This window comes from Xanthomonas sp. D-109 (assembly GCF_017746095.1).
In the GTDB taxonomy this organism is placed as follows: domain Bacteria; phylum Pseudomonadota; class Gammaproteobacteria; order Xanthomonadales; family Xanthomonadaceae; genus Xanthomonas_A; species Xanthomonas_A sacchari.
In genome coordinates, this window is record NZ_JAGHWV010000013.1 from 56,280 (window position 1) to 113,950 (window position 57,671).

The 57,671-nt window shown below is 69.4% G+C and carries 42 protein-coding genes and 1 pseudogene (2 of these 43 cut by a window edge); 8 read left to right on the top strand and 35 right to left on the bottom strand.

The window, feature by feature from the left end:
- From J7357_RS14150 to J7357_RS14215, 14 genes are all read right to left on the bottom strand, one after another.
- Positions 1 to 146, bottom strand: the start of a protein-coding gene (locus J7357_RS14150; protein WP_244667533.1) for a hypothetical protein. 445 nt of this gene lie to the left of the window's left edge; 146 of the gene's 591 nt are visible here — the first part of the coding sequence; its start codon is at positions 144 to 146; its stop codon lies beyond the left edge, outside the window.
- Between the two features lie 210 nt (positions 147 to 356).
- Complete coding sequence (locus J7357_RS14155; RefSeq protein WP_209247398.1) at positions 357 to 1,379, bottom strand: IS5 family transposase; 1,023 nt, start codon at positions 1,377 to 1,379, stop codon at positions 357 to 359.
- A 128-nt stretch (positions 1,380 to 1,507) separates the two neighbouring features.
- Positions 1,508 to 2,266, bottom strand: coding sequence for an HAD family hydrolase (locus J7357_RS14160; RefSeq protein WP_209247399.1), 759 nt, complete (start codon positions 2,264 to 2,266; stop codon positions 1,508 to 1,510).
- A 204-nt stretch (positions 2,267 to 2,470) separates the two neighbouring features.
- Complete coding sequence (locus J7357_RS14165) at positions 2,471 to 2,848, bottom strand: EF-hand domain-containing protein (RefSeq protein ID WP_209247401.1); 378 nt, start codon at positions 2,846 to 2,848, stop codon at positions 2,471 to 2,473.
- Positions 2,849 to 3,085: 237 nt separating this feature from the next.
- On the bottom strand, positions 3,086 to 3,475 hold the full coding sequence (locus J7357_RS14170) for a hypothetical protein (protein ID WP_209247403.1): 390 nt from the start codon (positions 3,473 to 3,475) through the stop codon (positions 3,086 to 3,088).
- 79 nt (positions 3,476 to 3,554) lie between these two features.
- The gene (locus J7357_RS14175; RefSeq protein ID WP_010340161.1) at positions 3,555 to 3,752 is read right to left on the bottom strand and encodes a CPXCG motif-containing cysteine-rich protein; all 198 of its coding nucleotides are present in this window, start codon (positions 3,750 to 3,752) and stop codon (positions 3,555 to 3,557) included.
- Between the two features lie 30 nt (positions 3,753 to 3,782).
- Positions 3,783 to 4,544 (bottom strand): M15 family metallopeptidase, encoded by a 762-nt coding sequence (locus tag J7357_RS14180; protein ID WP_244667534.1) that lies wholly within the window; start codon positions 4,542 to 4,544, stop codon positions 3,783 to 3,785.
- A 124-nt stretch (positions 4,545 to 4,668) separates the two neighbouring features.
- Complete coding sequence (locus tag J7357_RS14185) at positions 4,669 to 6,033, bottom strand: peptidoglycan-binding domain-containing protein (RefSeq protein ID WP_209247405.1); 1,365 nt, start codon at positions 6,031 to 6,033, stop codon at positions 4,669 to 4,671.
- A 66-nt stretch (positions 6,034 to 6,099) separates the two neighbouring features.
- Positions 6,100 to 6,405 carry a lysozyme inhibitor LprI family protein gene (locus J7357_RS14190; RefSeq protein ID WP_019801080.1) on the bottom strand — a complete coding sequence of 102 codons (306 nt, stop codon included), beginning with the start codon at positions 6,403 to 6,405 and terminating at the stop codon, positions 6,100 to 6,102.
- Positions 6,406 to 6,873: 468 nt separating this feature from the next.
- Positions 6,874 to 8,784 (bottom strand): XVIPCD domain-containing protein, encoded by a 1,911-nt coding sequence (locus J7357_RS14195; RefSeq protein WP_209247407.1) that lies wholly within the window; start codon positions 8,782 to 8,784, stop codon positions 6,874 to 6,876.
- 146 nt (positions 8,785 to 8,930) lie between these two features.
- On the bottom strand, positions 8,931 to 9,716 hold the full coding sequence (locus tag J7357_RS14200; protein WP_209247409.1) for a hypothetical protein: 786 nt from the start codon (positions 9,714 to 9,716) through the stop codon (positions 8,931 to 8,933).
- Positions 9,717 to 10,100: 384 nt separating this feature from the next.
- Entirely contained in the window at positions 10,101 to 11,021 is a 921-nt protein-coding gene (locus tag J7357_RS14205) for a hypothetical protein (protein ID WP_209247412.1), read from the bottom strand.
- Positions 11,022 to 11,134: 113 nt separating this feature from the next.
- Entirely contained in the window at positions 11,135 to 11,935 is an 801-nt protein-coding gene (locus J7357_RS14210) for an N-acetylmuramoyl-L-alanine amidase (RefSeq protein ID WP_209247414.1), read from the bottom strand.
- Between the two features lie 87 nt (positions 11,936 to 12,022).
- Positions 12,023 to 14,815: a TonB-dependent receptor gene (locus J7357_RS14215; RefSeq protein ID WP_209247416.1), complete on the bottom strand. Its 2,793-nt coding sequence runs from the start codon at positions 14,813 to 14,815 to the stop codon at positions 12,023 to 12,025.
- 344 nt (positions 14,816 to 15,159) lie between these two features.
- Between J7357_RS14215 and J7357_RS14220 the strand changes: the two genes are divergently transcribed.
- Both J7357_RS14220 and J7357_RS14225 read left to right on the top strand, forming a co-directional pair.
- Positions 15,160 to 16,554, top strand: a complete 1,395-nt coding sequence (locus J7357_RS14220) for an SH3 domain-containing protein (protein WP_209247418.1) — start codon at positions 15,160 to 15,162, stop codon at positions 16,552 to 16,554.
- Positions 16,551 to 17,654, top strand: a complete 1,104-nt coding sequence (locus J7357_RS14225) for a dipeptide epimerase (RefSeq protein ID WP_209247420.1) — start codon at positions 16,551 to 16,553, stop codon at positions 17,652 to 17,654. The genes J7357_RS14220 and J7357_RS14225 overlap by 4 nt, the downstream gene beginning before the upstream one ends.
- Before the next feature lie 377 nt (positions 17,655 to 18,031).
- On the opposite strand, the gene J7357_RS21385 is transcribed toward J7357_RS14225, so the two are convergent.
- From J7357_RS21385 to J7357_RS14250, 6 genes and pseudogenes are all read right to left on the bottom strand, one after another.
- Positions 18,032 to 19,030, bottom strand: coding sequence for a glycoside hydrolase family 43 protein (locus tag J7357_RS21385; protein ID WP_343237418.1), 999 nt, complete (start codon positions 19,028 to 19,030; stop codon positions 18,032 to 18,034).
- Positions 19,031 to 20,521 (bottom strand): annotated as a pseudogene (locus tag J7357_RS21390) (MFS transporter); the annotation flags it as partial.
- Positions 20,514 to 23,222 carry a glycoside hydrolase family 3 protein gene (locus tag J7357_RS14235; protein ID WP_244667535.1) on the bottom strand — a complete coding sequence of 903 codons (2,709 nt, stop codon included), beginning with the start codon at positions 23,220 to 23,222 and terminating at the stop codon, positions 20,514 to 20,516. The pseudogene J7357_RS21390 and the gene J7357_RS14235, both read right to left, overlap by 8 nt.
- Positions 23,219 to 24,913 carry a glycoside hydrolase family 43 protein gene (locus J7357_RS14240; RefSeq protein WP_209247424.1) on the bottom strand — a complete coding sequence of 565 codons (1,695 nt, stop codon included), beginning with the start codon at positions 24,911 to 24,913 and terminating at the stop codon, positions 23,219 to 23,221. Before J7357_RS14240 ends, J7357_RS14235 begins: the two co-directional genes overlap by 4 nt.
- Positions 24,913 to 26,892: a sialate O-acetylesterase gene (locus J7357_RS14245; protein ID WP_209247426.1), complete on the bottom strand. Its 1,980-nt coding sequence runs from the start codon at positions 26,890 to 26,892 to the stop codon at positions 24,913 to 24,915. The genes J7357_RS14240 and J7357_RS14245 overlap by 1 nt, the downstream gene beginning before the upstream one ends.
- On the bottom strand, positions 26,889 to 29,033 hold the full coding sequence (locus J7357_RS14250) for an alpha-glucuronidase family glycosyl hydrolase (protein ID WP_209247428.1): 2,145 nt from the start codon (positions 29,031 to 29,033) through the stop codon (positions 26,889 to 26,891). Before J7357_RS14250 ends, J7357_RS14245 begins: the two co-directional genes overlap by 4 nt.
- 111 nt (positions 29,034 to 29,144) lie before the next feature.
- Between J7357_RS14250 and J7357_RS14255 the strand changes: the two genes are divergently transcribed.
- On the top strand, positions 29,145 to 30,203 hold the full coding sequence (locus tag J7357_RS14255; RefSeq protein WP_209247430.1) for a LacI family DNA-binding transcriptional regulator: 1,059 nt from the start codon (positions 29,145 to 29,147) through the stop codon (positions 30,201 to 30,203).
- Between the two features lie 14 nt (positions 30,204 to 30,217).
- Here the strand turns inward: J7357_RS14255 and J7357_RS14260 are convergent, their stop codons facing one another.
- The 7 genes from J7357_RS14260 to J7357_RS14290 all read right to left on the bottom strand — a co-directional run bounded on the left by J7357_RS14260 (position 30,218) and on the right by J7357_RS14290 (position 42,283).
- Positions 30,218 to 32,734 (bottom strand): exo 1,3/1,4-beta-D-glucan glucohydrolase, encoded by a 2,517-nt coding sequence (locus J7357_RS14260; RefSeq protein WP_244667540.1) that lies wholly within the window; start codon positions 32,732 to 32,734, stop codon positions 30,218 to 30,220.
- A gap of 59 nt (positions 32,735 to 32,793) precedes the next feature.
- The gene (gene xylA, locus J7357_RS14265; protein ID WP_209247434.1) at positions 32,794 to 34,128 is read right to left on the bottom strand and encodes a xylose isomerase; all 1,335 of its coding nucleotides are present in this window, start codon (positions 34,126 to 34,128) and stop codon (positions 32,794 to 32,796) included.
- Between the two features lie 43 nt (positions 34,129 to 34,171).
- Complete coding sequence (gene xylB, locus J7357_RS14270; RefSeq protein WP_343237417.1) at positions 34,172 to 35,674, bottom strand: xylulokinase; 1,503 nt, start codon at positions 35,672 to 35,674, stop codon at positions 34,172 to 34,174.
- 54 nt (positions 35,675 to 35,728) lie between these two features.
- On the bottom strand, positions 35,729 to 37,258 hold the full coding sequence (locus tag J7357_RS14275) for a tryptophan halogenase family protein (protein WP_209247438.1): 1,530 nt from the start codon (positions 37,256 to 37,258) through the stop codon (positions 35,729 to 35,731).
- 13 nt (positions 37,259 to 37,271) lie between these two features.
- Positions 37,272 to 38,291, bottom strand: coding sequence for a cupin-like domain-containing protein (locus J7357_RS14280; protein WP_209247440.1), 1,020 nt, complete (start codon positions 38,289 to 38,291; stop codon positions 37,272 to 37,274).
- 2 nt (positions 38,292 to 38,293) lie between these two features.
- Positions 38,294 to 39,052 (bottom strand): SapC family protein, encoded by a 759-nt coding sequence (locus J7357_RS14285; RefSeq protein ID WP_209247442.1) that lies wholly within the window; start codon positions 39,050 to 39,052, stop codon positions 38,294 to 38,296.
- Positions 39,053 to 39,145: 93 nt separating this feature from the next.
- Positions 39,146 to 42,283 carry a TonB-dependent receptor gene (locus J7357_RS14290; RefSeq protein WP_209247444.1) on the bottom strand — a complete coding sequence of 1,046 codons (3,138 nt, stop codon included), beginning with the start codon at positions 42,281 to 42,283 and terminating at the stop codon, positions 39,146 to 39,148.
- A gap of 400 nt (positions 42,284 to 42,683) precedes the next feature.
- On the opposite strand from J7357_RS14290, the gene J7357_RS14295 reads away from it, so the two are divergent.
- The 4 genes from J7357_RS14295 (at position 42,684) to J7357_RS14310 (ending at position 47,424) form a co-directional block, all read left to right on the top strand.
- A complete protein-coding gene (locus J7357_RS14295; protein ID WP_244667543.1) occupies positions 42,684 to 43,661 on the top strand; it encodes a LacI family DNA-binding transcriptional regulator in 978 nt (325 codons plus the stop codon).
- Positions 43,662 to 44,731: 1,070 nt separating this feature from the next.
- Positions 44,732 to 45,547 carry a L,D-transpeptidase family protein gene (locus J7357_RS14300; protein ID WP_209247446.1) on the top strand — a complete coding sequence of 272 codons (816 nt, stop codon included), beginning with the start codon at positions 44,732 to 44,734 and terminating at the stop codon, positions 45,545 to 45,547.
- Positions 45,541 to 46,839, top strand: coding sequence for an APC family permease (locus J7357_RS14305; protein WP_029561906.1), 1,299 nt, complete (start codon positions 45,541 to 45,543; stop codon positions 46,837 to 46,839). Before J7357_RS14300 ends, J7357_RS14305 begins: the two co-directional genes overlap by 7 nt.
- 87 nt (positions 46,840 to 46,926) lie before the next feature.
- Positions 46,927 to 47,424, top strand: a complete 498-nt coding sequence (locus tag J7357_RS14310) for a hypothetical protein (protein WP_152236350.1) — start codon at positions 46,927 to 46,929, stop codon at positions 47,422 to 47,424.
- 117 nt (positions 47,425 to 47,541) lie between these two features.
- Here the strand turns inward: J7357_RS14310 and J7357_RS14315 are convergent, their stop codons facing one another.
- Positions 47,542 to 48,045: a hypothetical protein gene (locus tag J7357_RS14315; RefSeq protein WP_209247448.1), complete on the bottom strand. Its 504-nt coding sequence runs from the start codon at positions 48,043 to 48,045 to the stop codon at positions 47,542 to 47,544.
- 170 nt (positions 48,046 to 48,215) lie between these two features.
- Between J7357_RS14315 and J7357_RS14320 the strand changes: the two genes are divergently transcribed.
- The gene (locus J7357_RS14320; RefSeq protein ID WP_017916324.1) at positions 48,216 to 48,524 is read left to right on the top strand and encodes a hypothetical protein; all 309 of its coding nucleotides are present in this window, start codon (positions 48,216 to 48,218) and stop codon (positions 48,522 to 48,524) included.
- Positions 48,525 to 48,765: 241 nt separating this feature from the next.
- On the opposite strand, the gene J7357_RS14325 is transcribed toward J7357_RS14320, so the two are convergent.
- From J7357_RS14325 to tsaD, 7 genes are all read right to left on the bottom strand, one after another.
- Positions 48,766 to 49,911 carry a PQQ-dependent sugar dehydrogenase gene (locus J7357_RS14325; protein ID WP_209247450.1) on the bottom strand — a complete coding sequence of 382 codons (1,146 nt, stop codon included), beginning with the start codon at positions 49,909 to 49,911 and terminating at the stop codon, positions 48,766 to 48,768.
- A gap of 168 nt (positions 49,912 to 50,079) precedes the next feature.
- Positions 50,080 to 52,257, bottom strand: a complete 2,178-nt coding sequence (locus J7357_RS14330) for a glycoside hydrolase family 3 N-terminal domain-containing protein (RefSeq protein WP_209247451.1) — start codon at positions 52,255 to 52,257, stop codon at positions 50,080 to 50,082.
- A gap of 231 nt (positions 52,258 to 52,488) precedes the next feature.
- Positions 52,489 to 53,430 carry an alpha-E domain-containing protein gene (locus J7357_RS14335; RefSeq protein ID WP_209247453.1) on the bottom strand — a complete coding sequence of 314 codons (942 nt, stop codon included), beginning with the start codon at positions 53,428 to 53,430 and terminating at the stop codon, positions 52,489 to 52,491.
- Positions 53,430 to 54,878: a circularly permuted type 2 ATP-grasp protein gene (locus J7357_RS14340; protein WP_209247456.1), complete on the bottom strand. Its 1,449-nt coding sequence runs from the start codon at positions 54,876 to 54,878 to the stop codon at positions 53,430 to 53,432. The genes J7357_RS14335 and J7357_RS14340 overlap by 1 nt, the downstream gene beginning before the upstream one ends.
- Positions 54,879 to 54,957: 79 nt before the next feature.
- Positions 54,958 to 56,160, bottom strand: a complete 1,203-nt coding sequence (locus J7357_RS14345; RefSeq protein ID WP_244667545.1) for a mechanosensitive ion channel domain-containing protein — start codon at positions 56,158 to 56,160, stop codon at positions 54,958 to 54,960.
- A 110-nt stretch (positions 56,161 to 56,270) separates the two neighbouring features.
- On the bottom strand, positions 56,271 to 56,624 hold the full coding sequence (folB, locus tag J7357_RS14350; protein ID WP_010341629.1) for a dihydroneopterin aldolase: 354 nt from the start codon (positions 56,622 to 56,624) through the stop codon (positions 56,271 to 56,273).
- Positions 56,625 to 56,691: 67 nt separating this feature from the next.
- A protein-coding gene (gene tsaD, locus J7357_RS14355) for a tRNA (adenosine(37)-N6)-threonylcarbamoyltransferase complex transferase subunit TsaD (protein WP_209247458.1) crosses the window boundary here: on the bottom strand, positions 56,692 to 57,671 show its 3' portion. The gene runs 103 nt beyond the window's last position; only the last 980 of its 1,083 coding nucleotides appear in the window; its start codon lies beyond the right edge, outside the window; it ends in the stop codon at positions 56,692 to 56,694.

A 57,671-nucleotide genomic window follows, 5' to 3' on the forward strand; every position in this document is an offset into this window, starting at 1 on the left:
GTGCCGGGCACCTCGACCGGTGCCGTCTCCCCACCCTTGGAGGCAGCGGCGCGCGCGGGCGCTGCCGCCCCCTGCGCCATGGCCGGGCCGGCAGCCAACAGGGCGGCGCACAGGAACAGACCGGCAGGAGACGGAAGCAGACGCATGCGTCGATTCTGCCGGAGGCAGGGGATGCTGTCAGCGCGGCACGCTGGCAGGGATGCACACCGCGGGCTAGGCAGTGTCGCGGCTGAAGGGCACCTCGAACAACCTGCCACGACCCGGAGCCAGGGGCAGCATCTGTCGCAACGGCAACAGAGCGGCGCCTGATCGTGGTGGTTGGGAGGCTGAGGTAGCCGCTCGGCCACCTCAGCCGATCACGCCGGCACCATGGCCCGCTCCTGTAGCCGTGCCAGCCGCATCACGTTATGGCTGGCGACCTTCAGCCCGATCACCACCTTTGCCCGCGCCAAGCCGATGCAGCGTACGAACTTGCCGCCTTGTTGGGCCAAGCGCGCAAACGGGTGCTCGCCGAACACCCGATCCTTGGCAATGCGACGGTTCCGGCGCTTTGCTGCCTCGCTCAAGGGCTTGCGTGCCTGCCCTTGATGTTGGATCGCGGGGCGGTAACCACGCTTTTTCAGGTCTGCTTCTCGCGCTGCATCGGCATACCCGCTATCGGCCCATACCGTGCGGCCGGTGTTGTCCGGGTCCAGCACCTGCTCGAAGTGGCGGCTGTCGTGCACGTTGGCCGCGCTCACGTCGTAGCGGCGGATGAAGCCCCAGCGGCGGTCCGTGCTGGCGTGCAGCTTGTAGCCGTAGAACGTCACCCCATGCTTCCTGGTCCAACGTGCCTGCACGTCTTTCTGCGCACGCTTGGCATCACTCCAATCCTGGCCGACGTCATCGCCCTGCTTGATCTGCGCGTTCTCCTCGCGCGTGTTGCGCTGGATCGGAGCGCTGACGATGCTGGCGTCGATGATCTGACCGCCGCGGGCAATGAACCCGGCACATTGCAATTGCTCACCGATCGCCGCGCTGATGTCGCCCATCAGATCCTTGGTCTTGAGCCGTTCGCGCCACACCCAGATCGTCTTGGCGTCGGGCACCTTGCCGCTGTGTTCCAGTCCAAGGAATTGCTGGAAGCTGCGCCGATCCAGCACCTGATACTCCAGCGCATCGTCGGAGAGGTTGTACAACTGCTGCAACAGCAGCAGCTTGATCATGACCTGCGTCGGCCAGGCCGGACGGCCGCCGCGCTTGCCGGTACCCAAGGACAGCTTCGCGTCCACGGCCTCGGCAATCCCGGCAAAGTCGATGTGGCGCGACAGCAATGCCAGCGGATCGCCGATCTGCTGCCGCTTGGCTTCGCGTTCGTGGCCGGCAAACAGGCTGATCATCGTGGCGTCCTCGGCGTGTCCTCCAGACCAATGATGCCAAAGGCGGGGTTTTTAGAGGTGCCCTGAAGCCGCTCCTACGCGACAAAGCCGGACGCCGGTACACGACTGCCGCCTGACGCGACACTGGCTCAGCCCCGCTGCAGGCCCGCCGCATGCCGGTTGAGATCCGCCACCGCCTGCGGCCAGTCCGCGGCCGCGGCCACTTCGCGCAGGCGTGGTTCGTCGGCCGACAGTCCGTGCTCGGCCTCGTGCGCCCAGGTGGTGGTGTACGGCGTATGGATGCCCCAGCCGCCGAGCGCGATCACCGGCTCCACGTCCGAGCGCAGCGAGTTGCCGATCATCACGAAGCGCTCGGCGCCGATGCCGAACTCGGACAGCACCCTGGCGTAGGTCTGCGGATCCTTCTCCGACACCACCTCGATGCGCGGGAACAGGTCGCCCAGGCCGGACTGCGCGATCTTGGCTTCCTGGTGGAACAGGTCGCCCTTGGTGATCAGCACGATCTCGAACTCGGCGGCGATCGCGGCCACCGCTTCGCGCACGCCGGCGATCACCTCCACCGGATGCTGCAGGGTGGCGCGGCCGATCTCGACGATGCGCCCGATGTCGCGCGCGGAAATGCGCGCTTCGGTCAGCTCGATCGCCGCCTCGATCATCGACAGGGTCATGCCCTTCACGCCATACCCGAAGACCTTGAGATTGCGGCGCTCCACCGCCAGCAGATGCTGCAGCGTGCCAGTGTCGTGCAGGTCCAGGTACTGGCCGAGGATGGCTTCGAACGCAGCCTCGGCGTCGCGGTAATAGTCCTCGCTCTTCCACAGGGTGTCGTCGCCGTCGAAACCGACCAAGGCGATGGGAGAAGCGCGCAAAGCAGTGGGTGTCGGCATCATCGGCCAAGCATAGCAGCGCGTCCTGACCCACGGACCACGCCCGCTGGCCCTGCGTAGAACGCACGACGGCGGCCATGGGCCGCCGTCGTGGTGGAGCGTCCGGGTGCACCGACGCTCTGGGTGGTGCACCGGAAGTTCGGTTCCGGCAAGGCGGTACGCGTGCTCATCGCCGCGCGACCGCCGATGCCGGCACCGCTCCCGTTACTGGCCGCCGTTGCTGTCGCTGCCGGTGGCCGCACCGCCCTGCTGCTTGGCGACGTAGGCCTTGTATTCGTCCGGGGTCAGCTTGCCGTTATGGTCGGCGTCGGCCTGGGCGAAGATCTGGCTGAGGCCGGCGTTGACCTGCGCCTCCTGCTTGCTGATCGCGCCGTCCTTGTCGGCGTCCACGTCGGCCCAGGTCTGGGCGCCGCCCGAGGCCGCACCGGCCTGCCCGCTCTGGCCGGTGGCGCTGGTCGACGACTGCGTCTGCGCCTGCGCGGCGGCGTCGGCCTGCGCATCCTGGGCAAAGGCCGGCAGGGCCAGCGCGGCGGCGAGAATGGCGGCGGTACCGATCAGCGGGGTGCGGATGCGGATGTTCATGGGTGGATTCTCCTTGACGTTCGGTTTGGCTCTCGGTGTGGCATGTCCGGGTCGATTCCGGAACACGGCGCTACCGTGCCGGCCTCAGACTGAATCCATTCCCTGTCGAAAATTTCCGCAAAACGGATCGTTAACCACGGCGCTCCTGCAGCGCGCTACCGCACTGGTTAGGATTCCGTCAGCAAGCAGTAAGGCGTCCATTCGAGACGTTTGGATTGCAGAAAGAAAACGTCTGTTTCAGCGTGTTTCGTGACCACCGTCGCTGGCGTTTTCGCTTGAACGCGCCCTGAATACGATCCACGCCAGGGCCACGCCGGACAGCGCGCCGGCCACCTCCAGCACCACCCGCGAACCGAGTTCGTCCGGATCGTGGATGCTGGCCAGGGCGATGCGCGCGTACAGCGGCGACTCCAGGCGCACGATGCTGGTGTAGAACAGGTTCCAGCAGTCGATGCCGGCCGACACCGCCACCGCGATCAGGCACGCGCCGCCGAGTTGCTGGCCCTCGGACCAGCCCAGCCGCCGGCCCAGCCACTGCCACAGCGCATACACCAGGAAACCGACCGCCAAGGCGATCAGCCCGGCTTCCAGGGAGCCCAGCAGGCCGAAGTGCAGCGGCAGGTTCATCGGGTGTCCTCGGTCGGCAAGGACGCAAGTCTAGAGGGTGCCGCGCATCGGCGTGCGGCGCGCCGCGCCAGCGCGCGGATCAACTGGCGTTTTCGGCGATCGCGCTCACCACCGGCGCGCCGTCCTCGTCCCAGCGCACCGTCATCAGCATCGGCTTGCAGCACACCTGGCAGTCCTCCACGTACTGCTGCACGTCCACCGACGGATCCAGGGCGACATCGATCCATTCGCCGCAGTAAGGGCATTGCAGGTCGACGAACTGGTGGGTACCGGTCATGGGCGAGTCCGTGGCGATCGGGACGAGACGCTAGCGCACCGGCACGTCGAAGGCGACGCCGGGGCTGGGCTCAGGCTGGAAGGTGTAGTGCCACCATTCCATCGGGTAGTTGACGAAGCCGCGCGCGGCCATCGCCTTCAGCAGCTGCTGACGATGCGCGCGCTGGGTGGCGTCGATGGCCGGCGTGTCGGTGTGCGCGCTGGGGTCGAAGAAGTCGAAGCCGGTGCCCATGTCCAGCGCGCGGCAGGCGCCGTGGCGGCAGTCCAGCAGGCCCAGGTCGACGGTGGCGCCGCGGCTGTGGCCGGAGTGTTCGGCGATGTAGTCGCCGAGCAGCACGCCCTTGTCGAGCTTGGGGTAGTAGCGCGCCTTGGCCACCTGGTCCTGCGGATCGCGCGCCCAGGCGACGAAGGCGCGGACCGAGCGCTGCGGCCGGTAGCAATCGAACACCTGCAGGCGGTAGCCCTTGGCCTGCAGGTCGCGTTGCACCTGCGCCAGGGCCTTGGCCACCGGCGCCAGCAGATAGCACTTGGGCGCGTCGTAGCCGGGCACCGGGCGACCGGTGAAGTTGTCGTGGCCGGCGTAGCGGATGTCCATCGCGATATCCGGCGCCAGCGTGTGCACGTCGACCAGTCCCGCCTGTTCCGGCGTGGTCGCCGACGAGGTGGTGGGTTCGGCGGCGAGCGCTGCAGGCGCGACGACGAGCGCGAGCGCCAGGCCCACTGCGCGCAGTGCGCCAGGCCGGGCCCAGGTGCGCGAGGAACGGTGGTAGTTGGAGCGGCGGTCATGCGACATGTACGCAGCATAGGCCATGGCCGCGGCCGCTGTCCTGCCGCGCGCCTGCAAATACGCGCGATGCGAACTGCGCAATGCATGGCGGCCAGCGGCGCGTGCCGATGACCGCCCTGCGCAGCGCGACTCAGCGCCCGGGCGTCTGCGCCTGGGTCTGGGTGCGCTGCTGGTCCTGCACCTGCCGCTCCTGCGCCTGGCGCTGGGTCTCGGCCGCCAGCTGCTGCTGGCTCTGCTCCAGCGGCACGGTCGCTGCCTGCTGGCGGTCGACATAGGCGCGATGCACGTCGTGCGCGTTCTCCGGATTGCGCTGCACGGCGATCATGCCGCGGCCATCGGTGCTGGCGACCAGATCGTCGATGCGCGACATGCCGCTGACCTTGGCCTCGAACGCCAACTGCCCGGCCGCACGCTGCATGGACTCGCGGTCGCCGTAGCCACCGTTGCGCCCCTGCTTTTCCAGCTGCGCGACCGCCTGGTCGAACAGCGGGCTGTCGCGCCGCATCTGCTCCACGCCCTGCTGCCGCTGCACGCTGCGGTCGATCGCGGCCAGCGTCTCCGGGCCGGCCTTGCCGTCCACGCCCTTCAGGTGCTGGTCCTGCTGGAACTTCTCCACCGCCGCCTCGGTCTTCGGGCCGTAGGTGCCGATCGCATCCTTGGCCTCCAGGTAGCCGAGCGTGGCCAGTTTCTCCTGCAGGCCCTTCACCGCCTCGCCCTGCGCATTGCGCGCCAGCACGCCGCCATGTGCGGCCGGCTCGCGATGGCCCTCGTGCGGCTTCGGCGCGGCGTGCCCGTCGCGTTGCTCGCCGGGCTTGGCGACGGTCTTGCCGAGGTCGGCCAGCTTGAGCAGGTCGGCCTTCTCGTTCTCGGCACGGTTCTGCAGCGAATCCAGGGTCTTCTGCTTGTGCACGCGCGGGAACAGCTCCTTGACGTGCTCGGCCTTGTAGTCCTGCACCGCGCTGACGATCTCCTTGTCGGAAATCTTGGACAGATCCGCCTGCTTGCCGAACTTCTCCTCCATGGCGCGCAGGAACACGCCGGAGCCGCCAGGCTTCTTGTCGCTGCCGGGGCCGTACTGGACCGCGGTGCTCCACATCGCATCCTGCACCGCCGGGCCGCGATCGGACAGGTCCATGCCCTTGTCCTTGAGCCGGTCGACCAGTTTGTCGAAGTGGGTGCGCTTGATGTAGTCGTGCTGTTCCTGGCCGAAGCCGGGGTCGGTCTTGGCCAGTTCCTTCCACTTGGCGCTGAAGGCGTCCGAACCCGGCTTGAGGCCGGCGAAGTCGTCGCTGTACTTGCTGTCCTTGACGAACGCGGCGACGGTGCCGCCGTTGATGACCTTGCCCTCGCGGGTGGTGGTCTGCGAGGTCATCTGGTACGAGCCGTAGGACACGCCGCCCGGGTCGTCGACGCCGGAGGACACAGTCGACGCGCCGCGGCCGCCGGTCTCGTAGTGCTTGGAGGTCTGGCCCAGTTCCCAATCCTTGTCGCTCATCGCGTTCTCCTTGGCAGGACGCGCGGCGTGGAAAGCGCCGCACGTCAGGGTTCACTACAGGGGTGGTCAGTGCGCTTCGAGTTCGTCGGCGCGGCGTGCGGTCATTTCCAGGCGGCATTCGGCCGCATCCACGCGCTCGGCCTGGCCGCCGTCCGGATCGGCGACGCACTTCTCGTCGCGCTCGGCGATCCACTTGCGCTGCCGCTCGCGCAGCGCATGCTGCTCGGCCTCGCCCAGCTTGGCCATCGCCGCCTTGTAAGCAGTGTTGAGGCGCTGGTCCTGGTAGGCGTGTTCGTCGGAAATGCAGTCCAGCATCGCCGGGGTCGCGCCGCCGGCGGCGGTGATGCAGGTGTCGTAGGACGGTCGCAGCACGGGGGAATCTCCTGAAGCGGTGGAAGGGCTGGGTGGCGCAGCCGGTGCAGACGGCGTGGCCGCGCCCGCATCGGCCTGGGTGCCGGCAGCGTGCGTGGCGGCAGGGGACGCGGCGGCCGCAGCGTCCGCCGCCGGAGCGGCCGGCGCCTGCGTCTGGCTGGGCGTGGAAGATGGCGCACTGCACGCGGCGGCGGCCACGCACAACAGCAGCAGGGAAGAGCGTTGGAACGCCTTGGCGATGGCCATGGTCGGAATGCGTCCTTGTCGTTTGCGCGAGCGGGAAGGCGAGGTTCTAATCGATCGTCGTGCACCCTGTCCATCGCACGCCGCGATGGCAAGTGATCGTGTTTGGCCAGCGTTGGGCAATGTCGCGCCGGCGCATGCACGGCGGTCTTGCGCAGCGATCGACATCTCCACGCACGACCACCGCCGCACAATGCGCGACGGCGGTCGTTGCCGCGAGGCCGATCAGCGCGGCGACTGGGTCTTTTCGCGCTGCGGGTCGGGCTGCTGCGCCTGCTCCTGCGCCTGCCGCTGGGTTTCGGCGGCCAACTGCTGCTGGCTGCGCTCCAGCGGCACCGCCGCGGCCTGCTGCCTGTCCACGTAAGCGCGATTGACGTCGTGCGGATTGTCGGGGTTGCGCTGCACGGCGATCAGGCCACGGCGGTCGCCGCTGGGCACCAGGTCGTCGATGCGTTGCATGCCGCTGACCTTGGCCTCGAACGCGACCTGCCCGGCGGCGCGCTGCATCTCTTCGGCGCTCTTGAAGCCGCCGTTGGGGCCCTGCTTCTGCAGGTGCTCAAGGGCCTGCCTGTACAGCGGGTTGTCGGCCAGCGCCGCCGCGTCGGACTTGGCCTGCGCCGGCTGCTTGGCGATCGCCTCCAGGGTGGCCTTGTCGGCGATGCCGGTCGCCGCCAGGCCCTTCTCGCGTTGCAGGTTGGCGACCACTTCCTTGGTGCGATCGCCGTAGTAGCCGGTGCCGCTGAGCAGCTTGCCCTGGTCGTCCTTGATGCCAAGTTCGATCAGGCGCTGCTGCATCGCCTTGACGTCGGCGCCCTGCTCGCCCGGTTTCAGCGCCGTGCGCGGTTCCTGCGTACCCTGGGTCTGCGCCTGGGTCTGCTGGCGGTCCTGCAGCAGGTCGCGGCCCTTGGCCAGCGGATCGGAGGCGAACAACTTGGCGTTGTGGTGCGTAGCCAGGTAGTCGTCCAGCGGCATGGTGTTGACGCCCTTGCTGCCGGTGGACTGGCTGACCAGCAGTTCGCCGCTCTTGGGATCGCGCACGACCATCATGATGTGGTCGATGCCCTTCCAGTGCTCGTGCGCGGTCTTGCCCGAATCCACGCCGATGACCATGCCTTCCTTCAACGCGCCGGGCTTGAACACGTCCTTGCCCTCCAGCAGCACGCCGGAGCTGTCGTAGGCCTTCTTGACGATCTCGCCGGAGCCGGTCATGCCCTGCACCAGCATGTCCTTCTGGGTGAACACGTCGCGGCCGGCCTTGCGGTTGATCTCGTTCATCGTCGCGTTCTGCAGCTCGGTCACCCAGCCGGAACAGTCGATGTAGCCCTGCGCCAGATGCTTGCCGTCCACGCCGGGGTGGTAGTACTTGCTGCTCTTGACGTTGATCGCGTACTTCACATCGTCATGCTTGACGCCCAGCTCGTAGGCGGCGGTCAGCGCGATGCCGTCGTGGCCGCCCTGCTTGCCTCCGGCCGGTGCCGGCGTGCGCGCGGCCGCCGGCGCGGCCTGGCCCTCGGCGAGCGGCTTGATGCCCTTTTCCGGGATCGCGATGTGGTCGTACTTGGCGTCCCAGTACTTCACGAAGGCCTTGGCCATGTCCTGGTCGGACAGCTTCTTGAAGTCGGCCAGCGAGGTGCCGGTGTAGGCCTGGAACTGGCGCGCGCCCTGCGCGTCCTTTTCGCCGGGCACGTTGTTGAGGATGTTGGCGCGGGTGCCCTTCAACTCGAAATGGCCGGTGGCGATGGCGGCCTGGATCGAGCGGTAGCCGCCGGCGCCCTGCTGGTGGGCCATATACATGTCCAGGCCGTCGGGCTGCGCGTTGCCGGACAGGTAGGGGCGGCCGTCGCGCTCATGCTGGCGGGTCAGGCTGTTGCGGTTGTCCTGGTACATGCGCGCGGCAGCATCGGTGTTGGCCACCGCGTCGAGTTCGCGGCCACGGATGCCGTAGGCGCTGGCGGCGCCGGGCGTGAACTGGAACAGGCCCTTGGCGCTGTTGGGACCGCGACTGGCCTGCTCGTCGAAGCGGCCGCCGGTTTCGATGTAGGCGAAGCGCATGAAGTCGTCGACCGGAATCTGCCGCTGCCTGGCTTCCCGCTCGATGATGTCGAGATTCTCTGCCTTGGTGGTATCGCGTGCCATCTCGTGTAACTCCTTGAGGTTGAGGTACGGCCATCGCGGCCGCCTGGGTCAACCGAGCTCGTCCATGAGCTTGTTAGTGCGCGGTCAACAGAACGATTGCGTACTGCGGAACATCGGGTGCTGCGTCCAGCGGCGCGCCGCCGCGGTCATGCGTCGGGCGTGGGCCGGTACTGGCCGCTGTCAGGGTCGTAGGCGTACTGCAGCACGTCGCTGCCATCGAGCAGGCGTGCGCGGCCGGGACCGGCGATGGCGGTGCCGTGCAGCGCCACCCGCAGCGCCGGCATGTGCTGGCCGGGCACCGCCTGGAATTCCAGGGTGCCGGTGCTGGACACGTGCGGCACCACGCCATCCGGATCGCTGGCCGCCTCGTTGTCCTCGCCGGCCGCCACGGTGCCGCAATAGACCCAGCTGCGGTAATCGCCCAGGTCGTGCCGGTTGGGATCGAACACGAACAGCGCGAAGCCGGCTTCGGTGATGCCGTTGCCGAAGCGGGTGGTGGGCACGGCCAGCAGCAACCGGCCGTCGCCCAGCGCATGCTGCTGCGGTGCGCGGCTGGTATCGAACGCATCGGCGCGCGCGTAGGCGCCGAAACTGCCGACGTAGCGCTGCGCGTGCAGCACCATCCACGGCCGCTCGCTGCCGGGCGTGGTCAGCAGGAAGGTGGCGGCGCCGAGCGAGACGCCCTCGCCCGGGTTCGGGAAGGTTTCCGCATCGTCGATGCCGTACCGGCCCGGCGTGGCGTAGCTGAAACCGATGTAGTACTGCTTGCCGTCCAGCTCGAGATGCTGGCCGCCCCAGAAATTCACCACGGCGCCGTTGTCGATCTCGTAGGACACGGCGCCATCGCCGTCCCAGCCGTAGATCAGGTACAGCACGCTGCCCGCATCGGGTGGCACTTCGGGAGCGGCGGCGCGCTTGTTGTCGTTCGACATGTCCAGAACATCCTGTATTCGGTGAAGAAGCCGAGGGAGCCCACCCGCACCGCCCGCCACGCCCTGCTGCCGCGTGCGCCATGGCGCAGACGCGCATGGCACGGACGCGACGCCCCGGCACGGACGATGCTGCCGGCAGGCGCGAGTTCGGACGGAACGACGGTGACGTGCACTGCGGCCCCGAGCAGGGGCGGTGATGGCGGTCGCGCATGGCGAACCGCACGCCGGCAATCCACACCGGCATTTTCGGGCGAGTGCAGCATCCCATGCCGCTCGCGAATGACTCGCCTGATCATCAGGCCCCGTGGGGCGCATCTTAAACCAGGTTCCGCGCCCGAAACCACCGCCGCCGTGCGTGCCGCGTCACGTCCCCGCGCCGTCCGTTCAGCGGTCCAGCGGCGGGGTGTACTGCTGCTTGGCGGGGTCGTAGGTGTAGGTGACGGCGTCGGCCGGGCCCAGCGTGCGGACCTTGCCCGGCCCTTCCACCGCCGTGCCCTGCAGGGCGATCCGCAGCGACGGCACATTGCCGCTGGCCGGCGGCACGAAGCTCAGCGTGCCGGTGCTGGTGGCGCACTTCATGGTGCCCTGGTCGTCGCAGGCGGCGCTGTTGTCCTCGCCGGCGGCGACCGTGCCCAGGTACACCCAGCCCTTGTAGTCGCCCAGGTCGTTCTTGTTCGGGTCGAAGGTGAAGATCGCGAAGCCGGCGCTGGTGATGCCATCGGCGAAGCGGGTGGTCGGCAGCGCCAGCAGCAGGTGGCCATCCTGGGTGGTGGTGCTCTGCGGCTTGCGCTGTTCGTCCAGGGTGTCGGCCTTGCCGTCGGCCCCGAAGTCGCCAGCCCAGCGCTGCGCGTAGAACAGGGTCCAGGTCGGCTTGCCGCCGGCGCTGTCGAGCACGTAGGTGGCCTGGCTGATGCTGACGGTGGCGGCCGGGTCGGGCAGGTCCTGGTCACCGCCCTGGTCGCCGGGCTTGGCGTACTTGCCGCCGGTGGCGTTGGCGAACCCGGTGTAGTACTGCTTGCCGCCGAGGTCGAAGCGGTGGCCGTACCAGAAGCTGGCCACCGCGCCGTTGTCGATGGCATAGGACGCCGAGCCGTCGCCCTTGGCGCCGTAGATGTCGGCCAGCACCTGGCCCGGCGCCGGCACCTCGGCGGCGGCCGGCTGTGCCGCCGCGTTCGTGTCGGCAGGCGCTGCGGGGGCGCTCGCCGTTGCCGGGGTCTGCGCCGCGGGCGCATCGGCAGCCTTGTCCTTGCACCCGCCCAACAGCAGGAAGGTGGCCGCCCACAGGGCCGTGATTCCTCGCCTCATCGCACTGCGTCCTTTGGAGTCCGTTGGCGCGCGATGCTACCAAGAACCGCGGCGGCGCCAAGTGACAGGCGTGCACGCCGCCAGGACCGACGCTGGCGCCGCAGCGCGCCGGCTCAGGGCGCGTCCGGCTCCATCGCCGGGACCGGCTGTGGCCGCGCCAGCAGCGGCTGGGTCAGCGCGTACAGGATGCGCAGGTCTTCGGCATCGAAGTCGGTGGCGTCGTTGCCGCGGTAGTGATGGTGGAAGGCACGCAGGGTCGCGGCGCGGTCGTCGACCGGATAGCCGATCAGCGCCAGCGCCTGCCATGGATCGAAGCCGGGCGGGGCCGGCGGCGTGTCGGCGGCCGGCCAACGGCCGAAGCCGGCCTCGGCCAGCCGCTTCCACGGGAACAGCGGGCCCGGATCGACCTTGCGCGAGGGCGCGAAGTCCTCGTGCCCGACCACCTGGGTGCGCGGGATGCGCAGGCGCGTGCACAGGTCCTCAAGCAGGACCAGCAGGCTGGCGATCTGTTCCTGCGCGAACGGGGTCTTGCCGTCGTTGTCCAGTTCGATGCCGATCGAGGCGGAGTTGATGTCGGTGATGGTGCCCCAGCGTCCGGCGCCGCCGTGCCAGGCGCGGTCCTGGTCGGCGACCAGTTGGTAGCGCGTGCCGTCGCGGCCGATCAGGTAGTGCGCGCTGACCTTGCCCTTGCTGTTGTGCGAGCGCAGCGTGTCCAGGCTCTGCTGCACCGAGTGCTGGTCGGTGTAGTGGATGACGATCAGGATCGGCCGGCGCGTGTCGTAGTTCGGCGACGGCACCCAGGTGGCCAGCGGATTGCGCTGCGGCGCGTGCGCGCAGGCCCCGAGCAAGGCCAGCGTGCCCAGCAGCAGCAGCCGGCGCACGGCGGACGGGGTCGGCACGGGAACGCGGATCATGGACACATCCTGGTCGGGGACGCACAAGCGTACGCAATCGGCGCGGCGGTGGCGTGCAGGCGCGCGCCGGCGCTCACCGCCGCGCACTCAGAAGCGGTAGTTGAGGTTGACGGACCACTGCCGCCCGATCGCGCTGTACACCCGCGGGAAGTACGGCCAGGTGGTGTAGGTGTCGTCGCGCGGATGCAGCGCGTCGAACACGTTGAGCACGCTCAGGCCGACGGTGGCCTTGTCGGTGATCTGCTTGGCGAGGTCGAGGTTCCACACCAGGTAGGGCGCCACGCGGCCGCGCTCGGCGTAGTCGGGCCGCGAGCCGTAGCGGTAGCCGTACACGCTGGCCGACCAGTCGCCGCGGCTCCAGTTCGCACGCCAGTTGCTGCGCGTGCGGAACGCCAGGTAGTCGACGTCGTTCATCACGTCCACCGGGCGCGCGCCGGCGAACTGCGCCACCTCCATCCGCAGCACCCGGGTCAGCCCGCCCTGCAGGCCGAGCGTGCCCCAGGCGCCGAGGTCGAGGTCGTAGCGCAGGCTGGCGTCGATGCCGTCGGTGCGCATCAGCGACTGGTTGATGGGGAAGGTCTTGAACGCGGTGATCTGGCCTTCGCTGGTCAGGTCGGTGCCGGGGCTGCGCGTGACCGCGTCCAGGTAGAAGCGGCAGGCCGCCGAGGCGGTGTCCACCGCGGCGCCGGCGCGGTCGCGGCCGAGCAGGCAGTTGGCGTTGTTCTCCAGCAGGGTTTCGCTGGAAATGGCCTCGACCCGGCCCTTGAGTTCGATGCGGTAGTAATCGACGCTCAGCGACAGCGCCGGCAGCACGTCCCACACCGCGCCGAGCGTGGTCGACTTGCCGGTCTCCTCGCGCAGCAGCGGATTGGAGGCCTGGGTGGAGAAGGTCTGATACTCGTGCGCGCTCGCGCAGGCCGCCGACAACGGATCCAGGCCGTCGCGGCGGCACAGGTATTCGTCGACCACGGTGGGGTTGTTGGCGCTGGTGCCGGCGTAGATCCACAGCAGGTCCGGCGCGCGGAAGCTGGTGGCGTGGCTGCCGCGCAGCAGCAGGGTGTCGAACGGACGCCACTCCAGGCCGGCCTGCCAGGTCGCTGCGCCATCGACCGCGGTGATGTCGTCGTAGGCGTCGTAGCGCGCGGCCAGGGTGGCGCTGAGCCGGCTGGCGATCGGCACGCGCAGCTCCAGGCCGGCCGCGTAGCGCTTGCGCGGGCCGCCGCCTGGGGTCTGGGTGAGGTTGTAGATGCGCTCGCTGCCGGTGTAGTCGACGGTGGTGCGCGGATCGGGCTGCAGGTCGTAGGTCTGCCGGGCGGCTTCGAGCACTGTGGCGATCTGCACCATGCCCGCCGGCAGTTCGAACAGGTCGCCGCTGACCACGAACTGGGCCTGGTCGGTGGCCGATTCGCCGCGGCTGACCACCTCGGTGGTGAGCTGCTGGTACAGCGCCGGGCTGCCAGGCGCGAACAGCCGGTCCGGGCGCACGCGGCGGATTTCGGTGCCGTCCGGCCGATAGCCCAGCACCGGCCCGAAGTAGTAATCGCGCACCGCATTGGTGAGGAAGCGCGGGCGCCGCGTGGTGATGTCGTAGCGCGACAGCGACACGCTGGCGTCCCAGTCGAAGCGCCCGCCGAGCGCCTTGCCGCGCACGCCGGCATTGAGATCCCAGCTGCGCTCGTCGTAGTCGATGGTCTTGATGCCGCCGACCTCGTCGGGCAGGAAGATGCGCTGCGCGGTGACCAGCCCCAGGTCCGGATCGTAGGCGGTGAACGCGCCTTCGCCGATGTAGTAGTGGGTCTGGCTGGAGCTCTTGTCCTGCGAGCGGTTGGCCAGCAGTTGCGCATAGGCGACCACATCGTGGCCGAGCTCGGCATCGCCGGCCAGGTAGGCCGAGGTCTTGCCATAGCCGTTCTGCACCGAGCGCCCGGCGTAGTAGTCGAACGCGCCGCAGCGGTTGGGCGCGGCCAGGCTGTCGCTGGTGCGGTAGGGACGGAACGCCGGATTGGTCGCGGCGCAGGCCGCGGCCAGCGCCTGCGGCGAGGTCGACAGCGCGCCCGCCTGCGGCCACAGATAGGTGGTGCCGCGGCGCAGGTACACGCCGGAGATGGACACGTTGGGCGAACTGGGATCGGCCTTGTTGGCCGGATGGTCGTCGTAGGAATCCATGAAGCTGCGCTGGCGCGCCACGATGGGTTCGCGGTCCAGCCGTTCGAAGGCGTAGGTGATACTCCAGCCGTCGCCGCGGCGCCCGCCGGTCCATTGCAATTGGCCGGTGTCGCCGCCGCCGCGGGTGGTGGTGCCGGCGCGCACGCGCAGGCTGTCGCCCTGGAAATCGCGCTTGGTGATGATGTTGACCACGCCGGCGACCGCGTCGGAGCCGTAGATGGCCGAGGCGCCGCCGCTCATCACTTCGATGCGCTCCACCGCCGCCGCCGGAATGCTGCCCAGGCTGACCGCGGTGCCGTTGGCGCCGTAGGGCTGCGGATAGTCGGCCATGCGCTTGCCGTTGAGCAGGATCAGCTGGTAGCCCGGCCCCAGCCCGCGCAGGTTGAGGTACTGGCCATTGGGCGAACTGCCGGTCTGGTCGCTCTCGTTGAAGGTGCTGCCGCTGAACTGGGTCAGCGTGCCCAGCGATTCCCACACCGTGGCGAAGCCCTGCTTGCGGATGTCCTCGGCGGTGATGACGGTGACCGGCGCCGGGCCTTCCACCTGCGCGCGTGCGATGCGCGAGCCGGTGACCAGCACGGCATCGAGATCGCGTGGCGTCGCCACCTGTTCCTGCACCGCAGCCGCTGCCGGCGAGGCCGCGGCCAGCGTCGTCAGCGCGGCCAGCGCCACGCGCACGGGTCGCAAGGGAAAAGGACGACGAACGATTCGCATGGGCACGCGGCTCTCCTGCATGGCGCGGGGTGGATGGCGCGAACGCCGCGGGCGTGGCCAACGCCGCGCGCCTGTCCCTGGCGTCCACGCACACGGCGATGACGCGTGGGCGGCACGCGGCCATCGTGTTGCGGGTTCCTGCATCTTGCCGAGCGGACGCGGCGCTGCCGTGCGCTGCCTGCACGTTCCCCAGCGCCATCGCCACGCTTCCCCTGTGCAGTCGGGTGTAACACGCGCTCGCAAAACCTGTCAACGCAGCGCCTTGACAGAAAAAAACCGGGAATCGAAGATCCTGGCGTCGGCGCGCCGCCTGCGCCGGCCTTCTTTCCAGACAGCGGGATGCCATGATCACGATGCGCGGCCTGTGCCTGTTGCTCGCCGTGGCGGCGAGCGGCGGCACGGCACCAGCACGCGCCACCGACGCCATGCCGCTGCAGGCACAGCCGGCGCAGTTGCAGGCCGAACACTGGATCGCACGGCTGCCGGCGGCGTCGCCGCCACTGCTACAGGCGACGCAGCGCGCCGCGTTCAACGCCCGGCTGCTGCGCGACGATGCGTCGATGCACGACCTGGCCGCGCTGCCGACGCAACTGCCCGCCGCGCAGGTGCGCGCGCAGATCGTGGCGCTGTCGGCGCCGCCGACGCGCGCGCTCTACGACACCCAGGGCGCCGTGCTCGACGCCGCGCGCTTGCAGGCGCTGCAGCACGCGTTAGCGCTGGAGGCGCTGCAGGCGCAGGTGCAGCCGCGTTACGCGCTGGTGGTGCAACGCGCCGACCTGCGGCGCTTCCCCACCGCCGAGCGCGTGTTCAGCGACCGCAACGATCGCGACATCGACCGCTTCCAGGAATCGGCGCTGTCTCCGGGCAGCGCAGTGGCGATCCTGCACGCCAGTGCCGATGGCCAGTGGCTGTTCGTGCTGGCGAACAACTACGCCGCGTGGATCGCCCGCGACCGCGTGGCCGAGGGCGAACGCGCCAGCGTGCTCGCCTACGCGCAGCGCACGCCACGGCTGCTGGTCACCGGCGCACGCGCGGCCACCGTGTTCACCCCGGAACTGCCGGCGGCCTCGCAGGTGGCGCTGGACATGGGCAGCGCGCTGCCGCTGCTGCGCGAATGGCCGCCACAGAACAGTGTCAACGGCCAGTCGCCGCTGGCCGCCTACGTGGTGCAGTTGCCGCTGCGCGACCGCGACGGGCGGCTGCACCTGGTGCCCGCGCTGGTGCCGCGCAGCGCCGACGTCGCCCAGGCGCCGCTGCCGGCCACGCCACAGATGCTGCTGCAGCAGGCGTTCAAGTTCCTCGGCGAGCGCTATGGCTGGGGCAACAGTTACGACGCGCGCGACTGCAGCGGCTTCGTCGTCGACCTGCACCGCAGCCTCGGCATCGAGCTGCCGCGCAATACCGGCGACCAGGCGCGCAGCCCCGCACTGACGGCGGTGCCCTACACCGCCACCGACCCGCTGCCGCAGCGGCGGCAGGCATTGGCGCAACTGCGCGTCGGCGACCTGGTCTACATCCCCGGCCACGTGATGCTGGTGATCGGTCACGAGGATGGCCAGACCTGGGTGATCCACGACGTGGCCGGCGCCAGCTACCGCGACGCCGCCGGCCGGTTGCAGCGCGTGCGCCTCAACGGCGTGTCGGTGACGCCGCTGGAACCGCTGCTGCTCGGCGACGGCACGCCGTTCATCGACCGCATCACCCGCATCCAGCGCCTGCGCGCGCCGACCGCCGAATGAAGATCACCGAGATCCGCCTGGGCATGCTGCGCGTGCCATTGAAGACCCCGTTCAAGACCGCGCTGCGCACCGTGCAGGCGATCGAGGACGTGGTGGTCATGGTCCACACCGACGATGGCCGGATCGGCCATGGCAGCGCACCGGCCACCCCGCCGATCACCGGCGATACTCATGGATCGATCATCGCGGCGATCGAGCGCTGCCTGGCACCGCGCCTGATCGGCGAGGACATCGCCGACCTGCAGCGCCTGCGCGGCCTGATCCATGGTGCGCTGGAACACAACAGCAGCGCCAAGGCGGCGCTGGAGGTCGCCGTGCACGACCTGTGGGCGCAGCTGCATGATGCGCCGCTGTATCGGCTGCTCGGTGGCGGCACCCCGCACCTGACCACCGACCTCACCATCAGCGTGAATGCCGTGGACACGATGGTGGCCGACGCGCTGTCGGCGCTGGCGCGCGGCTTCGTGGCGCTGAAGATCAAGATCGGCACCGATCTGGCCGAGGACATCGCACGGGTCAAGGCGATCCATGCCGCGGTCAGCGGTCGCGCGCAGCTGCGGCTGGACGCCAACCAGGGCTGGACGCCGAAGCAGGCGGTGCAGGCGATGCACGCGCTGGAGCGCGCCGGGGTGACGCTGGAACTGCTGGAGCAGCCGGTCAAGGCCGGCGACGTGGACGGCCTGCAGTACGTGACCGAGCGCGTGCAGACCCCGGTGATGGCCGACGAGAGCGTGTTCTCGCCGGCGCAGGCGATCACGCTGCTGCAGCGGCGCGCGGCGGACATCGTCAACATCAAGCTGATCAAGGCCGGCGGCCTGTCCAATGCGCTGCGCATCGCCGATATCGCCGCGGTGTACGGGGTGCCGTGCATGATCGGCTGCATGCTCGAATCGAGCATCGGTGTGGCCGCGGCGGCGCACCTGGCGGTGGCGCGCGCGGACGTCATCACCAAGGTGGACCTGGACGGCCCGTCGCTGGGGGCGTTCGACCCGGTGGTGGGCGGGGTGCAGTTCGACGAGGCGCAGATCCGGATTGGCGATGCGCCGGGACTGGGGATTCGCGAGATCCAGGGGTTGGAGCTGTTGCCGCGGTCGGTGTAGCGGCGCTGCGCCTGGTTGGTTTGTGGCTAGCTGGCTATCGCAATTGCGGGAGGACCTTCAGTCCCGACTGCTGTCGCAATCGGTGATTGGATGGCTTCACTCGTCGCGACTGAAGTCGCTCCCACACAGGCCTACGGCGAGCCTGCCAGGTGCACGGTGAGAGTGACTTCATTCCCGACTGCTGTCGCAATCGGTCATTGGATGGCTTCACTCGTCGCGACCGAAGTTGCTCCCACAGAGACTTACGGCGAGCCTGCCGGGTGCACTGTGGGAGGGACTTCAGTCCCGACGCATTGCGCCATCGGAAAGCGAGCACTTCGCGCGCCGCGGCTGCATGGCAGCCGACTCCCACAGGGGGGTCACTGGGCGACGGCTTTTCAGCCACCATAGGGATCGACAGTGCGAATGCTGCCATCCGGCTCGATGTGCAGCGGCGTGCACTTGACCGAGCGCAGGTGGGTCACGCCGCCGGACAACAGGGCATCGTGATAGAACAGGTACCACCGGCCTTCGAACCTGCAGATGGAGTGGTGCGTGGTCCAGCCCACCACCGGCTTGAGCAGCACGCCGCGATAGGTGAACGGTCCATACGGGTTGTCGCCGATGGCGTAGCACAGCAGGTGCGTGTTGCCTGTGGAGTAGGACAGGTAGTAGCGGCCCTGGTCCTTGTGCAGCCACGGCCCCTCGAAGAAGCGGCGCGCATGATCGTCGGCACGCAGCGGTTGCCCTTGCTCGTCGAGGATCACGATTTCGCGTGTGGGCTCCGCCAACTGCGTCATGCCGGGGTCCAGCCTGGCGATCCGCGGCCCCAGCGCCGGTTCGTCGCCGACAGGCTCGGCATGCGCCGCATCGAAGCGGCCGTCTCGGTACTTCTGCAACTGCCCGCCCCAGATACCGCCGAAGCACAGGTAGTGCGCGCCGTCGTCGTCCTCGAACACGGCCGGGTCGATCGAGTAGGTGCCGGCGATCGGCTCGGGCTCCGCGGCGAACGGACCTTCCGGGCGGTCGGCCACCGCCACGCCGATGCGGAACAGATCCTGCGCGTCCTTGGCCGGGAAATACAGGTAATAGCGGCCGTCGCGATGGGCCGCGTCCGGCGCCCACATCTGCCGGCTGGCCCAGGGCACATCGCGCAAATGCAGGGCCACGCCGCAATCGGTGGCCGCGCCGTCGGGCGCATCCATGCGCAGCACGTGGTAGTCCTCCATGCCGAAGTGGCCGCCCTCGTCGTCGAACGGCGCGCCGCTGTCGATGTCGTGCGACGGATAGATGTACAGGCGCCCCTCGAACACGTGCGCCGATGGATCGGCCGTGTAGATGTGGGTGACCAGTGGTTGCGCGATGGCATGCGCCGCGAGGTCGCTGAGGTCGCGCACGTCGCTGTCCTGCCGACGTGCCTGCAGCTCGTGTTCGATGCGACGTTCCATGCGTTTGTCGATCCTGTAGAAGAACAAGAGCGCCACCGCGACCAGGAACGGGAGGGCGCTGTAGACGCTCACGGTCAGGCGGATGCCGTCCACCACGGCCTGCGGCTGCTGCGGCGCGCCCGCCTGGTAGCCGTGGTGCGCCAGGATGCCGGCGACCAGCGCGCCGCCGATGCTGAGCCCGATCTTCAGCCCGCACAGCATCGCCGAGAAGATGATCGCGGTAGCGCGGCGATGGTTCTTCCATTCGGAGTAGTCGGCGACGTCGGCGATCATCGCCCACAGCAAGGGGATGGTGATGCCGTAGCAGAAGCCGTGCAGCATGAAGGCGGCGAAGGCTACGCCGATCGCGGTGGGTGGCAGGACGTAGAACGCCAGCAGGAACAGGGTGGAGATCAGCAGCGCGCCACCGAAGGCATCGCGCTTGCCGAAGCGGTCGGCCAGGCGCCGGGAGAAGCCGATGCCCAGGATCATGCACAGGATGCCGCAGGCATTGAACAGGCTGAATGCCGAGGTCGCCGGATCCTGCGGCCAGGTGAAGCCGGACAGGCCCCATCCGCCGAGCAGCGCGTTCACCCCGCTGATGAAGCCATTGAAGCCGGAAGCGTCGAGAAAGCCCGCCAGCGCAGCCTCACTGAGGTAATACTGGAAGTAGTAGATGTAGGTGCCGCCCTTCAGCGCCAGGTTGACGAAGACCAGCACCGTCAGCGCCAGCATCACCTTCCACGGCCGGTTGTGCAGCAGGTCGGACAGGTCCTGCAGCACGCCGGCGCTCTGTTCCTTGGCCGGCACGATGCGCTCGCGGGTGGTGGCGAAGGTGATCAGGAAGAACAGCGTGCCCACCACCGCGAACACCGTCATCAGGCGTTCGAAGCCGCGCACGTTGTCGCCGTCGCCCAGGATCAGCACCAGCGGCAACAGCAGCACCTGGATGATGAACTGCGCGATCATCACCGCCACGAAGCGGTAGGCCGACAGGCTGTTGCGCTGGGTCATGTTGCCGGTGAGCACGCCGCTGAGCGCCGAATACGGCAGGTTGTTGGCCGCATACACCAGCATCAGCAGGCCATAGGTGGTCAGGGCGTACAGCACCTTGCCGCGCGCGCCCAGGTCCGGCGTGCTGAAGGCCAGCAGCGACAGCACGCCGAACGGGATCGCCGTCCACAGGATCCACGGCCGGAACTTGCCCCAGCGCGTGGCCGTGCGGTCGGCGGCGATGCCGATCAGCGGGGTGAACACGAACGCGCCGAGCAGGCCGATCACGAAGATGACCGTCGCCGCCGTGGCGGCCGGCAACCGGTACACATCGGTGTAGAAGAAGGCCAGGTAGGTGATCAGCGTCTGGAAGATCAGGTTCGCCGCCAGGTCGCCCAGGCTGTAGCCCAGCTTCTCGCGCACCGACAGCGTGTGCGCGGCGGTCTCCGCACTGCGGGGCTCAGTCACGGCGCGCCTCCACGGTGAAGCCGGCACGCACGCGGGCATCGGCACTGGAGCCGCCGATGCGCACTTCGTAGCTTCCTGCCGGCACGACATACGCGCCGCGTCCCTCGTCGTACTGACGCAGCGCCTGGTGCGCGTCCAGTTCGAACGTCAGGGTCCGTCGCTCGCCAGGGGCCAGGCGAACGCGCTGGAAGCCGCGCAGCGTTTGCTGCGCGTCGCCGGGCGCGGCCGCCAGCCGCCGTACGTATAGCTGCGCCACTTCGTCGCCGGCGCGCTTGCCGGTGTTGGCCACCTCCACCTGCACCTTGAGGCGTCCGTCGTCGGCGATGCGCGGCGCATCCAGGTGCAGCCTGCCGTAGTCGAAGCGCGTATACGACAGCCCGTGACCGAACGGATACAGCGGGGTGCCGCGGAAGTAGCGGTAGGTGCGGCCTTCCATCGCGTAGTCGTCGAAGGCGGGCAGCGCCTGGTCCGCCCGGTAGAACGTCACCGGCAGGCGCCCCGAGGGGTTGACCTCGCCGAACAGCGCCTGGCCCACCGCGGTGCCGCCGCGCTGCCCGGGATACCAGCTCATCAGGATCGCCGGCAGATGCGCCTGCGCCCAGTCCACCGCCAGCGCCGAGCCGCCGGTCAGCACCATCACCACCGGCTTGCCGGTGGCGTGCAGTGCCTCCAGCAAGGCGCGTTGCGGCGCGGGCAGGCGCAGGTCGGTGCGGTCGCCGCCGGCGAAGCCCGGATAGTCCACCTTCATCTCTTCGCCCTCGACGTCGCCGGTCAGCCCGCCGACGAACACCACCACATCGGCGCTGCGCGCGGCATCCAGCGCCTCGTCGAACGGTGGCTTCGCCCCGGGCATGCGCCAGCCCAGGCGCACGCCCGCGTCGCGCTCGGCGTCGTAGTACTCCAGCGTCACCGCATAGGCGCGGCCCGCCTGCAGCTCCAGGTCCACGCCGTCGGCGCGCATGCGCTCGCTGTCGGTCCAGTGATCCAGCACGAGCTTCCCGTCCAGGTAAAGACGGAAGCCGTCATCGGCCGCCGCCTCGATCCGATAGCGGCCCGAGACAGGCGGCAGCAACTGACCGCTCCAGCGGATGCTGAAATGATCGTTGGGAATGCCCTGCCCCGGCCCCGCTTCGCCGCGGGCCAGCAGGTTGTCGGTCGGCGAACCGCGGTCCCAGCGGAAGCCGATCTGCGCGTCGGTGCGAACCAGCGCCGGCGTCCCCGACAGATCGGGCGTGCGGAAGTATTCGCCGCGCAGGCCGCGTTCCGGCGAGTCCGCCGAGGGCCGCAGATATGTCGGCTCGATCAGCGGCGTGGCGCTCGGATCGTCGCGCCCTTCGACCAGATCCACGCCGCGCGCATAGCGCACCTCGATGCCCTTGGCCGCGTCGCGGATGCCCTGCAGGATCGTCACCGGCGCCGCCGGTGTGCCGAAGTAGTTGCCGAGCAAGGCCATGGTGTCGTCGGCGGTCGGGCCGACCACGGCGATGCGCTTGAGCGTGCGCGAGAGCGGCAGCACGCCATCGTTCTTCAGCAGCACCAGCGATTCCTGCGCGGCCTGCAGCGCCAGCGCATCGTGCGCGGGCGCCTGGTTCACCGACGCCGGAATCCGCGCCCAGCGCACGCGCTCGGGCGGGTCGAACATGCCCAGTCGCATGCGCGCGGCGAACAGGCGCGTCACCGCATCGTCGATCTCCGTTTCGCCGATCAGCCCCTGGCGTACCGCCGCCGGCAGCGTGGCGTACTCCTGGCCGCACTCCAGTTCGGTGCCGTTCCTGACTGCCAGCGCCGCGGCGGCCTCGCGGCTGGGCGCCAGATGGTGATGCTTCCAAATATCGACGATGGCCCAGCAGTCCGACACCACGTAGCCGGTGAAGCCCCAGTCGCGGCGCAGCACGTCGCGCAACAGGAACTGGCTGGCGCTGGCGGACTCGCCGTACACCCGGTTGTAGGCGCCCATCACCGCGTCCACCTTGCCCTCCTTCACCAGCGCCTCGAACGCCGGCAGGTAGGTGTCGTAGAGGTCGCGCTTGCTCGGGCGCGCGTCGAAGTGGTGGCGGTCGGCCTCCGGGCCGCTGTGCACGGCGAAATGCTTGGCGGTGGCGTCGAGCTTGCGGTACACCGGGTCGTCGCCCTGCAGCCCCTGCACGAAGGCCACGCCCATGCGCGCGGTGAGGTAGGGATCCTCGCCGTAGGTTTCCTGGCCGCGGCCCCAGCGCGGGTCGCGGAAGATGTTGATGTTCGGCGACCAGAAGGTCAGTCCCTGGTAGCGGCCATGCGCGCCCTCGCGCAGGAACTGGTGATGCTTGGCGCGCGCCTCGTCGCTGATGGTGGTGGCCACCTGCCCCATCAACGGCACGTCGAAGGTGGCGGCCAGCCCGATGGCCTGCGGAAACACGGTGGCCTGCCCGGCCCGCGCCACGCCATGCAGCGCCTCGTTCCACCAGTCGTAGGCCGGCACACCCAGGCGCTCGATCGCCGGCGCGGCGTTCTGCATCTGCGCCGCTTTCTCCTCCAGGGTCATCTGCGCGACCAGCGCCGCCGCACGGGCTTCGAAGCTGGCAGAGGTGTCCTGCCACGGCTTGGCGTCGACGGCGTCGGCGGCATGGCCCACGCTGGCCAGCGCGGTGGCGGCGCACAGGGCCAACGTGCGGAACAGGCGGCCGCGAACACCGCTGCGAAAGGAAGACCTGCGCGTCATCATCGTTTGCTCCTGGGGGCGCGCTCGTCGCGCGCAAAGGGACCGAGCAGGGCGCCCACGAAGCCGCCTGCACGATCCGTACTCAACACGGTTCCGTCGACGTCGTCGGCGAGGGTCTGCCAACCCTGCCCCGTGCCGGCGTCGAACGCGAACGCATACGTGCCGGCGTCGCCGGCGATCTTCAGACGCAGCGACGTGGACGCGTCCACTTCGCGGCTGGCAACGGTCCTGGTCGCGCCCTTGCCCGCGCGCGCTTCGAGAAACACCACCACGCGATCGCGGCCGAGACTGCGCACGCCGAGGAAGTACCACCAGTCCTCGTTCTGGAACGCCGCCAGCCCTGCCGCCACGCCCGCTTCGGGGCGCGTCATTGCGGTGCTGGCCTCGAAGCGCAGGTGCTGCTGGCGGCGCCCCAGGAACGCGGGGTTGCGCAAGGTGTCCAGGTTCTCCGGCAGCGGATGCACGGCCAGGCTGCCCGGACGCGTGCGCAGGTCCACCCAGTCCTGCCTTGGCATGCGCACGCGCAACCAGCCGCGACCAAGTGTCGGTGCGTCGAAGTCGTCGCGCTCGGCGAAGTTGCCGGTGAACGGCGCCTGCGACGCCTCGCCCTGCATCCACGACGGGGCCTTGACCGCATACGGGATGGCTTGCCCGGCCGGCAGGATCACCGGCCAGCCGTCGCGCCACTGCACCGGCAGCAGGTAGGTCTCGCGGCCGGTGTTGTAGTGGCGCACGTCGTAGGTGCGGCTGGCCAGGAACACCGCCCACCAGGAACCGTCGGGCCCTTCCACCAGGTCCGCATGCCCGGCATTGGCGATCGGCAGCGGCCGAGCGTCGGGCAGGTCGCGCTGGGTGAGGATGGGATTGCCCGCATACGGCTGGTAAGGCCCCCAGACCTCGCGGCTGCGCAGCACCACCTGCGAGTGCTGCGGCCCGGTTCCGCCCTCGGCGTCGGACAGGTAGTACCAGCCGTCGCGTCGATACAGGTGCGGCCCTTCGATCCAGATCGGATTCTTTGCCGGCTCCACGCCGCCGTCGATCAGTACCTTGCGCGGCCCGACCGGGGTGAAGGTCGCCAGGTCGAGCTGCTGCATCCAGATCGCACGGTGGCCTTCGTAGCGCGCCGGGCCGGGCGGCGCGTCGTTGTTGAGCAGGTAGACACGGCCGTCGGCATCGAAGAACAGCGACGGATCGATGCCGCCGATGCCCGGCAGCCAGTGCGGGTCCGACCAGGGGCCGGCGGGATCGCGCGCGGTGGCGATGAAGTTGCCGCCGCTGTCCACGGCGGTGGTGACCACGTAGAACACCCCGCCGTGATAGGAAATGGCTGGCGCGAAGATGCCGCGCGACACGCTCAGGCCATCGAAATCCAGTTGCGTCGGCCGCTCGATCACGTTGCCGATCTGTTTCCAGTGCACCAGGTCGACGCTCTCGAACACCGGAATGCCCGGGAAGTAGGTGAAGCTGGAATTGACCAGATAGAACCGCCCGTTCGCGCGAACAATGCTCGGGTCGGCGTGGAAACCGGCCAGGATCGGGTTGCGGTAATGCCCGGCCGACAACGGCGCATCGAAGGCTGCGTCGCGCCCGGCGTAGTCGAACCAGTCGAAGTAGACCGGCGGTGCGGGCGCGGCCCACAGCGGCTGCAACGCCGCGGACAGCAGCAGGAGGGCCGTGGCGATCAGCGCACGCATCAGGGAACCTCTGCAGAAAGTGGCAGTTCGAACGGCCCCGCCGGCGCGCCGGCACTGTCGCGCAACGTGCAGACCGGGCCATCAGCCCAGCAGTAGCGCACGCGCATGGCGGAGGCGGCCTGCGGGCTGCGCAGCACCACGTCGCGCCCGTCCAGCGCGGCATCGGCATAGGTACAGCGCTGCGCCTGCGCGTCGCAGAGTTCGAAGCCGATGGGGCCGTTGGCGCCGGTCGTGACCAGGCGGCCGGCGACATCGTCGAACGCGATCCGCACTGCGCCCTGCGCGCGCGACGCCGTGCGTGGCGTCGGACCGGATGGTGCCAGTGCGCGTTCGCCATAGACCACGTGACGCGCCACCTGTGCCAGGCGTCGTCCCAGTTCCTGCTTGTTCGGCGGATGGATGTCGTAGGCATCGCCGATGTCGATGGCCACCGCGAGGCCGCTGTACGGGTCTTCCGCGGCCACGCGGCGCTGCGCCTCGCGCACCTGCGCCCAGCCGCTCTCCACCGGGGCCTGCGGCGGCAGGCCATAGCCGGCGAGCTGCACCACCAGCAGCGGCATCTTTGCACCGAACTGCCGGCGCCAGTCGTCGCGCAAGCCGCGCAGCCGCGTCGCATAAGCCGCGCCCTCGCCGGTGTTGGATTCGCCCTGGTACCACAGCATGCCGCGCAGCCCGTAACGTCCCAGCGGCGCGATCATGCCGTTGTACAGCGTCGACATACCGGAGGCGGCATGCCACGGCGCCAGCGGCGGTGACTGCGGATCGGGAGCGACCCGATACTGCCAATGCCGATCCAGGACGATGCGCGTGCCATCGGCCAATTCCACGGCATGCGCACTGGCGGAGCCCGCCAGTCCGCCTTCGCCGTAGGTATCCAGCACGTTGACGACCACCGTGTTGGTGCCCGCCTTCAACAGGCCGGGCGCAAGCGCATACCGGCGTGGATCGCTCGGCGCGTTCTGGCTGCCCACGGCCACGCCGTTCACCCAGGTCACGTCGGTTTCGTCGACCGGCCCCAGTACCAGCCGTGCGCCCTGCGCCGCCTGCGCGGCGCTCAGGGTGACCTGCGTGCGATACCAGACCATGCCGTTGTAGTCGGCCAGCGCCGGTACGCCCCAGCGCTCCCATGCGCCGAGCGCCTCTGGCGCGTCCTGCCACCCCGTGCTGTCAACACCGGGTTGCCATGGCGTATCGCCCGACCTGGCACCGGCGCGTGTGGTCCACCACTGCTGCCAGTGCCGGCCCCAGCGCGCGCTCGCCGCGATGGGGTCGGTGGCAGACAGCGCCAGCACGTCCAGCGCCTCGTCCATGCCACCCTGCGCACGCAGGGCGTCGGCGCTGGTCCAGGCCTCGATCCGCGCACCGCCCCAGGCCGACTGGATCAGCCCCATCGGTACCTTGACCGTCTTCTGCAGCTCGCGTGCGAAGTAGAAGCACGCGGCGGAAAAATCCCGCACCGTGTCCGGCGCCGCGGGTCGCCATGCGACCGCAGCCGCGAACACATCCTGCGGCGCGACCGCCGCGGCCTTGGGCACGGTGAACAGGCGGATGCTCGGCTCGGCGGCCGCGGCCAGTTCGCGGCTCGCATCCAGCGCGCGCCATACCGGCAGCTCCATGTTCGACTGACCGGAACACAGCCACACATCGCCCACCAACACATCGCGCACGACCTGGCGCGCCTGTCCCGCGCGCACGGTCATCTCGTAAGGACCGCCCGCGGCGACCGGCTTGAGCATGGCACGCCAGCGACCACCGGTATCGGCACGTGCGCTGACGGTCTGCCGGGCGAAGGTCACCGACACCGTGGCACCCGGCGCGGCGTTCCCCCACACCGGCATCGGCCGGTCGCGTTGCAGCACGGCGTGATCCTGGAACAGCGCATGCAACAGCAGCGGCGCCGCGTCCTGCGCCATGCCGGGCGTGGCGCTGCACCCCAAGGCCGCCGCCAGCAACCAGCCCGTCCACGTGGTCGGCTTCATCGTCCATCTCCCGGTGCGGAAGGAAACTGCAGGGCCTGGTACCAGGCCAGCGGATGCGGCGGCGCGATTTCGCCCGCGGGCAACGGCCGCCCGCTGACCGACTGGAAGTACGCCACGCTGGCATCGCGCCACCACTGCGCTTCGCGCAGCTGGATGCGCAGGAACGCCGCCACCTGCGCATGCCGCTCGGCGTCCACCTTGCCGCGCAGCCCATCCCAGGTGGCCTGCATGGCCTGCACCTGACGCACGCCTTGCGTATAGCGGCCGACCAGTTCGTCCCACAACGGCCGTCCGGAGGCCATGCGGTGGTCCCACGGGACGTGGTGGAACCACAGCAGCAGCGACTCGGGCACCCGCGCCGGGTCGCCATACACGGCCGCCACGTCCGGCGCGTACTGGCTCACCGCATTGCTGCCATGCGCAGTGCGATCGAAACCGATGCCATCGCGATCGGCGCGGTGGTAGTACACCGCCGTCCAGTCCGCGCGCGGGCCGCCGTCCACCCAGGGGCCGGGACCGTAGTGGTGGCCGCGCGCCATCAGGTGGTGCAGGCCCAGCGGGGTCATGTAGTTCACCGCCGCCTCGCGCGAGCCCATCATCATCCCCACGATGGGCTGCACCACCTCGGGCGCCGGCGAGAACGTCATCGCCGCCCAGTCCTCGGCGATGGTGCGGGCGGATTGGTGCGGATTCCAGGCCAGGCGACCGAAGGCATACCAGTTGGCCTGGTCGAAGTGCGATCCGCTCCAGTTGCGGTCGTTGCCGATGTTGGCGACGCCGGCGATGCCGGTCAGGGCATGGCCCTCCAATGTGCCATCCACCACGTCCGCCACCGTGGACCCTGCGCCGCGGGCGTAGGTGTCGGACTGCAGCACCTCCTCGTACAGCGGCCCCAGGTACACCAGGTGCGTGGCGAAGCCCAGATACTCCTTGGTGATCTGCACCTCCAGCATCAGCGGCGTGCGCGGCATCGCGCCGAACAGTGGATGGAAGGGTTCGCGCGGCTGGAAGTCGATGGGCCCGTTCTTGACCTGCACGATCACGTTCGGGCGGAAGGCGCCGTCGAGGCCGACGAACTCGGTGTACGCCTGCATCGCGCGATCCACCGGCACGTCGTGGGCGTAGACGAAGGCCCGCCACATCACCACGCCGCCGTGGGGCGCCAGCGCATCGGCCAGCAGGTTGGCGCCGTCGGCATGCGAGCGGCCGTAGTCCTGCGGGCCGGGCTGTCCCTCGGAATTGGCCTTGACCAGGAAGCCGCCGAAATCGGGAATGCGCGCATAGATCTCGTCGGCCTTGTCGCGCCACCAGCGCTGCACGGCCGGATCGTGCGGATCGGCGGTATTCAACCCGCCCAGTTCGATCGGCGCGCTGAAGCGTGCACTCAGGTACACGCGGATGCCGTAGGGCCGGAACACGTCCGCCAGCGCCGCCGCCTTGGCGAGGTAGGCCGGCGCCAGGCTCTGCGCATTGGCGTTGACGTTGTTCAACACCGTCCCGTTGATGCCGACCGAGGCATTGGCGCGCGCGTAGTCGGTGTAACGCGGGTCGCGCCACTCCGGCAGGCTCTGCCAGTCCCACAACGAACGGCCGGCATAGCCGCGCTCGACATGGCCGTCCAGGTCGTCCCAGTGGTCGAGCACGCGCAGCCGGATCCGTGGCGACTCGCGCACCGCGAGCGCGTCGAGCGATGCACCGGTCTGCAGCAGGCGCAGCAGATGGAACACCCCGTACAGCACGCCGATATCGCGGCGTGCGGCCACCAGCAGCACCGTGTGCCCATCGATGCGGGCGCGCTTGAGCAGGTAGCCCTCCTCGCCCAGCGCCGCGATCTCTTCGCGGAACGGCGCAAGCGCTGGCGACGACTGCGGCGTGCCCAGCACCACGGCGTGGTCGCCGGTCGCCGCGGCCTGCATCGCCGGCGCGCGTCCGGACAGGCCGGTAAGGCCACGCACCAGCTCGTCGCGCGCCACGCGCTGCGTCGGCGTCTGCTCCGGCGCCACCACGGCGTCCAGGCGCATGCGCGCGTCCATCGTGCGCGCGGCGCCTTGCGACGGCAGGTACCGCAGCCACAGCGCGGCGCCGTCCTCCGCACGCACGCCGCCCGCGCAGGCCATCAGCGCGATGGCAGCACACGCCATCCAGTGACACCGAATGACATGCGAATGCCCACCAGGCAGCGCCTGCAAACCTTGTAAGCTGCGGGCGTGCCCGCGACGCGGCAGCGTCAGGAAGAACCAAGGGAACGCGTTTTGGACAAGCCGAAGAAAGCGGTCCGCCGCAAGACCAGCGGGGTGACGATCGACGAGGTGGCGGCCCTGGCCGGCGTCTCGCCGATGACCGTCTCGCGCGCCATCAACCAGGGCAAGGTGCGCGATGCCACGCGCGAGCGCGTGATGCGCGCGGTGCGCGAGCTGGGCTATACGCCCAACCTGGCCGCCAGTTCGCTGGCCGCCGCGCAGCACACGCGCATCGCCCTGATCTACACCAATCCCAGCGGCGCCTACCTGCGCGAACTGCTGGTCGGTTTGCTGCGCGTGGCGTCCAACGCCGCCATCCAGTTGGTCATCCACTACTGGGAAGACCTGGACGCCGACGCCGAGCGCAAGGCCGCGCGTGCCCTGGGCGGGCGCGTGGACGGCGTGATCCTGCCGCCGCCGTTGTGCGAGTCGCAGGCGGCGGTGACCGAACTGGTCAAGGCCGGCATCCCGGTGGTCGCGATCGCCGCGGGGCGGCTCAGCGACGCGATCTCCTGCGTGCGCATCGACGACTTCCACGCGGGCAAGGAGATGGCCGAGCACCTGATCGGCCAGGGCCATCGGCGCATCGGCTTCATCCGCGGCCGCCAGGATCTCAGCGCCAGCGCGCGGCGCTACGAGGGCTTCGTCACCGCCCTGCAGGAGGCCGGGCTGAAGATCGAACCCGGCCTGGTCCAGCAGGGGGACTACACCTACCGCTCGGGGCTGGCCGCCGCCGAGAAGCTGCTGTCGCAGCGGCGGCCACCGACCGCGATCTTCGCCAGCAACGACGACATGGGCGCGGCGGCGATCTCGGTCGCGCACCGGCGCGGCCTGGAAGTGCCGCGCGACCTGTCGGTGGTGGGCTTCGACGACACCTCGGCCGCCACCACCGTCTGGCCGGAGCTGACCACCATCCACCAACCGATCGCCTCGATGGCCGACGCCGCCATCGACATCCTGCTGCGCAGCATCCGCCGCAAGCGCGACGATGCGCGCGTGTCCAGCGACCACGTGGTGCCGCACCGGCTGGTGCTGCGCGGTTCGGTCGCCGGTCCGCCCAAGGGGCGCTAGCGCAGGACGCAGGCTCATGCGCTCGGGCATGCGACGGTGGTCTCCGCTTCGTTGAGTGCGCCGAGCGCGACCCGCGACACCGACAGCGTCATCGTGCCCGCCGTCGCCAATGCCCAGGGGCGATCCAGCTTGCCCAGATCCGCGCCGGCCGCCGCCAGGCACTTGAGCGGCACGCCCACGCGCGTCCACTGGCCCACCGGCAGGGCGGTCAGCGTCGGCCCGATCGCCACCCGCGCAGTGCAGCCGCTGCCGCAGCCGACCGCCAGCCACGCCTCGCCCCGCGGTGCGGCGTCCACCCGCAGCGTGGTCACCAGCATCAGGTCGCCGTTGCTCTCGCGCTGCAGGTCCAGCGGCGTATGCGACTGCAGCGCGACCACTGCTTCGCGTCCGCCCGACCAGGCGAGGCGGCGCCCGTCTTCCTGCGCCAGGTGATCCACGCCGGTGACGTTCAACAGCGCGCCGTCGAGCGATTCCGGCACGCGGGTGACGGTCACGCCCTGCCCGTTGCTTCCTTCCAGGCGCAGGGCCATGCCCGGGCCGGCCGCGCCGCGGGCGAAGAACACACCGGCCGCACCTTCGTTGCCGGTGAGGCCGGAGACTTCCGGCAACCTGGCCAGGTTGCCGTTGTCGGCATAGCGCAGGCCGTAGCCGAAGGCGAACAGCGGGTCGTAGCCCTTCTGCCCCACGTTGTTGGCGTACTGCGTGGCCGTGCGCGGCCAACTGAAGCTCAGCGTGCCCTTGAAGTCGTGCTGCACGCCGCCCTGCGCAGTACGCAGCAACACGTCGGCGATACCCGCGCCTTCCGATCCGGGCAGCCACGCCGCCACGAAGGCATCGGCCGCGTTGAGTTCGCGGTTGACCCACAGCGGGCGCCCGCTGAGGAACACCGCGACCACGGGAATGCCATCGGCCTTGAGCCGCTTGATCAGCGCCAGGTCGGTGTCGTCTCCTGGCTTGTAGGCCAGGGTCGGCCGATCGCCCTGGAACTCCGCGTAGGGATTCTCGCCGAACACCACCACCGCCACGTCCGGCCTAGTCGTGTACTTGCCGTCGACCGCCAGCACGGCCTCGCCGCCCGCGGCCTTGGCCTGCTGCGCGAACCCTTCGTAGATGGTGTCCGCATTCGGGAAGTCCTTGCGGGTGGTGCCGGTGCCCTGCCAGTTCAGCGTCCAGCCGCCGGCCTGCTTGCCGACGTCGTTGGCGCCGTCGCCGGTCACCAGGATGCGCTGCTTCGGCGACAGCGGCAGCAGACCGCCCTGGTTCTTCAGCAGCACCAGCGACTCGCGCACCGCCTGCCGTGCCACCGCGCGATGCGCCGGTGCGCCGATCAGCGCGAACTGCCCACCGACCGCGCGCGCCGACGGCTTGCCCGCCTCGAACAGGCCCAGCCGCATCTTGACCCGCAGGATCCGGCGCACAGCATCGTCCAGGCGCTGTTGCGAGATGGTGCCGTTCTTCGCCGCCGCCAGCGTGGTGGTGTAGAAGCCCTTCCAACTGTCCGAGGCCATGGCCATGTCCAGGCCGGCGTTGATGGTGGCCGGGCAGTCGGTGGGCGTGCAGCCCTTGACCTGTCCGTGGCCGTTCCAGTCGCCGACCACGAAGCCGCCGAAGTGCATGCGTCCCTTCAGCGCATCGGTCAGGTACGCCTTGTGGCCGTGCATCTTTTCGCCGTTGACGCTGTTGAACGAGGCCATCGCGGTCTGCGCACCGGCGGCGATGGCCGGCGGATAGCCAGCGGCATGAATGCGCACCAGCTCGGCTTCGCCGATTTTGGTGTCGCCCTGGTCCCGGCCGTCGGTGGTGCCGCCATCGCCCAGGAAATGCTTGACCGAGGCGATCACATGGCGGCCATCGAGGAAGTCCGGCGTGCCCACCTTGCCCTGCAGCCCTTCGACCATCGCGCCGGCGTAGCTGGCCACCACCTCGGGCGATTCGGAATAGCCCTCGTAGGTGCGCCCCCAGCGATCGTCCTGCGGCACCGCCACGGTCGGCGCGAAGGTCCACTCCATGCCGGTGGCGCGCGTTTCCAGCGCGGTGATTTCGCCGATCCGGTGCAGCAGCGCCGGGTTGCGGGTCGCGCCCAGGCCGATGTTGTGCGGGAACAGCGTGGCGCCGACGATGTTGCTCTGCCCGTGCACCGCATCGATGCCGAACAGCACCGGAATCGCCTTGCCGCCGTGCGAGGTATCCATCGACGCGGCATAGAAGGCATCGGCCAGCGCCAGCCATTCGGCCGGCGCGGCATCGTAGCGGCCGCCGGGATCGGAGTTGCCGCCGGCCAGGATCGACCCCAACCGATACCTGCGCACGTCCTCCGGGGTGAGGCTGCCGATGTCGCCCTGCACCAGCTGGCCGACCTTCTCCTCCACCGTCATGGTGGCGATCAGGTCGGTGAGGCGCTGTTCCAGCGCGGGATCCTCGGGCAGCGGCCAGCGCACGCTGGGCCAGGGGCTGGCCTCCGCGCGGGCGGGCGCCGCGGCGTGGACGTCGCCCTTGCACACGGCAAGCGCCAGCAGCAGCGCGGCCAACAACGCGCCGCTGTGGCGGGTGGAATGGGTGTCGGTCACGGCGCTGCTCCTTGCCGCCGCGCTCAGCGCAGCAGGTACTGGTTGATCAGGTTCTCGTAGCGCTCCTGGCGGCCGCTGATCTGCCGCGGCTCGCCGCCCTTCGCCCCCACTGCGGCCAGCTCGGCGAGGCCGAGCGCGCCGCGCGCGAAGTCCTGGCCGGCGCCGCTGTCGAAGCTGGCATAGCGCTCCTGGCGCCACTGTTCCCAGGGCGAGTCGGTGAGCAGCGCGTGGGCCACTTCCAGCCCGCGGGCGAAGGCATCCATGCCGCCGATGTGGGCAATGAACAGATCCTCCAGTTCGGTGGACTCGCGGCGCACCTTGGCGTCGAAGTTCAGGCCGCCTTCCAGGCCGCCCTGGCGCAGTACCACCAGCATGGCGCCGACGGTGTCGTACAGGTCGGTGGGGAACTGGTCGGTATCCCAGCCGTTCTGCGCGTTGCCGCGGTTGGCGTCGATGCTGCCCAGCAGGCCGTGGTCGGAAGCGACCTGCAGGTCGTGTTCGAAGGTGTGGCCGGACAGCGTGGCGTGGTTGGCCTCGATGTTGAGCTTGAAGTCCTTGTCCAGGCCATGCTGCTTGAGGAAGCCCGCCACCGTCGCGCTGTCGAAGTCGTACTGGTGCTTCATCGGCTCCATCGGCTTGGGCTCGATCAGGAAGTTGCCTTTCAGGCCGATGCTGCGGCCGTAGTCGCGCGCCATGCTGAGGAAGCGCGCGAAGTGCTCGAGTTCGCGCTTCATCTGCGTGTTGACCAGCGAGGCATAGCCTTCGCGGCCGCCCCAGAACACGTAGTGCTCGCCGCCCAGTTCCACCGTCGCCTCCAGCGCCGCCTTGACCTGCACGGCGGCGCGCGCCACCACGGCGAAATCGGGATTGGTCGCGGCACCGTTCATGTAGCGCGGATGCGAGAACAGATTGGCCGTGCCCCAAAGCAGTTTCATGCCAGTCGCGTCCTGGCGCGCCTTGGCCAGGCCGACCATGTGCCTGAGGTTCTTCTCGTATTGGCCGGCATCGTCGGCGTCCGGTGCCAGGTCGATGTCGTGGAAACACCAGTACGGCACGCCGAGCTTGGTGAAGAACTCGAACGCCGCATCCACTTTCGCCTCGGCGCTGGCCAGCGGCGCGCCGACCTCCCACGGGAACTGGCGCGTGCCCGGACCGAACGGATCCTGCCCGGCATTGCAGAAGGTGTGCCAGTAGCACACCGCAAAGCGCAGATGGTCCTGCATGGTCTTGCCGCCGACGACCTTGTTGGCGTCATAGATCTTGAAGGCCAATGGATTGTCCGAGCCGCGGCCTTCGAAGGGGATGCGGCCGATGCCGGGGAAGTATTCCTTGGCGCCGATGAAGGGCTGGGTGTGCATGGTGCGTGGTCCTGTCGTGGTGGGAGGGGAGCGAAACGGAGGATCAGCCGCGCGACAGCGGCGTCATGGCGTCGAGATGACGCAGGAAACGCGCATAGGCCGCGGCATAGGCCTGGGTGCGCGCCGGATCCGGACGGGCCGACAGCTGCGGATCGACCGCCACATGCCGTTGCGCGATGTCGGCGATCGAGGCGGCATCGCCGCGTGCCAGGCCTATCGCCCACAGCGCCTGCAAGGCCGCACCGAAGGCCGCGCCTTCCGGCTGCGTGGGCACGTCCACCGGCAGGCCGAACACATCGGCCACCAGTTGCCGCCACGCGCCGCTGTTGCTGCCGCCGCCGGTCAGCACGATGCGGTCGAACTGCATGCCGGCGCGCACGAACGCATCGAAGCCGTACTTCAGGCTGTAGGTCGCCCCTTCCATCGCCGCGCGATAGAGGTGGGCCGGGGTCATGTTGTGCGTGTCCAGGCCCGCCAGCAGGCCCTTGCCCAGCGGCAGGTCCGGCGTGCGCTCGCCGTTGAGGAACGGCAACATCACCAGTCCGTCGGCGCCGGGCGCAGTGGCGTGCAGATGCGCATCGCCGTCGCGGGTGCTGAAGCCGAACGCGGCGGCGACCTGTTCGGTCGCCACGGTGCAGTTCATCGTGCAGATCAGCGGCAGCCAGCCACCGGTGGAGGAGCAGAACGCGGCCCACGCACCGTCCGGATCGACCACCGGCGTGTCGGAATAGGCGAACAGGGTGCCGGAGGTGCCCAGGCTCATCGCCAGGCGGCCGGGCACGACGCAGCCGGTGCCGACGGCCGCCATCATGTTGTCGCCGCCGCCGACGGCGACCTTCAGCGTCGGCGGCACGCCCAGCATGGCGGCGGCGGCCGGGGCGATATCGAACAACGCATCGGGCGCGGCGAAACGCGGCAGGCAATCCGCCAGGTCGCGCTGCGGATCGGTGGCGCGCAGCAGCTCGGTCGACCAGGTGCGGGTGCGCACGTTCAGCCAGCCCGTGCCCGACGCATCGCCGTATTCGCAGAAGCGCTGGCCGGTCAGCACGAAGTTGAGGTAGTCGTGCGGCAGCAGGATCGTGGCGAGGCGCGCATACGCGTCGGGCCGGTGGGTCTTCGTCCACGGCAGCTTGGACGCGGTGTAGCCGGCCAGGATCGGGTTGCCCGCCAGTGCGATGGTGCGCGCCGCGCCGCCGAGTGCGTCCATGATCTGCACGCACTCGGCCGAGGTGCTGGTGTCGCACCACAGCTTGGCCGGTGCCAGCACCTCGCCTGCCGCATCGACCGGCACGAACCCATGCTGCTGGCCCGAGACCGCCAGCGCGCCGAGGCGCGAGCGCAGCGCAGGATCGATGGCCCGGAAGCAGGCCTGCAGGGCCGCGACCCAGTCGGCCGGATGTTGTTCACGGCTGCCATCGGCGGCGGAATGCAACTCCAGCGGGGCACTGCTGCTGGCCACGACGCTGCGCCCGACCGGGTCGTAGACCACGACCTTCAGGCTCTGCGTTCCCGCATCGATTCCGGCTACCAGTTCCCGTTCTTCCACGTCGTACCGCCTTTTCGTTAGCGCTATCATTTTTGGACGACAGCGTGTGTGTCGTTACGCCAGGGACGCGCTCCGCTGCCAGACGTCCGGGGTCGCCTTGCAGTAGCGCTCGATGAATTCCGCCTGCGACGGCATCGCCGCGCTGGCCTGTTGCAGCGGCTGGCGGATCCGCGTCAGCAGCGTGCGCAGGTCCACGTCGCCGATGGCGGCGGCCAGCGGATGCGGCGGTCCCGGCTGGATGCCCTGCCCCAGCAATACGCTGGTCCAGGAATCCACGCGGAACAACTCGCCGGGGTCCTGCCAGGCGTGCGCCCGCTCGCGCCAGGCGCACAGCCGGATCGCCAGCGACTCCGGCAGCGCCATCTCGCGGCAGGCTTTCCACATCGGCTCGTCGCGCTGGGTGGCGTGGTAGTGCAGGATGATGAAATCGCGCACGTGCTCCATCTCCTGGCGGCTGACCGTGTTGTACAGCTCCACCAGCGCCGGGCTGATGCCCTCGTGCGGAAACAGCTGGATCAGGCGCACCACCGCACTGATGGTCAGGTGGATGCTGGTCGATTCCAGCGGCTCGATGAAGCCGCTGGCCAGGCCCAGTGCCACCACGTTCCTGTTCCAGGCCTGCAACCTGCGCCCGCTGCGAAACGGCACCAGCCACGGGTCGCGCAGCGGCGGACCGTCGACGTCGCGCAGCAGCTTGGCGTGCGCCTCGTCGTCGGACATGTGCCGACTGGAGAACACCAGCCCGCAGCCGACCCGGTGCTGCAGGGCGATATGCCAGCGCCACCCGGCCTCGTGCGCGATGGCACGGGTATACGGCACCGGCGGCGCGACCGCCTCGGTCTGCACCGCCACGGCGCGATCGCTGGGCAACCACTCGCGCCAGTCCTCGTAGCCGGTGTGCAGGGTCTGCTCGGTCAGCAGGCCGCGGAACCCGGTGCAGTCGATGAACAGGTCGCCCTCGATGAGCTGCCCGTCTTCCAGCAGCAGCGACGCGACCGAACCGTCATGCGCATGCTGCCGCACCTCGCGGATCTGCCCTTCCACCCGGCGCAGGCCGTAGCCTTCGGCCTTCTTGCGCAGGAACTTCGCGTAGAGCGCGGCATCGAAGTGATAGGCATAGTTGACCTGCGGCTGGGTCTCCAGCGAGAACCTGTCCGCACGCGAGGCAACGCTCTCCAGGCAGAAATCGCCCAGGTCCGACGGCATGCCGCGGCGCAGGCTGTCCAGCCAGAAATGATGGAACGGCGTGGCCCAGGTGCCCTGCCCGATCGTGCCGAATGGATGGATGAAGCGGTCGCCCGGACGGCGCCAATGTTCGAACGAGATCGACAGCTTGAACGTGCCGGCCACGGCGCGCAGGAACTCCTGCTCGTCGATCTGCAAAAAGCGGTGGAACGTGCGGATCGGCGGCACGGTCGACTCGCCGACGCCCACGGTGCCGATCTGTTCGGACTCCACCAGGATGATGTCCAGGCGATCGCGGAACTGGTGGGCCAGCGCGCAGCCGGCCAGCCAGCCTGCGGTGCCGCCCCCGGCGATGACGACCTTGCGGATGCGTCCGTCCGTGGTGTTGGCCAGGTTCACGGCAAGATCCCCATCAGCGGTTGAGCCGCGCCAGCAACTGCGCGCGCACCCGGCGCGCCCGTGCCTCGTCGAACGGGGCCAGTTCGCCCCGCGCGGCCTCAGGCAGGTGCTGCCCTGCGCGTTCGCCGGGGCCGAACACGTAGTAATCGAAGAGCTTGGCCCAGGCCTGCTTCTCGCGCGCCGGCAGATCGCGCAGCGCCCACATCGCATGCTGCAGCGCCGTCAGCGGCGAGGGCAGGAAGGCCGGCGCACTGCGCCACCAGTAGTTCACCAGCACGTTGAACGGCGCCAGGCTGCGCACGTGGTGCCACCACATGCTTGGGATGAAGAGCGCATCGCCCGGCTCCAGCTCGGCGTGCCGCGCGCTGGCCAATGCATCGCGGAAGCGCGGGTAGCGCACGAAGTCGGGGCGGTCGACATCGACCACGCTGACCACCTGGCCGCCGGGCGTGGGGTCCAGCGGCCCCGGATATAGATTGTCGATCTGCTCCGGCGGAAACAGGGTGACGCGGCGCCGGCCCACCGCACAGCAGGCCAGGTTGTCCGGCGTGTCGAAATGGCAGGAGGCGGTCACGCGGTTGCCGATCCAGATGCTCGCCAGTGCATCGATGCCCTGCCCGGCCAGGCCGGCATCGTTGGCCTGCGCGAATCCGGGCAGCGCCCGATCGATCGGCAGCGACGCGACATAGTAGGTGGGCGGCCGCGGATCCTCGAAGGTCGCGGCGATCGCGTCCAGCACCTGCGTGAGCGGTCCGCGGCGGACCTCGAAATTCAACGCGGTGAACTCGGCGTTGTAGAACGGGCGTCCTTCGATCCCGGGTTCGCCGAACGAATACGGAACAGGCACGCCCGCGTCGAAGCCGCGCAGGTAGGCCAGGGCATCCTGCATGGAGCGCAGCCCGGCCTGCACCAGCCCCCAGTCGCGCGCGATGCCGCGCAGCACCACCGGCTCCCCGGCCGCCACCAGGTCCTGCAGTGGCAACGCGGTGGGCTGCACGCCCTCCAGTGTCCGCATGGCGCCGCCGTCCGGCATGCTCAGTTCCTGCCTGCCGCGCCAGCGGCATCGTGCAGGCGCAGGCGTCGCTGTTTCTCGGCGATCAGGCGGCGCATGTTGTGCAGCGAGGCCAGCATCAGGTAAGCCCCTTCCAGATAGCCGGCGCGATTGAGCGCGGCCAGCGCGGCACCGTCCAACTGGGCCAGGCGCTCACGGTCGATTGCGTGCAGGCCATTGACGCCGACCCGATGCTGCGCATCGAGTTGCACGTCGAGCGCCACCGGCTGGATCAGCCCGTGCGCATCCAGCGCGGCGAACATGTCCGCGCCGAAGGCATGGCCCTCGTGGATGCCGCGCAGCACCGTGGCGATGTGGTCGAGATAGGCCGTGTTGCCGCCCTGCGGCAGGAACACCGGCTCGCCCTGCATCGCCGTCACCCGCGGATGCTCCATGTCCACGTGCAGCACCGCTTCCTGGGTGAGCACGCCATCGATGCGCTGCTCCTGGAAGCCGATCAGGAACGGCCCCTTGGCCGCCGCCCCGGGCAGATACGAGGCCGTCCAGCGCCGCTCGTGCAGGAACAGGTTCTCGTGCTGCTCGAACCCCAGCAGCGCCACCGACTGCCAGGCGCCGTCCGCCGGGTCCTTGCGCAGGAAGATCGGATATTCCCGCTGCAACTCGGCGAACTCGCTCGGGTAGGCCGGCAGCATGCCCACCGCGTCGCCGAACTCGGGGCCGAAGTCGGTGGCCACGCGCAGGTCGCGGTGGGCGATGTTGTTGAGCATTTCGTAACGCGGCATCGTGTTGCGCACTCCGGGTTGACGCCTTGCACCGGACGCCGCCGCGAGCGCAGCGGCGTCGGTGGGCACGCGAAGAGAAACTCCCCGCCTTCCTCAGAACCTGTAGCGAACGCCCAGCATGTAACGCGGACTCTGGTCGGCCAGCTTCACGATCATCTGCGAGGTACGCGAGCGCCAGCGCACGTCCTCGCCGGTCAGGTTGATCGCTTCCAGGCCGAACGACCAGTTGTCGTTCAACGTGTAGTTCACGCTGAGATCCCACTGTTCGTAGGGTTCCACATAGTACGGGTTGCGGCTGGTGCCCTGGTTGGCCAGGATCAGGTACTGGTCGCGCCAGTTCCAGGCCAGGCGCACCGACCAGCCGTACTTCTCGTACATCAGCACCGCGTTGGCGGTGTCGCTCAGGCCGGTGAGCGCGAACTGGTCGATGCCCGGGTCGCCACCGTTGTCGTAGCCGACGTCGCCCTTGACGATGGTGTAGTTGGCGAGGATGCCGAACCCGGTGTCGCCGAGGAAGTACTGCCCGCCGAGCTCCCAGCCGTGCAGCTTGGCCTGGTTCTGGTTGATCGGGCGGTTGACGTTGAACTCGTACAGCGGGTCGTCGGCCTCGCCGTAGAGATCGTAGGCCGCTTCGGTCGCCAGCACCTGCGCACCGGTGCCGTTGTAGGCAGCCAGGCCGGCCGGGTTGTTGCGCAGCAGGGCCAGCGCGGTGAACAGCGAGGTATCGTTGGCCGAGCAGGCCGCCGCATTGGCCGGGCCCACCTGGGCCAGACAGGCGCCGCTGGTGAGGAACGCCAGCGCCGTCCTCGCGTCCGGACCGGAGGTCGGATCGCGCAGGCCGTACAGGTTCTCCTGCACCACGGTGTTGCCGATGAAGTTGTTGACCGACTTGTTCCAGTACGTCACCGACAGATAGCTCGCGTCGGCGAAGTACCACTCCAGCGCCAGGTCGAGGTTGTCCGATTCCAGCGGCTTCAGCGACGGGTTCTGCGCCGTGCCGCTGGCGCGCGAGGACGGATCGATCAGCACCGAGCCGAACGGCTGCTGCGCCCCGGGGCCGGCATACAGATTGCCGATCGGCGCACGCGCGATGCTCTTGCCGAAGGAGACGCGGCCTTTCAGCGTATCGGTGAGGTCGATGCTGAAATCCAGGTTGGGCAGGATGTAGCTGTACGTGGTCTTTTCGCTGAAGGGTTGCTGCTCGTTGGACAGCACCACGCGGAAGTCGTTGTTGGACTGCCACTCGATCGCCTCGGGCGTGGCGATGATCGAGGTAGACACCACGTCGGTGGTCTCGTAGCGCACGCCGAGCCGGGTATTGGTGCGCCGACCGGCCAGCTCGCCATCCAGTTCCACCTGGAAATACGCCGAGCGGGTCTTCTCCTCCACGAAGTTGTCGGCGGCGCGCTGCGGGCTCACGCCCAGGCCGACGCCGTACTGGCTGGCCGCCCATTCCGCGAGGCGGCCCGCATCGCCGCGCCATGCCGGCCAACTGGTGCCGCTGTAGTCATGGAACAGGCCGATGATGTTGACCGGCTGCATCAGGTTCATCAAGCCGCCGGCGGTATCCCGGTCGACGTTGGCCACGCCCCAGTCGCCCAGGGTGGAATACGCCTCGGCGGCCTGGATGCGGTGGGTGGTCGACTTGTTGGTGTCCACGCCGAACTGGAAGCGGCCCTGGTCGAAGCTCCACTCGCCATCCACGCGCGCCTGCTTGATCTGGCTGATCTGGCTCTGCGAATTGACCCGCAGCACCTGCGTGCCGATCTCGCCCGGCACGAAGCCCGGGTTGACCACGCCGTTGACGTTGGCCGCGGCAGCGGCGTCGCTCGGATACCAGACCTGGGTGCCGATCGGCAGGCCGTTGTTGAAGTTCAGTTCCTGCACCCACGAACCGCCACAGTGGGGGCCGGTGGTGCAGTTGTTGGTGCCGGCGATGCTCATGAACAGGGAGCCGCCGCCGGTCAGCGGATCGTTGGGGCGGCTTTCGTTCTTCGAGTCGTGCGCATCGAAGCTCAGCTTGAGCCGGTCGGTCACGTTCCACACCGCATTCAGGCCGAGCGAGCCCAGCTTGTACTTCTGCATGCTGCGCTGCTGCTCGAGGCCGAAATCCTTGGTGCCGGCGATCTCGCGGATGTAGGTCGGCACGGCCACCGCACCGCTGGTGTCGAAGGTCACGTCGGTGTAGTTGCTGTTCTGCAACCACATGCCCTGCTCGCCACGATTCTCGGTGATCTCGTTGGTCGAATAGGTGTAGTCCAGGGTCAGGGTCAGGCTGTCGGTGGGCGCGAACTGCAGCACCGCCTGGCCGTTGACGCGCTCGCGTTCGAACTCGGAGAACGCATAGCGCAGGTCGTTCGGGCGTGCGTACAGCGCGCCGATCTGCGGCGCATTGACCACGGTCGGGTTGCCGGGCATCGAGCCGGTCCACGGCTGCACGTTCCAGTAGTTCTCGGTGGCCTGCACCGAGCCGCCCTTGCGCTTCTGGTAGCTCGCGCTCACGCCGACGCCGAAGGTCTTGTCCGGATTGGTGTAGCTGAAGATGCCCGACAGCTCCGGGGTGATGTCGTCGTCGAACGGCTGGCTGCGGTCGGAGACCGCCTTGGCGCCGGCGCTGGCGACGATGCCCTGGTGGTCGAACGGGCGCGCGGTCAGGATGTTGATGGTGGCGCCGATGCCGCCGCTGGGCATGTTGGCCTGGCTGGTCTTGTAGACCTCGATGCCGTTGATCGCCTCGGCGGCGAGCTGGGCGAAGTTGAAGGCGCGGGTACCGCCGTCGACGCCGCCGATGGCGACCTGGCCGGCGGCGCCGAACGCATCGGCGCCCGGCATCTGCCGCCCGTTGAGCGTCACCATGTTGAACTGCGGGCCAAAGCCGCGCGCGGTGACCTGCGCGCCTTCGCCATCGCGCCGCTCGATGGAGATGCCGGTGATGCGCTGCAGGGATTCGGCCAGGTTGGTATCGGGGAACTTGCCGATGTCCTCGGCACTGATGGCATCCACCACGCCCGCGGCGTCGCGCTTGATGTCCATCGCCTGGCTGAGGCTGTTGCGCAGGCCGGTGACCTGGACGGTATCCAGTTGCGTCGGGCTGCTCTGCGCCTGCTGCTGCGCGGCCGGCGCCGGCGCCGGCGTTGCGGCGTCCTGTGCGAAAGCGGGATTGATGACCAGCACGCCGCCGACGAACGTGAACATGGCCGTGGATTTGAACTTCGCCAGTGCGCGGCTCATGGACGAGCCCTCAGGTCTGGCGTACGACGGAACATAGAAGCGCTCATGACTCTCCCCTCTGACATGCGATCGATGGATGTATCGCCCCTCCCCCAAGAGGCACGCACGGGCGATGCCCGTTTTCCACGCCGAACATCGCAGCGCGCTGAGCGTTCGCTGCGACTCAAACTCCGTTTCAGGATTGCCAGACCACGCGTGGCAAGGCCCCCCTAGGCCCGGCTGCCGCTAATTGATAGCGCTACCATCACGTCACGGCGCAGACTACGCACCCGCGATATCGCTTGTCATCATGCGTCGCAACAAAGGACGGCATTCCTTGAACAACACCCCCAAAACGGCGCGTCGCCGCGGGAACGCGGTCACCATCGACGACGTCGCCGCGCATGCCGGCGTCTCGCCGATGACCGTCTCGCGCGTCACCCACGGCCACGCCGGCGTGCGCGAGAGCACACGCGAACGGGTGATGCGCAGCGTGCGTGCACTGGACTACCGGCCCAACCCGGCCGCCAGCGCGCTCGCCGCCGCGCAGCACACCTGCATCGCGTTGATCTACACCAACCCCAGCTCCAGCTATCTCCGCGAACTGCTGGTCGGCGCGCTGCGCGGGTCCACGCGCGTGGCCGCGCAACTGGTGATCGCCACCTGGGACGGACTGGGTCCGCGCGCGCGTCGCACAGCCGCACGTACGCTCTGCAGCAGCGTGGCGGGCGTGCTGCTTCCTGCACCCTTGTGCGAATCGAAGGCCATCGTCGCCGTGTTCGTCGAGGCCGGCATCCCCGTGGTCTCCATCGCGTCGAGCCGGTTCCGCGACAGGATGTCCTGCGTGCACATCGACGATCGCCGTGCGAGCCATGACATGGTGTCGCACCTGATCGCGCACGGGCATACCCGCATCGGCTACATCGCCGGCGACCCGAACCAGACCGCCAGTGCGCACCGCTGGCAGGGCTATCGCGATGCGCTGGCGGATGCGGGCATCGGCTACGACGCCGCGCTCGTGCAGCCCGGCGACTTCACCTATCGTGCCGGGCTCGAGGCCGCCGAGCGGCTGTTGGCGTTGCAGCCGCGCCCCACGGCGATTTTCGCGAGCAACGACGACATGGCCTCGGCGGTGGTGTCGGTGGCGCATCGTCGGCGCCTGAAGGTGCCGGAGGATCTGTCGGTGGTGGGGTTCGACGACACATCGGCGTCGACGATGGTGTGGCCGGAGCTGACCACCCTCCATCAGCCGGTGGCGGACATGACCGATGCGGCCATCGATCTGTTGTTGCGGGAGATCCGGCAGGCGCCTGGTGCCGAGCGCGCCTATGTCGATCATGTGGTGCCGCACCGATTGGTCGCGCGTGATTCGGTGGTGCGGCCTTCGCTGGTTCGCTAGCCTCACGCCATAGGCGAGAGACCGGGAAGCCGCTGCAGATGCGGCGCCTGTGTCTCAGGTGCGCAACAACGCACATTCGTCGAGCACATTTGCCGTTGCCTTTGCCGCGGCTTTCGCTTGCCGTTGCTTTGGCTTTGGCTTTGGCTTTGGCTTTGGCTGTTGCTGTTGCTTTTGACTTACCGGGTTCCCTTCCGAAGCGGCGAACCAGGCGGGAAAAACCCGAAGGGCGGCGCACATGGATGTGCGCCGTCCGCGGCAGGGGCAGGATGCCCCTTCCGCGGATCCCGTCTGGTTCGCGGACCCGGAGCGCGCAGCGCGGAGGGCGCGTAGGCAGGGCGCGCTTTCTTTTGGTTACCTTTTCTTTGCGCGAGCAAAGAAAAGTAACTCGCCCGCAAGGGCGAAAGCCTTTGCTGTTGCTTCAAGCTTGCGTGTCAGGCGAGAAGATCTGTAGGAGCGGCTTCAGCCGCGACAGGCACAATGGACTCTCGCTGTCGCGGCTGAAGCCGCTCCTACGACCCAGCGGCCACCGCCGCATCAGCAAGAGCAAGAGCAAAGCTTTCGCCTTGCGGCGAGTTACTTTTCTTTGCTTGTGCAAAGAAAAGTAACCAAAAGAAAGCACACCCTGCCTCGCGCCCTCCGCGCTAACGCGCTCCGGGTCCGCGTCCAGCCCGGGGATTCGCGGAAGGGGCATCCTGCCCCTGCCGCGAACGGCGCACATCCATGTGCGCCGCCCCTTCGGGGTTTTTCCCCGCGCTGGCCGCCGCTTCGGAAGGGAACCCGGCAAGTCAAAAACCGGAGCAACGGCAACGGCACAGGCAACGGCAACGGCAACGGCAACGGCAACGGCAACGGCAACGGCAACGGCAACGAGCATCTTGCCCGGCGCGGAAACAGGCAATCGAAAAAACTCAGACCGCCGGCGACGCGTCGCCAACACCGAGTTCCCCGCCACCCACCGCTTCGGCCAAGTCGTCGACAAGATCGCCGTACCAGCGCGCGCCATCCGCCTCGCAACTGCGCTACCTTGCACCCAAGGCGCCCTCGCACCCATGCCGCCCCCGGAGATCCCCATGCCCCTGCTCCATCGATCCCCTGCCGCGCCACTACACACCAGCCGCCATCGCGCCTGGCGCATCGGCCTGGCCCTGCTGTGCAGCCTGATCGCCGCGCCCGGGATGGCCGCCGACACCGCCGTGCCGGCCGTGCAGCGCGCGCAGCAGCTGATCCTGGTCCTGGCGCCGGACTGGGACAGCCCGCAGGGCACGTTGCAGGCGTTCGAGCGTGATGCACAAGGCTGGCGCGCGCAGGGCAAGGCCTTCGACGTGAGTCTCGGCAGTCACGGCAGCGCCTGGGGCCTGGGCCTGCATCCGGCGCAGACGGATGGCCCGCAGAAACGCGAAGGCGATGGCCGCAGCCCGGCCGGCGTGTTCACCATCGGCGAAGCCTTCGGCTACGCGCCGCGCATCGACAGCGCCATGCCCTACCAGGCGATGCAGCAGAGCAACTACTGCATCGATGTGCCCGGATCGCCGCTGTACAACCAGATCGTCGATGCCGACAAGGTCGGCAGCGCCGCGGTGGCCGGATCCACCGAACCCATGCGCCTGGACCTGCAACACGCCGGCGACCAGCGCTACCGCGAAGGCTTCGTGATCCAGCACAACGCGCAGGCCACGCCGGGCGCCGGCAGCTGCATCTTCGCCCACCTGTGGCGCGCGCCCGGCGCGCCCACCGCCGGCTGCACCGCGATGCAGCCGGCCGACATGCAGCGGCTGCTGGCGTGGCTGCGCCCGTCCGCCGCGCCGCTGTTCGTGCTGCTGCCGCGTAGTGCCTACCGGCGCCTGCAGGCCGAGTGGGCGCTGCCGGCCGTGGAGCCGGCATCGTGAGCCAGGCACCCGCACCCGGACTGGTCCGCGCGGTCAGCCGCTGGCAGATCGTCGGGTTGTCGATCAACGACGTGATCGGCAGCGGCATCTATCTGCTGCCGGCCGCCACCGCCGCCCTGCTCGGGCCGCTGAGCCTGTGGGCGGTACTGCTGGCCGGCGTGGCGGTGGCGCTGCTGGTGCTGTGCTACGCGCAGGCGGCCAGTTACTTCGACGAACCGGGCGGCAGCTACCTGTACGCGCGCGAGGCGTTCGGCCGCTTCGCCGGCTTCGAGATCGGCTGGATGATCTGGCTGACCCGGATCAGTTCGGCGGCGGCGCTGAGCAACGGCCTGGCCGATGCGGTGGTGCGCTTCTGGCCGGCCGCGGCCGGGGGCGGCGCGCGCCTGGCCATCGTGGTCGGCTCGCTCGGCCTGCTCACCGCGATCAACGTGATCGGGGTGAAGTCGGCCGCGCGCACCGGCGTGGCGCTGGTGATCGGCAAGCTGGTGCCACTGTTGTTGTTCGTGGCGATCGGCGTGTTCTACGTGGACTGGTCGTGGGCGTTCTCCGGCAAGACCCCGGACCCGCGCGATGTCGGCAACCTCGGCGAGGCGGCATTGCTGCTGCTGTTCGCCTATGCCGGCTTCGAGAACATTCCGGCCGCCGCCGGCGAGTACCGCAATCCGCGGCGCGACGTGCCGTTCGCGCTGATCACCATGATCGTCACCGTCACCCTGATCTACGCCGCGGTGCAGGTGGTGGCGCAGGGCACGCTGCCCAACGTGGCGCAATCGGCGACGCCGCTGGCCGACGCGGCCAGCGGCTTCGGCGGCGAGGCGCTGGCGCTGATCCTCACCGTCGGCGCCACCATCTCCATCCTCGGCACCACCAGCAACACGGTGATGCTGGGGCCGCGCTTCCTGTTCGCGCTGGCCAAGGACGGCTACGGCCCGGCATTCCTGGCGCGGGTGCATCCGCGCTTCCGCACCCCGGCCGCGGCGATCCTGCTGCAAGGCGTGCTGTCGCTGGCGCTGGCGCTGTCCGGCTCGTTCGTGCAACTGGCGCTGCTGTCGATGGTCACCCGCCTGTTCGCCTACATCGGTACCGCCGCGGCGGTGCTGGTACTGGCACGGCGCTACCGCGACCGGCCCGGTGCGCTGCGGCTGCCGGGTGGGCCGCTGATTCCGCTGGCGGCGCTGTTGCTGGCGCTGGCGCTGCTGCTCAGCGCCAGCTGGCAGAACCTGGCCGCCGCGGGCGTGGCGCTGCTGGTCGGCGCGCTGTTCTATCGGTTCCCACGCAAGGACGCGGCGTGAACGCCTTCACGCCGCCTTGCGCGCAGGTCACGCGCGGATAACCGCGGCGCCCGGACGCTGGACGCCCACCAGCGAGAGCCGCCCGCCATGAAACGACGCCGCGTCTACAGCGCTCCGGATCTGCCCACCGCGACCCGCGCGCTGCAGGCCGCGCGCAGTGCCGGTCTCGACAACGACGACCTGTCCCTGGTCGCGCGCGGCGACATCGAGCTGGACGCCATCCCCGACGACCGCAAGGAAGGCAAGACCGATACCGTGCCGGCCGCGGCGCGCGGCGCGCTGGGCGGCGGCGCCGCCGGCCTGCTGGCCGGGCTGGCGGCGATTGCGGTGCCGCCGCTGGGCATCACCCTGGCCGGCGCCGGGGTCATGGCGATTGCCGGCGCCCTGGTCGGCAGTTGGTCCTCGGCGCTGGTCGGATCCACCGTACCGGACCCGGTGCGGCGCAACTTCGAAGAGGAAATCGAAGCCGGGCGCATCCTGGTGGTGATCGAAGGCGAGCCGGAGCTACTGGACGCCGCCGACGCACCGCTGCGCGCGGCCGGCACCACGGCCTTGCCGTACGAGGCAGCGGCCGCCGCGCACTGACACGGCGCCAGGGCGCGCGCGACGGCCGGCATTGCGATCTCGCGCGGGCGCGGTATCGCGCGCAACGGTCTGCACAGACTGCAAGGCCCACCGAGGGACCGCCACCCACGCCAGCAATCAGGCCGGCGTCAGCGACCGCATGCGCACGAGCAGCCCGGCGGCATACACCAGTCCGTAGGCGATCAGCGCCGCGGCGATGCTCATGGTCAGCGGACTGGCGTTCTGCAAGGTCTGCGCGCTGCCGCCGGCGAAGGCGCCGCTGGCCCAGCGCCAGGCCAGGCGCCCCAGCAGCAGCACGCTCAGCGCGGCGCCGATCCAGGGGTTGGGGGTGTACCAGCGCGCACCGTCCTGCAGTTCGATGCGGGTATGGTGCAGGGCGAAGGCGCCCAACGCGGCGCCGCCCACGGCGCCCAGCGCCATGCCCAGGCGCACGGCCGGCAACTGCACGGCCAGCCAGGTCAGCAGGACCGCGACCAGCAGCAGGAACCCCAGCCGCACGCCGGTGCGCCGCGGCTGCCAGGGCTGGCGGCCGAAATAACGGCGGATGCGTCGGTAATACAGCCAACCCACACCGGCCGTGGCCAGGTACGGGGTCAACAAGGCGATGCCGTTGGCGGCCATGGGGTCTGCCGGAAGAGAGGGGGCGTAGCGGCGGATCGTAAGCCACCCTGAGCGCCGGCGCAGCCTGCCAGAAGGCATGAATGTTTCATATCGCGATCACGCCGCGCAGGGGCCGGTTTAACGCCGGCGTGGCTAGCGTGAAGCGCACTCATCGCCCACGGAGAACCATCATGAGCGTTCCGTATCAGATTCCCGGCCGTGCGCCCAACGACGAGGACCGCAACAGCGTCTCGCAGTACTGGCGCGACCGTTTCGCCGACGAGCCCTATTACAGCGAAGGCGAGCGCTTCGAAGACTACGAACCCGCCTACCACGCCGGCCACGAAGCGCGCATCCGCGATTTCAACCGCGCCTACGAGCAGGTGGAAGCGGAACTGCATCGCGACTGGGACAACAACAAAGGCTCGCAGACGCTGAGCTGGAGCAAGGCCCGCCACGCGGTGCGTCGCGCCTGGGAGCGGGCCGGCAACGGCGAATGAGGCTGCCGAGCCTCATCCCCGAATTGTAGGAGCGGCTTCAGCCGCGACGGGCGTTCCCGGTGAAGCCGTCGCGGCTGAAGCCGCTCCTACGAGGGCAGCGTGGCCTTAGTTCCTGGCATTTCCACGCCGACCAACTTCTACGAAATCGCCGACCAACTTCTACGAAATCCCTGCATCGCCCAGCGTGCGACCCACGCCGCGCACCCGGCAGCGACGCCAACGCCGCTGCCAGGCGCGTTCTTCAGCTCTCCAGCGGCTGCAGCTTCAACAAGCGCCCACCGGCGCCATCCTCCAGCAGCCACAGCGCGCCATCCGGCCCCTGCTCGACCTCGCGGATGCGCTTGCCCATGTCGTAGCGCGCCGCCTCGCGTGCGGTCTCGCCGTTGAACTCGATCCGCACCAGCGACTGCGAGGACAGGCCACCGATGAAGCCATTGCCGCGCCACTGCGGGAAACGGCCACCGTTGTAGATGACGAAGCCGGCCGGCGAGATCACCGGCGTCCAGCTCACCTTGGGCGCGGCGAATTCCGGGCGCGTGCTGTGATCGGGAATCGGGCGCCCATCGTAATGGTCGCCGTTGGAGACGATCGGATAGCCGTAATTGGCGCCGCGCTGGATCAGGTTCAATTCGTCGCCGCCGGCCGGGCCCATCTCGTGTTCCCACAATCGGCCATTGGCGTCGAAGGCCAGGCCGAGCACGTTGCGATGGCCCAGCGACCAGACCTGCGCGGCGACGCCGCCGCGGTTGGCGAACGGGTTGTCGGCCGGCACGCTGCCGTCGTCGTTGAGGCGCACGATCTTGCCCAGGTTGCCGCTCATGTCCTGCGCCGGGTCGAACTTCTGCCGCTCGCTGGAGCTGATCCACAGCTTGCCGTCCGGGCCGAACGCCAGGCGATGACCGAAGTGGCCGTTGCCGGACACCTTGGGCTGCTGCCGCCAGATCACCTGCTGTTGCGACAGGCTGCCGCCGCCATTGCTGTCCAGCGTCAGCCTGGCACGCATCACCGCCGCGCCGCGGGTGTCGCCGCTGCCGGGTTCGGCGTAGCTCAGGTAGACCCAGCCGTTCTTGGCGAAGCCCGGATGCGGCAGCACGTCGCCGAGACCACCCTGGCCGCCGTAGGCCACCGTCGGAATGCCGGTGACCGCACCGCTGTGGCCGCTGACCGGATCGATGCGCTTCAACGTGCCAGCCTTCTCGCTCACCAGCGCAGTGCCGTCGGGCAGGAAGCTCATCGCCCACGGTTCGTTGAAGGTGGCGACCGGCGTCGCCGAGAACGGCCAGTCGCCGCGCCGCTCGGCCGCCGTGTCGGCGGGTGCGGCCTGTGCCGCAGCGATCGCCAGGCCCATGGCCAGCGCGCAAGCCAAACCCAGGGGAGTCCGTTGCATGACGTGCACCTATCGGTTGGGGTCGAATCCCAAACCTAGCAGACCCCGCGTACACGGCAAGCATGCCGCGGCCAGGGCGTGGCCGCGGTCACGCCACCGCGACGGGTCCGGTAGACACGTCGCGTATTCAAGAACGTCGGCGCGGCGGCCACGCCGCCACGCCCGTCATCAGCCCTGCGGCAGCAGCTCGAAGGCCACCGGCTCGCCACTGGCCGAGGACGCGCACACCCACAGGTCGAACAGGCCCGGCTCGGCCACGCACTGCCCGTCGCGGCCGGTGAAGGCCAGCGCGTGGCGGTCGAGGGTGAAGCTGACCTCCATGCCCTCGCCCGCCGCCAGCCGCACCTTGCGGAACGCCTTCAGCTCGCGCACCGGGCGCACCCGGCTGGCGACGCGGTCGTGGATGTACAACTGCACCACTTCCTCGCCCTCGCGCTCGCCGACGTTGTCGATGCGCGTGGTCACGGTCAGGGTGTCGTCCCAGCCGACCTGGGTGCGGTCGAGCTGCGGCGTGCCGTAGGCGAACTGCGTGTAGCAGAGGCCATGGCCGAACGGATACAGCGGCGCGTTCGGCACCTCGCGCCAGCGCGACTTGAACTCGCTCATCGTCGGCAGTTCCGGCCGGCCGGTGCGCGGGTGGTTGTAGAAGTACGGCTGCTGCCCCGCATCGAGCGGGAAGCTCACCGGCAGGCGCGCGGACGGGTTGTAGTCGCCGAACAGCACGTCGGCCACCGCCGGACCGGTCTGCGTGCCCAGGTACCAGGTCACCGCGATCGCCGCGGCATCGCGCACCGCGCCCTGCAGCGCCAGCGCGCGGCCGTTGCGCAGCAGCACCACCAGCGGCGTGCCGGTGGCGGCGACCGCCTCGGCCAGCGCCTGCTGCGCCGGCGGCAGCACGATCTGCGTGCGCGACTGCGCCTCGCCGCTGTAGCGCTGCGGCTCGCCCAGCGCCAGCACCACCACGTCGGCGGCGCGCGCAGCGGCCACCGCCGCCTCGATGCCGCCGTCCAGCGGTGCTTCCAGCGCGCAGCCGGGGACCACGGCCAGCGCCTGCGCGTCGTCCAGCGCGGCGCGCACGCCGGCTTCCAGGGTCACGTAGCGGGTCTTGTCGCCGAACAGGGTCCAGCAGCCTTCGATGTTGTCGCGGTCCTGCGCGAACGGGCCGATCAGCGCGATCTTCTGGCCCTGCTTGCGCAGCGGCAGCACCGGGCCGTCGTTCTTCAGCAGCACGATCGAGCGCCGCGCCGCGTCGCGCGCCAGCGCATCGTGCGCGGCGATATGCGACGGGTCGGCCTCGCGCGCCGGGTCCAGCGAACGGTACGGATCGTCGAGCAGGCCGATCGCTTCCTTCAGTTCCAGCACGCGGCGCACCGACGCATCCAGCAGCGCCATCGGCACCTCGCCGTCCTCCACCAGCGACGGCAGGTGCGCGGCGTAGAAGCCGCTCTGCATGCTCATGTCCATGCCGGCCAGGAACGCCTTCTTGGTCGCGTCGCGCTCGTCGGCGGCGTAGCCATGCGCGATCAGCTCCATGTCGGCGGTGTAGTCGGAGATCACCACGCCGGGGAATTTCCATTCGCCGCGCAGGATCTCGGTCAGCAGCTCGTGGTTGGCGCTGGCCGGCACGCCGTTGATGTCGTTGAAGGAGGTCATCACGCTCAGTGCGCCGGCGCCGAAGGCGGCCTGGAACGGCGGCAGGTGCACGTCGCGCAGGGTCTGCGGGGCGATGTCGACGCTGGCGTACTCCATGCCGGCAGCGACCGCGCCATAGGCGGCGAAGTGCTTGGGCGTGGCCAGCAGCGCGTCGTCGGCGCGCAGATCCGGGCCGTGGAAGCCGCGCACGCGTGCGGCGGCGAACGCGCAGCCCAGCACCACGTCCTCGCCGGCGCCCTCGGCGCCGCGGCCCCAGCGCTGGTCGCGGGCGATGTCCACCGCCGGCGCATAGGTCCAGTGGATGCCGGCGGCGGTGGCTTCGACCGCGGTGGCGCGCGCGGTGCGCTCGGCCAGTTCCGGCTCGAAGCTGGCGGCCTCGCCCAGCGGGATCGGGAACACCGTGCGCATGCCGTGGATCACGTCCGCGGCCAGGATCACCGGGATCCCCAGCCGGCTCTCCTCCAGCGCCACCTGCTGGATGCGCCGCCCCAGCTCCGCGCCGACGCCGTTGAACAGCGAGCCGACCCGGCCGGCGCGCACCTGCTGCAGCACCTCGTCGGCATTGCGGACGTTGGCTTCCGGATTCACGTCGGGGGCGAACGGGCGCACCATGTCGGCGAAGACGCCGAGCTGGCCGACCTTCTCCTCGACGGTCATGCGGGCGATGAGCGATTCGATACGATCCGAAGCCATGGGGTCCTTTGAGAAAACGTTTACATAGCCGCCAATTCTAGCTCTGCGGCCAGTCGATGGGGCAAGTTCCGGCGCCGGAATCGCCTATTCATAAAACTGTCTACCGACCGGGTCCGGCCCGGCCGCCGCGCACCATACGCCTGCGGACGGATGCCGCATAGCCGAGATGCCCCGCCTCACAAGGGCCGCATCGCCGCCGCCGGCCACAGGCACGGCGACGCCCGCGGCGACTCAGGAGCTGAAGTAGGCCTCGGCGATGGCGTTGTGCAGGTGGCCGAGGTGGGTCTGGATCTCGTCCATGAACCCGGCCGGGTTGTGCGCGGCCAGGTAGGCCGGGTCGGCATTGCGCACCAGCCCGCTGATGCGCATCAGCGCGCGCTCCACCGGCGGCCGCGGCGGCATGGTCGGCAGGATGTGCTGGGCACGGACCAGGCAGAACTGCACGCTGCGCGGGAAGTCGTTGTTCTGCAGCAGGAAGCGCAGCGCCTGCTCGCCGGTGACGCGCTGCCGCACGTGGCGACGGTACATCTGGTAGGCGGCCTGCGCGCGCAGCACGCTCATCCACTGCATGGCCTGGTAGGCCTCGCGGTCGTCGGCCTGGCGCGGGGTGATCAGGCCCGAGGCGCCGGCATCGATGATGCGCGTGGTCATGTCGGCCTGCTCGATCGCCGTGCCCAGGCGCAGGAACTGGAAGCCGATGTCGCGGCTGACGTTGGCGGTCAGCAGCCCGGACACCTTCAGGCAGGCGTCGGTGACATGGGCCAGGAACTCCATGCGGTAGCGGCGGCCGACGCTGCGCTCGCCGTTGGCGTCGATGTGCAGATGCAGGTCGTTGACCGCTTCCCAGATCTCCTGCGGCAGGGTGTCGCGGATGCTGCGCAGCAGTTCGCGCGCGTAGCGCACCGAACTGCGCAGCGAGGACGGGTTGCGCTCGTCCAGCAGCAGGAAGCGCACCACGTCGGCATCGCCGACGTCGTCGCCGGCATTGGGGAACCACAGCGCGAAGATCTCGCCGGCGCCCACGGTGTCGATCATCGGCCGCCAGGCGAAGCGCACCGAGCGCGGCAGGTCCAGCTGCAGCAGGCTGCCCACCCCCACCAGCCGCGCGGTGGTCTCGGCGCGGCGCACGTAGCGGCTGAACCAGTAGAGATTGTCGGCGACGCGCGAGAGCATCAGTCCGGCTCCTCTTCCAGGTCCACCACCCAGGTGTCCTTGGCGCCGCCGCCCTGCGAGGAATTGACCACCAGCGAGCCCTCCTCCATCGCCACCCGGGTCAGCCCGCCGGTGGTCACGTAGACGTCCTCGCGCGAGAGGATGAACGGGCGCAGGTCCAGGTGCCGCGGCGCCGGCCCGGCCTCGGTCACGATCGGCGCGGTGGACAGGCCCAGGGTCGGCTGCGCCATGTAGTTGCGCGGGTCGGCCAGGATCAGCTTGCGGAACTGCTCGCGCTGGCGCGTGGTCGAGCGCGGGCCGATCAACATGCCGTAGCCGCCGGACTCGTTGGCCGGCTTCACCACCAGTTCGTCCAGGTGCTCGAGCACGTACTGGCGGTCGGTGTCGTCGTGGCACAGGTAGCTGGGCACGTTGGGCAGGATCGCCTCCTCGTCCAGGTAGTAGCGGATCATCTTCGGCACGTAGGCGAACACCACCTTGTCGTCGGCCACGCCGGCGCCCGGCGCATTGGCCAGCGCCACCTTGCCGGCGCGCCAGCTGCGGATCAGCCCGGCCACGCCCAGCACCGAATCGGCGCGGAACGCCTCCGGATCCAGGAACAGGTCGTCGACCCGGCGGTAGATCACGTCGACCCGGCGCGGCCCGTACACCGTGCGCATGTAGGTGCAGTCGTCGTCGGCCACGAACAGGTCGTCGCCCTCGACCAACTCGATGCCCATCGCCTGCGCCAGGTAGGCGTGCTCGAAATAGGCGCTGTTGAAGATGCCCGGGGTCAGCAACGCGATCACCGGCTGGTCGCCCGGACGCGGCGACAGCGCCGCCAGCGTGTCGTAGAGCTGCGCCGGGTAATCGTCCACCGGCAGGATCGCGCTGGTCTCGAACAACTCCGGGAACACCCGCTTGGCGACCATGCGGTTCTCGAGCATGTACGACACGCCGCTGGGGATGCGCAGGTTGTCCTCGAGCGCGTACAGGGTGCCGTCGGCGTCGCGCACCAGGTCCGAGCCGCACACATGCGCCCACACCCCCAGTGCCGGGGTGATGCCCACGCACTGCGGGCGGAAGTTCACCGAATGCTCCAGCAGCATCGCCGGGAACACCTTGTCCTTGATGATGCGCTGGGCGCCGTAGATGTCGCCGATGAACAGGTTGAGCGCGCGCATGCGCTGCTTCAGCCCGGCCTCGGTGCGCTGCCATTCGTGCAGCGGGATCACCCGCGGGATCAGGTCGAACGGCAGCGTGCGGTCGACGTTGCGGCCGTCGGAGTAGACGGTGAAGGTGATGCCCATGACCCGCGCGGCGACGTCGGCGGCGAGCTGGCGTTCGGACAATTCGCGTCCACTGAGGCTGGACAGGTACTCGATGACCCGGCGCGCGGCCGGACGTGGCTGCCCATCGGACTGGATCAGCTCGTCGAAGGTGGCCGTGCGGTACTTGCTCCAGTCCATCGCGCCCCTTGTCGCTGTGGGCCGGCGGCGAAAGGCGCCGGCATGTTGTCCCGCAACATGCCCGCAGTCGTGACGGCCGTCAAGCCGGCGGCGGCGGGACGGCGTCCGGAGCGCGGCGGATGCGCGCGCTGTCCATGAACATCGCGTCGCTGGAGGCCTGGAACACGCGCAGGTCGAAATTGGGCAGGATCGCCAGCAGGTGGTCGAACAGGTCCGCCTGGATCTGCTCGTACATCGCCCAGCGGGTGTCGTTGGCGAAGCAGTACAGCTCCAGCGGCAGACCGTTGGCGCCCGGCTCCAGTTGCCGCACCAGCAGGGTCATGTCCTGGCGCACGTGCGGGCTGGCGCGCAGGTAATGTTCGACGTAGGCGCGGAAGGTGCCGAGGTTGGTGATCCGGCGGCCGTTGATCGGCGCCACCCCACGCTCGGCCAGCGCCCCGTTCCACGCGCCGATCTCGTCGCGCTTGCGGTCGATGTACTCGCGCAGCACGGTCAACTGCCGCATCTGCTCGATCTCGGCAGCGTCGAGGAAGCGCACGCTGTGCTGGTCCAGGTACAGCGCGCGCTTGATCCGGCGCCCGCCGGCCTCGCTCATCCCGCGCCAGTTCTTGAACGAGTCGCTGATCAGCTTCTTGGTCGGGATGGTGGTGATGGTCTTGTCCCAGTTCTGGACCTTGACCGTATGCAGCGCGATGTCGATCACGTCGCCGTCGGCGTTCTGCTGCGGCATCTCGATCCAGTCGCCGACGCGAACCATGTCGTTGGAACTGATGGTGACGCTGGCCACCAGCGACAGCAGCGTGTCCTGGAACACCAGAATGAGCACCGCCATCATCGCGCCCACGCCCGACAGCAGGATCACCGGCGACTTGTCGACCAGCACCGACACCATCAGCACCGCCGCGACCACGCCGAGCACGATCTTGAGCAACTGCATGTAGCCCTTGATCGGCTTGTTGTGCGCGTCCGGGCGCCGCTCGTAGACGTGGTTGAGCAGATCCAGCACGCGCGACAGGGCCAGCGCCACGGTCAATACGATGAAGGCGGCGCAGACGTTGCGCACCACGCTGACCATCGTCGCCGGCAGGTGCGGCACCGCGCCGATGCCCAGCGACAGCACCAGCGCCGGGATCACGTTGGCCAGGCGCGGGATCACGCTCAGCTTCACTTCCTTGTCGCTGAGCACGGTGGCACGCAGCGCCCGCCGCAGCCCGCGCAGCAGGATCCGCTTGGTCACCCAGTTGGCCAGCCACGCCGCCAGCAGCAGCGCCACGATCACCATCGCGTCGTAGGCCCAGGGATACGGCGCCAGGGTGTGCTGCAGGTCGGCGAAGAACGCCCTGCCGGGCAGCGCCGCCGAGGCGCTGGCGAACGGCGACAACGCCTGCACCCTCATGCGCGGCTGCGCTCGATGATGACCCCCACCGCCTGCGCCCCGCGCACCGCGCCCGGCTTGCTCAGCTTCAGCCGCAGCCAGCGCACGTCGAATTCCTCCAGCACCATCGCCGCGCAGCGCTCGGCCAGGGTTTCCACCAGCCCGTAACCGGACTGCTCGACCAGCTCCACCAGGCGCTTGCTCACCGCCTTGTAGTTGAGCGTATCGGCGATGTCGTCGCTGGCCGCGGGCTTGCGGTTGTCGAAGCCCATTTCCAGATCGAAGCGCAGCGTCTGCCGGATCCGCCGCTCCCAATCGTAGATGCCGATCAGCGCGTCGATTTCCAGACCTTCGATGAAGACTTTATCCATGGGCAGGGAATGGGGAATAGGGATTGGGGAATGGTAAGAGCAACGACAAAAGCGGTGCGTGAGCCGCTTACGATTCCCGATTCTCCATTCCCGATTCCCGACTTGCCGCCAGCGGCGGCAACGTGGCCATGTCCCAGCGCGGCGTCACCTGCACCGCGGATGCGGTGTCGTGCAGGCCGGCCTGCAGGCGCAGGGCGCCGGCGAAGGCGATCATCGCGCCGTTGTCGGTGCACAGCGCCGGGCGCGGGAAGCAGGCGCGGCCGCCGCGGGCCTGCGCCATCGCCTGCAGCTTGGCGCGCAGGCGCAGGTTGGCGCCGACGCCACCGGCGACCACGATGGTGTCGCTGCCGGCCGCCTCCAGCGCGCGCTCGCACTTGATCGCCAGCGTGTCCACCACCGCATCCTCGAAACCGCGGGCGATGTCGGCGCGCACCGTCTCGGACTGATTGCTGTCGCGCCAGGCCAGCAGCACCTGGGTCTTGAGTCCGGAAAAACTGAAGTCCAGGCCGGGCCGGTCGGTCATCGGCCGGGCGAAGCGGAACCGGCCCGAGGTGCCCTGCGTGGCCAGCGCCGCCAGTTGCGGGCCCCCCGGATACGGCAGCCCCATCAGCTTGGCGGTCTTGTCGAAGGCTTCGCCGGCGGCGTCGTCCAGGGTCTCGCCGAGCAGGCGGTAACGGCCGATGGCCTCCACCGCGATCAGCTGGGTGTGGCCGCCGGAGACCAGCAGCGCCACGAACGGCGGCGCCGGCGCGCCATGCACCGGGTCCGGATCCTCCATCAGCGGCGCCAGCAGGTGGCCTTCCATGTGGTGCACGCCGATCGCCGGCACCTCCAGCGCCCAGGCCAGGGCCCGGGCCACACCGGCACCGACCAGCAGCGCGCCGACCAGGCCCGGCCCGGCGGTGTAGGCCACCCCATCCAGGTCGCGCACCCGCAGGCCGGCCTCGGCCAGGGTCTGGCGGATCAGCGGCAGCAGCTTGCGCACGTGGTCGCGGCTGGCCAGCTCCGGCACCACCCCGCCGTACTCGGCGTGCAGGGCGATCTGGC

Bases quoted from the DNA above. Each gene is read 5' to 3' on its own strand.
- J7357_RS14155 (WP_209247398.1), bottom strand. From the start codon at position 1,379: ATGATCAGCCTGTTTGCCGGCCACGAACGCGAAGCCAAGCGGCAGCAG.
- J7357_RS14160 (WP_209247399.1), bottom strand. From the start codon at position 2,266: ATGCCGACACCCACTGCTTTGCGCGCTTCTCCCATCGCCTTGGTCGGT.
- J7357_RS14165 (WP_209247401.1), bottom strand. From the start codon at position 2,848: ATGAACATCCGCATCCGCACCCCGCTGATCGGTACCGCCGCCATTCTC.
- J7357_RS14170 (WP_209247403.1), bottom strand. From the start codon at position 3,475: ATGAACCTGCCGCTGCACTTCGGCCTGCTGGGCTCCCTGGAAGCCGGG.
- J7357_RS14175 (WP_010340161.1), bottom strand. From the start codon at position 3,752: ATGACCGGTACCCACCAGTTCGTCGACCTGCAATGCCCTTACTGCGGC.
- J7357_RS14180 (WP_244667534.1), bottom strand. From the start codon at position 4,544: ATGTCGCATGACCGCCGCTCCAACTACCACCGTTCCTCGCGCACCTGG.
- J7357_RS14185 (WP_209247405.1), bottom strand. From the start codon at position 6,033: ATGAGCGACAAGGATTGGGAACTGGGCCAGACCTCCAAGCACTACGAG.
- J7357_RS14195 (WP_209247407.1), bottom strand. From the start codon at position 8,784: ATGGCACGCGATACCACCAAGGCAGAGAATCTCGACATCATCGAGCGG.
- J7357_RS14200 (WP_209247409.1), bottom strand. From the start codon at position 9,716: ATGTCGAACGACAACAAGCGCGCCGCCGCTCCCGAAGTGCCACCCGAT.
- J7357_RS14205 (WP_209247412.1), bottom strand. From the start codon at position 11,021: ATGAGGCGAGGAATCACGGCCCTGTGGGCGGCCACCTTCCTGCTGTTG.
- J7357_RS14210 (WP_209247414.1), bottom strand. From the start codon at position 11,935: ATGATCCGCGTTCCCGTGCCGACCCCGTCCGCCGTGCGCCGGCTGCTG.
- J7357_RS14215 (WP_209247416.1), bottom strand. From the start codon at position 14,815: ATGCGAATCGTTCGTCGTCCTTTTCCCTTGCGACCCGTGCGCGTGGCG.
- J7357_RS14220 (WP_209247418.1), top strand. From the start codon at position 15,160: ATGATCACGATGCGCGGCCTGTGCCTGTTGCTCGCCGTGGCGGCGAGC.
- J7357_RS14225 (WP_209247420.1), top strand. From the start codon at position 16,551: ATGAAGATCACCGAGATCCGCCTGGGCATGCTGCGCGTGCCATTGAAG.
- J7357_RS14235 (WP_244667535.1), bottom strand. From the start codon at position 23,222: ATGATGACGCGCAGGTCTTCCTTTCGCAGCGGTGTTCGCGGCCGCCTG.
- J7357_RS14240 (WP_209247424.1), bottom strand. From the start codon at position 24,913: ATGCGTGCGCTGATCGCCACGGCCCTCCTGCTGCTGTCCGCGGCGTTG.
- J7357_RS14245 (WP_209247426.1), bottom strand. From the start codon at position 26,892: ATGAAGCCGACCACGTGGACGGGCTGGTTGCTGGCGGCGGCCTTGGGG.
- J7357_RS14250 (WP_209247428.1), bottom strand. From the start codon at position 29,033: ATGGCGTGTGCTGCCATCGCGCTGATGGCCTGCGCGGGCGGCGTGCGT.
- xylA (WP_209247434.1), bottom strand. From the start codon at position 34,128: ATGCACACCCAGCCCTTCATCGGCGCCAAGGAATACTTCCCCGGCATC.
- J7357_RS14280 (WP_209247440.1), bottom strand. From the start codon at position 38,291: ATGCCGGACGGCGGCGCCATGCGGACACTGGAGGGCGTGCAGCCCACC.
- J7357_RS14285 (WP_209247442.1), bottom strand. From the start codon at position 39,052: ATGCCGCGTTACGAAATGCTCAACAACATCGCCCACCGCGACCTGCGC.
- J7357_RS14290 (WP_209247444.1), bottom strand. From the start codon at position 42,283: ATGAGCCGCGCACTGGCGAAGTTCAAATCCACGGCCATGTTCACGTTC.
- J7357_RS14295 (WP_244667543.1), top strand. From the start codon at position 42,684: ATGACCGTCTCGCGCGTCACCCACGGCCACGCCGGCGTGCGCGAGAGC.
- J7357_RS14300 (WP_209247446.1), top strand. From the start codon at position 44,732: ATGCCCCTGCTCCATCGATCCCCTGCCGCGCCACTACACACCAGCCGC.
- J7357_RS14310 (WP_152236350.1), top strand. From the start codon at position 46,927: ATGAAACGACGCCGCGTCTACAGCGCTCCGGATCTGCCCACCGCGACC.
- J7357_RS14315 (WP_209247448.1), bottom strand. From the start codon at position 48,045: ATGGCCGCCAACGGCATCGCCTTGTTGACCCCGTACCTGGCCACGGCC.
- J7357_RS14320 (WP_017916324.1), top strand. From the start codon at position 48,216: ATGAGCGTTCCGTATCAGATTCCCGGCCGTGCGCCCAACGACGAGGAC.
- J7357_RS14325 (WP_209247450.1), bottom strand. From the start codon at position 49,911: ATGCAACGGACTCCCCTGGGTTTGGCTTGCGCGCTGGCCATGGGCCTG.
- J7357_RS14330 (WP_209247451.1), bottom strand. From the start codon at position 52,257: ATGGCTTCGGATCGTATCGAATCGCTCATCGCCCGCATGACCGTCGAG.
- J7357_RS14335 (WP_209247453.1), bottom strand. From the start codon at position 53,430: ATGCTCTCGCGCGTCGCCGACAATCTCTACTGGTTCAGCCGCTACGTG.
- J7357_RS14340 (WP_209247456.1), bottom strand. From the start codon at position 54,878: ATGGACTGGAGCAAGTACCGCACGGCCACCTTCGACGAGCTGATCCAG.
- J7357_RS14345 (WP_244667545.1), bottom strand. From the start codon at position 56,160: ATGGTGATCGTGGCGCTGCTGCTGGCGGCGTGGCTGGCCAACTGGGTG.
- folB (WP_010341629.1), bottom strand. From the start codon at position 56,624: ATGGATAAAGTCTTCATCGAAGGTCTGGAAATCGACGCGCTGATCGGC.